Raw genomic sequence first — 57,307 nt, 5'->3', positions numbered from 1 at the left:
CCACGACCGTGACCCGACATGGGTCCCGGCTTCGGGCGCGGATTCTTCCACAGCACCAGATTCCAGTATGACGCCACTCGATCGATGCCGGGCAGTTGACGCAAACTCGTCCACTGTGGACGACACCCGGACGGCCGTCGCGGAACGGGTGATGTGCACGCCCTGGGCTACGGCGCCGCACCCCCGGCGCAGACCAGTCCGTGCTCGACGGGGGTGTGGCAGGCTGGCGCGAACGATCCAGCTGAGAGGGGGACGTTGTCCGTGACGATCACCGAACGCACAGCCTCGACATTTCTGGTGCAACGCCAGGAGGACCACTGGTCGGTCGGGCTGATCTGGCACCACCGCCTGCACATCACGCTCCCGACCGGCGGACATCAAGAGCATGGAGAGTCCATCGCCGAAACGGCGGTACGCGAGGTACTCGAAGAGGCGGGAGTGCGGTGCACGCTGATGTCGCTGCCACTACCCACGCAGTTTCCCCACAAGCTGAACGGGGCACCATGGTGGATCGCTGATGTGCCAGCCGGGCCGGACAAACACACGAACGAGCCTCACATCCATCGCGACCACGTGTTCGTCGCCGCACCCGACGGCGACTATTCCGACACTGCCGAGTCCGAGGTGTTGTGGTTCACCTGGAACGAGCTCGCCGACGCACGCGAGATATCCGAGGATTCCCGGATCCAGGCCCTGGAAATACTCGCGATCCTGCAACGACAATCAGCCAACGACGTGACCGCACCTGCCTGAAACGCGTGGTGTCGAAGCCGGCGAAATCCGGGGTCGCGCTGTACTAAGTGACGTAGAACGAATCGTGCACATCGATGGTCGCGGCGGCAGTCCTCCATAGCTGCCGTGCTGAACTCACAGCGACGCCGGCCCGAGCGTGTTGCTCGCGATATTGTTTCGCGCGGTGTCGGGTTCCCGGCGTTGCTTCGAGCGTACTATTCTGTCCTTCGATACACATTCTGGAGGGACAGGCAATGGCGCAGCAAGTTTCGGTCAGTCTGATAGACGACCTTGATGGTACGGACGCGGAAGAGACTGTCGAGTTCGGTCTCGACGGCGTGACGTATCAGATCGATTTGTCCGCGGACAACGCGGAGAGCCTTCGCGACGTCCTGGATCAGTACGTCGAGCACGGTCGCCGGGCCGGGGGACGTAAACGCAGGGCGGCCCCGGCCGCTGCGGTTGTCGCTGCTTTGTCGCCGGTGTCCAAGGCGCCGACGGCGGCCGATCGTGAGCAGAACCAAGCCATCCGTGCCTGGGCCCGCAAAAACGGGTATCAGGTGTCGGATCGCGGGCGGATCCCGTCCGAGGTCGTCGAGGCGTATCACAAGAAGAAATAGCGGAGCGCGCTGGCAACCAGCCCTCGACGGGAATCGACCTGATCTCCCCTCGGGGGCTGCGCTCGTGACACGGGACGCCGGGTGTCTGGTGTGGACACCCGGCGATCGGCGCGGCTTCGTTTCGGTCTGCCAGTCGTGTGTGGACCGCTCGACCAGGTGAACCAGCGGCGTCAGAGCCGATGATGACCGTGAGTTTGCCTATTGTCGAGCTGTGACGCGGTGCGGTAACGACGTTGTCGGCGGGCCTCTCGAGGAGCGGGAGGCTGTCCGCCTGGTCCGTGAGGCCGAAGCAGACCGGCGGCGTCTGTACGGTCGGTGGGAGCGCACCGGTCCGCGGGGACTGCAGGTGGCGTTGCTGATCGATTTCGAGAACGTGGTTCTCGGGGCTGGTTCGACGCTGCCCGACCGGTATGAGCCGGTCCCGGCGAAGGCGTTGACATGGTTGTGCCGGGCGTATGGGCCGACCACGATCCGCCGCGCCTACGCCGACTGGGCCGACCCGCGGTTCGGCCGCTACCAGCAGGCCCTGGAGCGCAACGGGGTCGACCTGGTACAGCTGGGACACGGGCCGTCCCGCAAGAATGGCGCGGACATCCGGATGACGGTGGACGCGATGGAGACCTTGATCGTGCACCCGTCGGTCGACGCGTTCGTGTTGGCAAGCGGGGACAGCGACTTCTCACCCTTGGTGTCGAAGCTGCGGGAATTCGGTAAGTACGTGATCGGCGTCGGCGCGGAAACCTCCGCGAGCACGCGGTTGGTGTCGGTGTGCTCGGAATACCAGCTGTGGGGTTCGATCGTCGCGCAGGTAGCACCGCCGTCGGATGAGGCACCTTCCGATGCGCGCAGTGGGCAGCGCCTGGCCGACGCCGAGGCGCTCGTGGTCGCCGCGATGAAGAACAGTCCGACGTCGGCACCCACGGCCTCCGGACTGAAATCGAAGATGATGACCTTGGACCCCACGTTCGACGAGGCGAACTACGGCTGTGCCAGCTTCCGGGAATTCCTGGGCCGGCTGGAGCATCGGGTCCGACCGGTCGGCCGCTCCGGCGGCGACATCACGTTGGCGCTGACCGAACCCGCCGAGCAGCCGCTGGCAAGCTCAGCAGCGGAATAGACGCCGGACGTCGCGCTGGATTCCACCGCGCGATGCTTCCTGGCGGGTCTCCTATAACCATGTCGCGCCGGAGGACGTCGAGACGCAGAACGCGGGCAAGAAGGTGGCGCAGGAGTACGGGCGCCGGACCAATCACACGGCGATCATGCGGTCGCGGGAACGGATTCGCGAGTTCTTCGGAGACCTGCCGCTGGCTCATCGGTTACTACCGCTGACCGCCTGCGCGGAAAGCCCGAACGAGAGACGCCCGTCGTCTCTAGGATGCCGCTCGTCAGGTCGGTGAGCATCAGTAGTCACGACCGAAGAAGCCCGCGTGGTCCAGGGTAGAAATCAGAGGTCTGGTCTGGGCGTCGTGGACAAGGTTTCGGTAGGCGCGGGCGCGGTCGCCAAGGGTGGCGGTTTCGGGGCTCGGGGTGGCGGTCAGGTGGCCGGTGCCGATGCTCAGGCACAGGGTGCGCAGCTGGTCCAGCTCGGGCCCCATGGTCGTCAGTTCGCCCAGGTTCAGGCTTTCCTCGTAGCCGAGGGCGTCGCTGCTGTGCGGGCCGATCGTCGGGTTCTCGACGAGTTCACGGAAGGTCTCCGGCGTTCCGGTCAGCAGCACCACCGGGGCCAATAGAACATCATTGAGAGCGGCAGGGTCGGGCATGGCCTGGTCACAGACGAGGGTCGCAGTCTGCACCGCGCGGCCGAATACCAGCACGGCGAGTCGTTCCCATCCGGCCGGCGCCGATTCCCAGACCTCCGGTCGTTGACGCAAGTGCCAGGCGACCAGAACGTCACCCCAGGCCAGCCCGACCGTCCACGGCGTCCATATCACACTGGCGACCTTAGCTCCTTGTAGCCGATGCGTCCGGTGTGGGGCGGACACGACAGGCCACCACCGAACTCTTCAAAGCGTTCGGAAACCGACATGTTCGTCTTCTGCTCGGCGACACCGATGGGCAGGCGTCTGCCGGATAGCCCGGTCGGGACAGAGGATCGCGGCCAATATCGGTCAGCCGAGGTGCCGGGCAAGTCGTCCGGTGCGGTAGGTGAGCATTGCCGGGAAATGATCGGCCAGCACGGTGGGATCAAGGGTGAGGCCGTCGTGGAGGACCGGGGCTCGCAGATCGTGTCGTACCGCAGCAGAGTGGGCCCGAGGTCGGGTGTGGCCCAGATCTGGTCGAATCGCGCGTAGGGGTGCTCGCTACCGGGCCAATGTCCGACGGTGGGTCGCCGGTCCGCGCCGCACGCGCAGGCGGTGTCGATCATCCCCGCGTGGGCGAGGTGGGCGGTGGGGCGCCGGTCCGCGAGCCAGGTCCGTTTGCCGGTGTCTGCGTCGAGGGTGATGTCGCAGTAGCTGGTCAGTCCCGGCCGCCACTGGGTCTGGCCCAGCTCGCAGTCGTAGCACGGACCCCACCACGGCCCCCAGGGGTTCGCGGGGGCAGGACGCGGGCGGCGGAGACGCTGTTGAAATCCCCGGCGATCAGCGCGGGCCTGTGGTCTGCGGGGCGGGTCATCGCCACGAGCACCCGTTCGCCCTCGTCCGTACGGCGCTCCCGGCCGAACGGCGTCACATGTACGGAGCCGTGCACGATCGGGACTGGGCCGCCGACGTCCAGGGTCTGCAAGGCGAGGGATTGCCAGAAGCTCGTGCCCGCAATGCCGTACCAGCCGCCGGTGACCGGGGTGATCCCGTCGGTCCACAGGAGCCCGACGTGAAATTCCTGGTTTCCGACCGCGAGCGCCGGCACCCCGGACGCGGTCACGCAGTGCATCCGCCATCCTCTCGATGCGAAACCGCGCGCTGCAGTGCGCGGGGCGGCGGCATCGTGGTGTCGGTCGGGACCTGGGTTGTTCCTGGAGCCGGTAGGGTGCCAGCATTCGACGCGCCGCCGGAAGACTATTGGGGAACACGATGAGCATGGACGAAGCCGCCCGCGTGGCCGCGTCGGTGGACAAGGTCTCGGTGGGGCGGGTGTATGACTATCTGCTCGGCGGGACGCACAACTACGCCGTCGATCAGGATTTCGCTGAGAAGCAGCTCGCGGTGCTGCCGGAGATCCGGGACTTCGCCCGCGCGAACCGCGCGTTTCTCGGGCGCGCTGTGCGGTTCATGGTCGCGCAGGGGATCCGGCAGTTCGTGGACATCGGCTCCGGTCTGCCGACACAGGGCAATGTGCACGAGGTCGCCGACGAGGTGGCGCCGGGTGAATGCCGGGTCGTCTACATCGACAATGAGCCGATCGCCCAGGCGCATGCGCAGATCCTGCTCGAGCAGACCGCGGACCCGAACCGGCACGCGGCACTGGACGCCGACTTTTTCGACCGGCGCCTGCTGTGGGACCGCGTGCTCGGCACCGGCCTGATCGACCGGACCCAGCCGATCGGGCTGCTGCTGGTCGCCCTGTTGCATTTCATGCCCGACGACCAGAATCCGCACGCCGCGCTCGGTTTCCACCGCACGATGCTTCCGCCGGGCAGTTTCCTGGCGGTTTCCCATATCCACGTCGCGCCCGAGGATGTCGAGACGCAGAACGCGGGCAAGAAGGTGGCGCAGGAGTACGGGCGGCGGACCAACCACGCCGCGATCATGCGGTCGCGGGAACAGATCGGCGAGTTCTTCGGGGACCTGGAGCTGGTCGAGCCCGGTCTGGTGTGGCTGCCTCAATGGCGCCCCGACACCCCGATCACGGTCAAGGATGCCGCGCGGTCGCGCGGCCTGGCCGGAGTGGCACGGACCCGCTGACAGCGCTGATCCATCAACCGCTAGCAGGCTGACTGTGTATCCGGCCGCGAGCGGGGGGCTCAACTGGCCGTCACAGCTGGCCGTACGCGGGGGAACCCCACCTGGCCGCTGACAGACGCCTCGGCGTTTGTTCGCATCCACGTCGGACATACCCCGACCACACGCGGGGTCGATGTGGTCGTGCTCGCGGGCATTGCCAACCGCGCGAAGCTTCGTGATGGTCACGATCGTTTCCAAGGACGATGGTCGAGGCCTTTGGTCAGGTCGTTGGAGACGGGCGAGAGCAGGAGCCACAAGGGGCTCGCCCGTGACGCCCAGCTATCAGCGCTGCGTACTCATTCCCTGAGCTGCGCCGGCAGTGTCGACCGCGACCTAAGCTGTGGGCCCTCCGGCGAAGGCCGCGCTGGTGGCATCCAGCGGCTCCCCACCTCGGTGTGACTGGGCAGGGCGGGTGGCGATCCAGACGACCCTAAGCGGTACTCGTCCGGGCCGGGCGCGGGTTGCGGCGGCTTGCTCCGCCTCGGCCTGGCTCGCCCAGGCCAACGGTCCGCCGAAGGCGAGGTCGGTGACTGGCCCGCGAAGCTGGCGCTTGCGGTGGTACTCGGCGACGGTTTCGTGGACCCAGCCGCCCGGCCAGCGTCGCGACGGCCCGACGATACCGTCTCCCTGGACCGCCATCTCCTCCCTGATCGTTTCCATCCTGGCGAACTCAAAGCGGAGGTCGGGAGCGGCGTCGTTCGCGACAAGATGCATGCGATCGCTGAGCTCGCTCATCTCCGTGCGCAGCTGCAGCACCTGGTCGGCTCGGGCGTCGACGTCAACGGCGGGTTCAGCGGGTGGGGCCGCGGCCTCTGACGCGGCCTGCAGAGACATCGCCGTCGCCTCGGTCGGGGCGCCACCGGCGCGGACGACGTCCTCATAGCCCGGCCACACACAGCCGTACGCAGAGGCGAAGTCCGAGCCGGGGGGAGGTGTCGTGTACCAGGACAGACCCTGCCGGGCGCCAGATCCGCGGACCGGCATCCGGGGCTGCCACCGGTAGGTCACGTCGTCCAGCCGTTCCCGGACGGTCACGCCATCGTGAGGCCGTTCCTGGCCGCACGCGACCAGGTCGAACACCAGCTCTGGGTTGATCAGTGGATGGTCGACCCAATGCCCGCGCGCGCACAACCCCGAGGTGCGCACGATGTATTCCTCAGACAGCGACCACACCACGAGCCCCCACCGCTCACATGCCCCGCACCGCGGGCACGTCACCACGTGCCCGTGCCAGGTCATCCTGCCAATCGACACTGCCAGCCGCATCCGCGCACCCACCGCCGGCAGAGTTCCCCACTCCAGGTCCATCACGTCAGCCTAAGCCCGGCCGGCTTCTGCAAGCCAGCGCGACGCGCATGGCGGGAAGCGGCGAAACCGGGTCGGGAACCCGCCACTGGGACAATCGCTGAGGCCTTCGTCCCGGGCAGGCAGGACGGCCTCCTGCCTCCTGCAGCGATCCACGTCGACGTGCACCGAAACTGCCACTCGAGGGCGTCGACCAGCGCCGACGATGCGCCGGCTGAACACCTACCTGCTGCGGCCTAGCGGTGCCCTTGGACGCCGGGCGGCCGCCGGCCAGGGAGGGGTGTTCGGCCGCGACAGTGTCGATCAGCCCGAGCGGCGTGGCGCCAAGACGCCTCCAGACTCGGCGGACGAGCCGTCCGGGATACCACTGCCTTGCTATCGATCGGCGCAGCGGTGTGCGGCTGGTCGAAGTCGGTGTCGTTGCCGGTGGCCGGGCCGCGCAGAGGAGCGGTGACCAGTGCGACCGCGGCTTGGTGAGCGTTGCAGTAGCCCCGGCGCCGTCTTCGGGTGCCGGCGACCGCGATCGGCGCGCTCGATTAGGTTCCGAGCATTGTCTCGTCGACAGCCACCACAACGGGGTCGTGATCGGTGCATTGTCCAACGACGTCGGCGCCGGCGACATCGACCGTGATCACAGCCTTGTCGGGGAGATGGTGGGTGGCGTACCAGCGGTCGATCCGACGCGGCGGATGCTTGTCCCCGGGAAACCGGCCGGTCGTGGCCTTCCACGGCACATTCGCGATCCGGGCGCAGTCACGGAACCGGCCCGGTCCCTCCAGACGGCGCGCGACGCTGCGATCGAGCCGGCCGTACTCGTCGAGCTGGTAGGCGTGATCGGGATGCCAAGCGACTCCGTGATAGGGATCAGGGTCGTAATCGGTTTCGCCGCCGTCGGACAACATGACCTTGGTGGCGCCCACCCCGTTCCAGTCGGCGGCGGCGAGTCCGGGGATGTTGTCGCCGTTCATGGCCCGCATGACCTGCCCGGCGTCAGCCCAGCCCCATCCCCTGCCTGGTTCGAACGGGGAGAGCTGCCCGTTCCCGACACGTATCTTCTTGCCGTTCAGGTCGAACACCGCGGTGACGAACGAGTGCCACATCCCTGCGGGATCACGCTCGAACCGCCCGATTTTCCCCTTTATCGGCGTGATTGTGACCTTGCCGGGGTGGACCCCGTCGCGCCATAGCAGAGCGGCGTGGTGGTGTCCGCCGCCCAGTGCGCACACGACCTCGCCGTCGATGTCGCAGCGTAAACCCACGGCTTCGGCGAGCCGCTGGACACGGTCCTCGGCCAGCCCGCGTTTATCAGGGTCTCCCGGGTCCGTCGGCGGGTGAGCGACGATCTCCTGGACAGCGACGACATCCGCGTCGATCCGGCGGATCATCTCTTCCACTTGCGCGAACCGAGCCTCGTCCGCCGGATCGCCGTAGAGGTTGAACGCGTTAACCGATGCCAATCTGATCACGCGGCACGGTAGCGGGCATGCGAGTGACCCGCAGCGCTGGGTGCCAGGTGGTAGGCCGCCCGACCTGGGATGCGCGAGAAACCTCCCAAGTGGGTCCGCTAGAGGGTGGCCAGACGCGTGGCGTCGACGGTGTCGTAGTCGGGATACGCCGCGGCGAGGGCTGCCTCAGTGAGTGGCTCCAGCCCGATCGACACGCGCCGCGCGTTCACGCCCGGTGCGTCGTCGAGCGGGTACAGCCGGCATCCCTTGCGGGGGAAGCACAGCGATTGGGTGCCCCAGCGCTGCGGGCGTCGGGTGTCGGTGGCGACGCGGTCGGCGAGATAGGCGTGATCGCGCACCCCGACCTCGTCGTCGGGATCGACGGCCGCGGCGAGCAGCGGAAGCCACCGCGCTCGATCGTCCGCGGGGGCGTGCTGGGCGAGCAGCCATGCCGCGTGCGCGGCCTTTGAGCCGACCAGCTTCGTGCTTGGCCAGCCGACACTATCGATCACCGAGGCCAGGAACGCGGTGTTGCCGGCGTCGACCTCGCTGACGCGCTGCCACTGCGCCGGCGTGGGGGAGTGGGGATCGAGCGCCCGCCGAGCGGCCTGGTCGGTGTCAGCGCGACTGAGAAGTTCGACGCCTAGCACCGCGAGGTCGGCTGCTGGGAGGTTCTCAGGCATCCGCGACGCACCTGGGCTGGTCGGGCCGGAGGTCGGCTTCCACGATCAGGGTGCCCAGCTTCCTGGGATCCGGAGCCACCACGATACGGGCGTGAATGTTCCCGAAGCCGCTGCCCCGCAGCAACTCCGCCCAGGTCTCCGGTTCGTAGGACCATCGGTACACCCACTGCGGTTCGGCACTGAACTTGGCTCCGTACGTGCCCTGTATGCCGTAGGCGCCCGGTACCGGGGGAGCGTGGGAGAACACCAGCTTCCCGCTGGGTGTCAGGTGATCCCGCATAAGCGGCAACAGCACGGCGGGATCGACGAACCAGAGCGCGCCCCAGATCGAGTAGATCGCATCCCAGCTCCGGTCCGCTCTGGCCAGAAACTTCACCACGTCGCCTTGGTCGAAGCGGGCTCCCGCCACGTGTCCCCAGCGGCGACGCGCGTGAGCGCACTGCGTGCCGGAGGTGTCCACGCCCGTCGCGTCGACGCCCCGCATGGCCAGTGCCGCGACCGCGTCCCCGTGGCCGGATCCGAGTTCGAGAGCTGAATTCGGGTCGCCGAGCAGTTCGATCCCGGGACCGTGGGACGGATACTGGGTCCACCCGAACGGATCGAGCGGCACCTCGGCAGTGTCGGCGTTGGCCGTGCGAGCCGCGTAGCGGTCCCAGTAGGCCGTGCTCATCGGTTTGCGCCGGCGAGCCTGGCGAGCCGATCCGGACGCACTGCGGTGATCCCCCATCGCACCAGCGTCCAGTAACTGCGGGGTCTCTCAACGTGCAGTGGACGGCGACACCGCGCGGCGAGGGCGGCCGCCGCATCCAACGGGCAAACCTGCATGAGCTCGCACGGTACCGGCACTCACTGCGGCCGCTACTCAGGACGCTCGGCATTTCGTGCCGGGACGAGCCTGCCAGTATGGAGCGATGTGGGAGAGGGAGATCGCACCGCTCGGCCTGGTGATCACTGCGACGCGTCGGGTGGTGTCGATCGCGCAAGAAAGCAGGATGGATCCCCACAGTCGGGAGCAGCAGATCGTCACGGTGTTGGAGGATCTGCATCGGGCTGGTGGGACCCGGGATGCGGTGATCGCCTGGGCGCACGTGATCGCGACGTTGTCGTCAGCGGGCCGGTCGCCGCACGCGACGAAGCCGGGTGCGACCCCGCCGGGCGTGTCCCTGGTCAAGCCGGACGAGGACACTCGTTCGGTGTGGCCGGTGAAGGCAGCCGCGCTGATCGACACCGCTCACGAGGGGAAGCTGCACCGGCGGCACCCGGTGGTCGGCGACGTGTTGACCTTGGCTGGACCGGAACAGTGGGCTCTGGTGTGGCGGCTTCGGGAGCTGCTCCTGGAGCCGCTGGGTGACGGCGGCCGGGACACCGCGGACCTGACCGCCGCGGCCGCGGCGGGAGACACCGACCGCTACACCGCCCTGATCGACGACCTGATCGTCAGGGACCGGCTCCTGGGACTCGTGCAGTGGTGGACCGCGATCGCGGCCAGCACGGTCGCGGCCGCGACGGACATCATGCCCGCCGAATCCTGTCTGCACAGCTATGTCCAGGAAACCGTCGTCGATGGACAGTTGGAGGCATTGGCCGCGTTCGTGACCGTCCTGCTAACCGCGACCCGCGAGCAGCTCCTCGAGGACGTGTACCCGCTGGCTCGTCACGTGTATGAGGTCATGGACGCCATCGGTGGCCGCCGCCATCTCATCGCGGCGCTGGTGATTCACGCCCCGCACTTCCGGGCTCAGGAAGGTGGCTGGTGCCGGCGCGCGGCGGCGATCACCGCTGCCGCGGCCAGCGACCACCACGCTCAGGCGCAGACCTACCTGGACAGCCTGATCCGCGTCGGTGGTCGTCCCGCGCTGCTGGCGGTCGCCGGGGCGTGGCTGGACATCCTGGCTGAACGACTGCACTACCTCGACCGCGTGACCTTGGCGGTCGTCGATCCGCACGGTGTTCCCACCGGCATGGTCGACGGCCTCCACCGGCTCGACCCCTCCCACGAGGAACAGCGCGTCCTGATTCGCGTGCGCGACGCCGCCAAGCGGATCCGTGCCGGCGTTCCGGGCGCGCTGGACGACCTCGGCCCGGAGATCGCGGACGCCACCGAGGACGGCATGGCCGCCGTCATCCAGCTCGCACTCCTGGTCGGCCATATCGTTCGGACCGCACCGAAAGACCGTGGCCCCGATTCGCTGGTCACCACGCCCTGACCGGCAGACGGTCAGGCAAGTCTCGTTTCGTCGACCTCCACCACGAGCGGGTTGTGATCGGCGCAGTGGCCGACGAGTTCGGCCCCGACTACATCGAGGTTGGCCCCTGCGTCGTCCGGGAAATGGTGGGTGGCGTACAGCGATGGATCCGACGCGGAGGATGCTTGTCCCCGGGAAACCGGCCGGGTGTCCCTCCAGTCGCAGCGCCGCGCTGCTATCGAGCTGGCCGTACTCGTCGAACTGGTAGGCGTGATCGGGATGCCAGGCGACCCCGTGATAGGGATCAGGGTAGTAGTCCGTTTCGCCGCCATCGTTCAGCGTGACCTCGCCGGCCCCCGACTTCCAGGCCGAGCTCCGCCATCACAACCCGCACCAGCACTGACGGTTTGCCGCCCGATCGCTCGAACGTCAGCGGACCGGGCGCGGCCCAGTCCGCTCGGCGAACGACCTGAACTCGAACATGGCAAGCTTGAGGCCCTCGGCGGTGTCCTCGTCCATACAGCTGATGATGCCGCCGTCCGGATCGTCGATGTGCTGAGCGATCTTCTGGGCGAGGGCCTGGGCGGTGTCCTCGGGGAAGGTCTCCATCTTGCCCGAGCAGAGCCGCACGATGGTGGAGCCGTGCTCGCCGACCGGGTCGGCAGTGACGGCCTCTAGCCGGAACGGGTCGTACGGGTCGCTGGTGCCTGGTGCCGCGGTCACGCGAAATCCGAGGATGCGGTCGGCGCGGATGGTCGTCTGCCAGTTGGCGCTCTGCACCCAGAGCTTGCATGTCATCGCGGGCCTACAGGTCGTCCTTCGGCGCCGCGGCGTGCTGAAGGATCGACGCCAGCCGGTTTACCGTGGTCGCCTGAGCGAGTTGGGCTCCGACTCGCCCCTTCGACGTCGCCGTTGTCCAGCGCCGTCAGGGCTTCCGTCTCGTGCACGCCCGGCCCGGGCGTCGAGTAGTCCCCGCTCATTCGCACTCCTCACCTCGCGTATCAGTGATCACCCTGGTCACGACCTGCGGTTGAACTTCTCGAAGTAGGCCGGTTCATTGTCTGGTGCGACCGTCAGGCCGAACACGTAGAACACCGTGTTGCCGTTCGCGTCACGGCCATCGGCCCAGCCAGGGCCGGTGGACCAGGTGAGCGGGCCGGGGTTGTCGGGGTGCTGGGCACGGAATCCGTCGAGGTCCGCGATGGCCTTCTCGGTGGATTCGTACGCTGTCGTGAGGATTCCGGGGTTGGCATCCGTGGTGCGGTCGTGCACCACATACACGGCTCGCTTACTGGTGGTCATGGACGTCATCCTGCCAGCCGCAACCGACAGAGACGATCAACACGCAGAAGCCAACGCAGGACACCCCAGCACGATCATGACGCACGGGCCGCGCCGGTACGTCCCCGGCGCCCAGGACCTGTCCCTGGGCAAGGCCTGAAATTTCCCGATCACCGCGGCCTGGGCGACTTACACCATCGGAACACGGCGGTCGTCCCACGCGAACACGCCGTTCCCCTTCGCCCAGCCGAGTCCATGAATCCCAACCTTGGCCAAGATTCCTCGCACGCCCGCGGCGTCCTGGCGGGGCCGGTGAAAGCGGGTGACCCACCAGGCGCCTCGCGTCTTATCCCGGCAGTACTGCCCGGTGGAGACGCCGCATTTCGAGCAGGGCACACCGGTACACGCGTTCCATGCCCTGCGCAGTGCGGCATCGACCACCGCCTGGTCGCGGGTTGCCGTCGTCGTCGGATCGAGGGTGAAGTACTCCATCACCCGGCGATGCTGGCAGGAGATCCGTACGCCGGAAGTCCGCCGCTCCGGTGATCGCACGGAAGAACCGGGAATTGCGCACGGTCCGGTTAATGACGCTTCCCAGTTGTTGGCGACGAGCTGATCCACAGATGCCGGCATCGAGCACCGCGTCGGCGGCATGAACCGTGTCGGCCGCGAGACCTTCCACGAAGTCGTCGATGTCGGGCCGTCCTGACCGCCCGCGTCGAGCTCGGCCATCCTGTCCGCGAGGCGTGGCAGCACCTCATCCGTGGCCCAGAGCCGGATCCTTCCGCAGACAGCTGGGATGAATCCAACGTCTACCCGGCGCTGCACAGCTGCGGAACTGGGCGCAGCGACCACAGGAAACGGCGTGATCAGCCCTCGGCCGGGATGGCATCGTTCCCGGAGATCAGGCGAGTCATGTGCCGCGCTGCCCGGGAGTGCCGGATCCCGACGGTGGCCCAATCATCGATGAGCTGTCCCGCGTCGCCTGCGCTCATCGGTAGATCCAGGTAGTCGCGCAGGGCGGTGATCGCGTCGTCGCGGGTCCTGCGGCCGTCGACCACGTCCCGCCCTAGGCGCTCGATTACGTCAGAGTTCGTGCTGATGGTCAACAGTCGCTGGCTGTGCATGACTCGCTCGTCAGGCGGCATCGCGGCGAACCCGCTCACAGGGCCGACAAGGTCCTCGAACGCCTCGGCGTAGTCGGGTAGGTCGTAGTTCCAGTGGTCGATTGACTCGGCCGCGCCGATGGGGGTGAGGCCGCCGTCGGCCTTGTCGAGCAGTTCGCCGATGGCGGCTTCCCGAGCAATGTCGCCGCGTGTGACGGCCGCGCCGAGCCGTTCGGTCAGGGCATGTAGCTCGTCGTCGGTGAGATTGTGAGCCGGTGCGGTCATACGGTCACTGTGACAGATCCAGCGTCGTCCGGGGGAGTACCCGCGGTCTGGCACCCGACGATCAGAGTGACCGACGGGGTCATTGTCGGCCGGACGAACACGTAGAGCCGCGCGTGGCATCGTGCCATGTGATGTGGCTCGTCACCTGCGCGAATGCGATGCGCGTCGTGCGGAGGACGGTCACAATGACCGCATGAGTGACGATCAAGTCCGCCTGGTGACGGCTTATCTGGCCGCGGCCGAGGCGTTGCGCGATGCCGATGAGCGAAAGCGTGCGGATGCGGTCCGGGCGCTGGGGATTCTGTGGCCGGCGATTCCACCGGCGAATAGCCTAGACCGGATCCTGTGCACCTTGCTGGACTTCTTGCACGACCAATACCCGGCTGACGGCGACCTTCCTGAGTCGTCCTGGAAACGTCTGCCGCCAGACAAGGCCGCAGTTGCGGCCGAATTGCGCACGCGTACCGGCAAGGCAGAATCCGCCCTGGCGCTGGACCTGGCACAGCTGAATCTGGCCAGGGCAGACCTGCGCGGAGCCAAACTCGGGAACACCAGTTTGCGCGGCGCCTGGTTGCACAACGCCCAGCTCGGTGACGCGGAGCTCATCCGGGCCGACCTGCAGGCTGCAGTCCTGCCGGAGGCCGACTTGACCGGGGCGCACCTGGCAAACGCCAACCTCCGCAAGACCAATCTGCGTTCGGCGAACCTGGCCACAGCGACCCTGACGGGCGCGAGCCTGCGAAACGCGAACCTGAACAGGGCCAACCTCACCAACGCGGACCTGACCGATGCCGACCTTGAGTATGCGGACCTCAGCGAGGCCGATCTGACTGGCGCGACTGTGACCCGTACTCGGTTCGGCAGGGCCACGGTAGAGGGAACCCTGGGCTTGCCTCGCGGGTTCGACCCTGGAGAGCCGTAGCTCAGACACCACGTCCTGCGGTAACGCGGGCCTGACCTGGCCTGTCTTCCGGTCGGTGACGTAGCGAGTGGGACACCCCAGCAATATTCGTGTGCTTGGCGTCCGCGGCCGTGCTCAGCACACCCAGGCCTGCTCGAATTACCCGGTGCACAGCGTTCGCGGGGCCCGGACATGTCGCCCGGGATGCAGCCGGTCCGCCACATCGTGAGCGTGTACTTGGTGATCAGCCGGTGGGGGGGCGATGGTGTGGCACGGTCGTGATGGTGTCTCGGGCGTGGCGAGGCTGGGCGCTTCCACCGAGCACGGTCTGCATCCTGTCGCCCTGCTGCAGGTGGACCGTGGGGACGAACCGCTCGCGGCGCCCGCACGGTTGACCGTGATCAGCTGGCGGTGTTCTTCGCAGCAAGGCGATGCTCGATCGCGCGCTCGATGAGCAGGTCCGCCAGCACGGACTCCGTCGGGGTGGCGCACTGGCGCATGGTGACGTGGTAGCTGACGCTGATCCACTTGTCGTAGAGCAGCATCGCCATTGTCCGGTGAAATAGTGCCGTGTCGCCGCCGGCCTGAGCTTTCGCCTGGTTCTCCAGCTCGGCGAGCGTCCTGGTCAGCTCCACCCAAGCCGTGCTGTAGCCCGTCTGGCCGTCTGGTTCGGCCATGTCGCCGAGCGTGCTGCGCGCTGTCGCCGTTGGTGGGCGCGTCGACGGGCGGGCGGGGACGCCGAGCAGGGTGGCGTGGTCGGGGTAGTCGCCGCGGGCCACGACCGCGCCGGCGCCGACGGTGGTGTGACGGCCGATCCGGGCTCCGGCCAGGATCGTGGCGCCGGCGCCGATCCAGGAACCGGCGCCGATTTCGACGGCCGCGGCCTGCAGTGGCAGCTGGTGTCCGATCGGGACATCGGGGTCGGCGGCGACGTGGTTGTGGTCGAACACTTTCACGTCCGGGCCGAAGAACACGTGGGCGCCGACGACGATCGAGGTCATGGCGTGCAGCTCACAGCGGCGGCCGAGCAGGACGCCGTCGCCGAGCACGATCGCCGGCGGGCCGTCGCTGGTGTCGCCGGGGAACCCTGACGACAGCGTGACGTGCTCGTTGATCACGCACCGGGCGCCCAGCACGATCCGTCCCACGCCGTCAAGCACACCCTGCGGCCAGGCCAGGTAGGTGCCCTCGCCGAACGCCGCGAACCCGATCGCCTCGGGCGAGGCAGGGGTGACCGCGGCCGCCATCCGCTGGGCCTTCCACCACGCGCGCAGCCGGGCCGGGCCGTTGTGGTCGGTCATCTCGGATAGCCCCGCGTGCTCGGGGCGAAGCCGTCGAACGTGGTGGCCGCTTGGTCGGTGAGATGGATCCGCATGTCCAGCGGGATCCTGGGCGGGGTTTCGGCGATCGTGAGCATGTAGACGGCGTCGGCGTCATCGAAGAGCCGGGCGAGCGGCCGGACGATGATCCGGTTCGGGGAGGGGCCATCGAGGGAGGTCAGGATGTCCAGCAATGCGGTGGCCAGGTAGCTCCAGGCCCGGCCCGGCCAATCTTTGAGCTGAAAAATGGAGACGTCCATGAACTCGTCCGGTCCGCGGCGCGGGGACGCCGCGTCCGCGTCTGTGTCCTCGAGAATGAAGCGCCAGTCCTGGCAGAGCAACCGATACCTGAGCAGGATTTCGACACTGGCGCGTAAGCGCAGCACCGCGTACGTCAGCTCACCCGGGGTCGGAGTCCCGCCAAGTCCGCGTGCGGCGTGCTGGTGGTAGTCGACACCGTGCCGCAGTGGCGGAAAGTCGATCGTCCGGCCCGTCACGACGCCGAGAGCAGGGCGTCGAGGGCACGGTCGATGCCGTTCTCGAGTTCCGTGACACGCTGAAGATCAGCGGGGTTGCAGGCCTTGGAGTGGTGCTGTCTCGTCACGCCGCAGGCGCCGCAGACTTCCAGGTCAGGGTCGAACACGCGAACAATCCTACGGACCACCACCGACAGAAGCCGCCACGCCTGCGGCCAGGATCGTGTTGCTGCTTCATGCCGCGGTCCCTCCTGATGGGGCGGGAGATCGCGTACGCGCCGGCCCCGTTGCCGACGGGCCAACCGGGCCGATGGATTCGTCTCGCTGACGCGAAGCCATGTTGGCCTGAGGTCACCCGATAGTGGGACAGCACCTGGCGCCTCACGATCACTGCTCTGAGCGCGGGAGGCCGGAGCTGACCAGGCTCCCGACGCTGCGCAGTGTTCGACGAGCCGCCTCACCGGCCACTGCCGGTCTAGGAGCGCCTGGGCCGTGGCCCCAGACCTTGGTCGAAGTAGTCGGCAGGTCGCCTACGGACGGCGACCATCTCGACCTCGCCCAGCCACTTCGCAAGCATGCGGCCACAGTGCATCAGCGGCGGTGAACCTGAACTCGTGCTCCAGCGGCTGCCGCCTCGAGATCATCGCTAGAGCGGCCCACCGAGCCTTTCGCGAAATCGCTTCCGGATTACAGGCTCGGCCGGATCGATCAGGCCCGGTCAGGGCCCGGTTGCGCAGGTGCGTAGGTGCTGCACGGTGGCGCCGGAGACTTGCCATGTCTCAGGGCGGTAACAAACCGGCGTGGTTGGTGACCATGTCCGCCATGGTCTAGCATCGCTCTTGCTGAACGTCAAAACAGCAAAAGAGAAACCCTTTCGGGTGGCTTTGGTAGGTGGCCGGTCGGGTCAACGACCGACCACCGGACCTATCGGCCGATCAGCTGGATCAGTGTGTTACTGAGTGCCGCCAGCTGACTTGCCAGGATGATGACCGGGCCCCACCAGATGAGCTTCTGCCACCTGGTGGGGTAACCCCGCTGATCAGCAGCGCGGTGCCCCTCATCCTTCTCTTCCCCGTCATGTGTCATCGTGCTCCGTTCGGCTACCTGGATATTCACGGCAACCGACCTTGCGGCCGGTTCCCCCGGAACCGGCCGCTGTGAAGCTCGAATCCACACGACTCATTCGGCATGTGCCGATGCCTGAGAACTTTAGCGAAGGCGCCCGTTAGCACGATCAGTGGGGCTGCATGGAATTGCACACCTCGCGCAACGACAGGCGAACATGCAAGTTGCCGCAGCTCAGACACTGTTCCTGCACGTGTACAGGAGCAAGTTGCGACTCTACTTAGAGTTGCGGCCTTACATGTAAGTTTACGTGTAAGCATCACTGGGTCAGTTGTTAAAGTGATCAGTAACGTTACTGATATTGCGTTGTGAATTTATTAGTTCACCTCGTCTGATAAGTGAAAGTACCTGCCACGGTGGGGTGCGTGCCCGCCGCGTGGACCCCGGAGCGAGCGTCTCAGAGTGCCTAATGGCGGTTGTCGAGCGGGTGGCTTCATGCTCTGGGATCTGGAAGGTGTGGTCGGTGCCTAGTGCGGCCGCTGGCGTCTGCATGCAGGGATCTCACCGGGCCGTGGGTCTCGTGCTGCCATCCGTACAAACCGAAGCAGGCAACCAACACCACGGTCGAGGTGGCGAACTTCCTGGGGACGCGCCGGAATCTGGTCGATGCGATGACTCACGATTTCCTGGTAGTGGGTTGCTCGGCGAGGGAGGTGGCGGCTGCGGCCTACCCGGCCTTCGGTCGGGACCAGGTCATGGAGTACCTGGCCGCGGTCGCCCTGCAAGCCTCGGCAGCCAAAGCGATCGCCGAGGCTGGATTGGCGCCCGTGGCGGACACCAGTGTGTCCGGGATCGAGGCGCCGCGGGAAGCCCTGGTGGCACTCAGCGGTAACGCCGACGAGACCGCTGATTTCGCGACCGTGCCCCAGCGCCTCCGGGAGGCTCTGCGTGACTTCGCGATCACCGTGACCGTGCGGGCGGGCGAGCACGACGAGGTCACCGACGCCCTGGTCGATTCTCTTCTCCTCGATGGCGAACTTGTTCGCCTGGTCAAGATCGAACCCCGATCCTGATCGCTGCCGACGGTTTCAGATAGCGAGATTCTGCTCGTGTTACGAATCGGCCCGGATACGGATGCCGTCCGTGCCGGACAGCGGGCCGGTCGCGCGCTCGGGCGTCGATGAGGTTATGGCGTCGTCGTGCCCGACGACTCCGGGCGGACGAAGATCCCTTCGGCTCGGCGGAGGAGGGCGGTTGTCGCGACATTGCTTGGTAGTCTGCGCGTGGCTGTCGCGGCAGCCAGCGAGGTGCCTCCTGATCCCGGTGTGGAGTGCGTGCCTCCCCGAGACGTCCCTCAAGGGTGTCACCGCGGGTTGAGCATCGCGTGAAGTCGGTGTCGTTGGGCAACCTCACATCGACGTTGACCGGGGAACGTCGGCGGAGGATGTCATGGCACAGAACAGCTCTGCGTATCCGGAATGGATGCATGCCCGTCGTCGCTGTACGGGTGAATGGCTTCGTGAGATCAGCGGCGATTACCGCCGGGGATGGGGACGTTTCCCCGCCGCTGTCACAGCGCAGCAGAAGCGGCTGGAAGCCGGGTTGCTGCTCGCGATCGGCGATGTCGAGAAGTGGTTCCCCGTCTGTCGGGACGACGTGGACGATCCCGCTGTCGTGATCGAGATGGTTCGTCCGCTCCCGGACGGGGTCGCATTGAAGATCGCCGACGGCGCACTGGAGGGGTTCCTCGCGGCCGTGTTGCCGAATCTGTGGAGCGAGGACCTCTCCGGCGTGCCTGGTCTGCGGCCCTCGCCCGACGGGAACCACCTCGATCTGTCTGTGGTGGGAACGAGACCGGTGGCGTCCGCGCGGCTGCGCGGCGTCACTCGGAAGCGCTGGAACGAGGTGCAGGAGTACCTGTGCGGTCATCAGGACCCGGACGTGCGGATCTGGCGCGATGTCCGACGTCGCTGCCACCCGGTGGAGTTGGCTGCGCTCCGCGCGCGGTCGGATCGGCGTGACGGCGTGATGAGCGCGGTCCTCCGGCGGTATGCCCTGTGGAAGAACGCGGACTGGAGCGACGTCCGGACGACCACGGATGACCTGCAGGTCCGGTGGAGCGGCGGTTCCGGCAGCGCGGTCGTCGCCTGGGCACTCACGCACCCCGTGTGCCGGATTCCGGGCGTCGATCCAATCCCACAGCGCCTCGCTGCCGGGGAACGGATGGTGTTCGCGCCGAGCGACACATCCTCCGGCAAGCGGGAACGGCAGCGCGCAGCCGCAGTCCGAGCCGCGTATCTCGGTGAAGACGTCGACGTCGCCGAACGGGGAATCACGTCCGTGGATCTCGGGTTGGACGCCTGTTCGGGACCTCAGCGGGAACTCAGGGCGCTGCTGGCACTCCATATCTTCAACAAGGGTCCGAACGCCGCCCCGCCTGGCTGGCGCGGTGTCCACCACTCCACTGACTACTCCATGTCCGTGTCACCCCGCGCCGACGAGCTCGTGATCCGCACGAACGCGTCCGACAATCTCACCAACTGGTTCGTCCGCTCCAGTGAGGGCAAAGGGGTTCCTGGATTGCGTCTGGAATGCCGGCCCACGGGGAGCGCTTTCCGCCTGATCCATGTGCCGACGGGCGCGCGGATGACCGTCACCAGTGCCGAAGAGCCTCCCCGCTGTGCGGCGACGGCGCACGACCACGGATGGGGTACTGATCGCTGGCCGACTGCCGACGTACCGATCCGCCAGGACGAACTGGTCGCCCTGGCGAGCCTCCCCCCACGCACTCCAGACGCGACGATGTTGCTCGCCGCGCTCATCGTGCGGATGGAGGCCCGGGACTCGGACGATAACTGGGCGATCGGATCGTGGTGGTACGACCCGTTGAACCGGACGCCCCGGCTCGACGAGTTCAGCGACACGCACCGCAGGCTCTGGGGAGCCAACGATCACTGGACGCTGGAATGGAACGAGTATCCCTACGAAGACGACCTGATCCAGGCCCTGACTGATCCGGTGACCGGGATCGGCGCATGCCGGGTTGAGCGGTCGACCGACCACACTGAACTGCGGCACGGCACTGCTGTATTGCGGCTGGTGCATGTTCCCAGCGTTCTTCGGAGGAAGCTCGCGACGCACGCTGCGGTGTAGTCCGCGGTGTGCGGACGGCCTGCATCCGCGGTCGGCACGTCCCACGGACTGGGTGCGCCCCTCAGTGACCGGCAGCCTCTGCCAGGCAGCGTGGAGCAATTGGTTGACAGGCTCGCCTACCTCCGATCCCAGCAGCATCCTTCACCGATGGGTGCGGGAAGCGCGCGAGGAGAAGCTTCTCGCGCCCGGACGGTGTGCAGCATCGACGACGCCGGTGGCGCGGATCGAGAGAGGCCGCGTCCTCGAAAGCCGACGTCGCCGACCATGCGCGCCACGGCGACGCGCTGCGAATGCGGCCGCCACGGGTAGCACTCTGAGGTTCGTGGGTTCAGCCGCCTACGGTGATGCCGCGAGACTGCTTGATGCCGTCGAGCAGGTGTGCGTACTGCGGGGTCATCGTCGCCGCGGCGGCGAAACCCGGGCGGTTGAACCGATTGGTCCCGTACACCGTCAGTCCGTGGGGAGCGCCGTCGAGCGGTTCCGGGGTTCCGTCGGCCCGTATCCGCCGCGCGGGCTCGGCGGAGCGGGGATCGAGAATCGATTTGAGATACCCCTCGACGTCGGTGTCGTTCTCGCGGTGCCAGACGATGGTGCAGCCGTCGAGCGTGGTGACCTGCTCGCCGGTGCGTCGCGCTGCACGGCGCGCACGCTCGCGGCGTTCCGTGTCGTGGTCTTCTGCGCGGGCGCGGGCCGCGAACTTCATGCCGGGCACGACCACGACCTCGTCGGCTGCTTGGCCGTCGTGGGGGAACAGCCAGACCTCGTCGGGCCATGCGCCGTGACGCCGGGCGGCCGCGGGGGCAGCGGTGGGGTCCTCGTGCCAGAGCCACAGCTGGGAGTTCTCGCTGACCGTGTCCCGCCGGAAACGCGGCGCCCGCCGCGGGTCGCGGTCTAGTACGAGGACTTCCACCGGCAGGGCTGAGCGCCGACGCTGCCGGTCGCGGCGTAGCGCGGCCAGGTGCGAGCGCATCTCCTGCTCGGCGACCGCGCGGTTGGCGAACCTGGACACCGTCCGTGGCTGGTCGTGCTGCAGTTCGGCGCGCACGTGGCCGCGTTCCCAGTCTTGGGCGAGCCAGATTCCCCATACTGGCGGGCCTTCCAGCAGGGCTTCCGCGCACGCCGGGCACCACCCGTCCGGGTGTGCGTAGAACTGCTCCGGCGGATCGAGCAGGAGGCCGGGCCCGGTGAAGACCATCCCCATCGTGAGCTTGAACATTTCCGCCGCGACGTGGCCGTTGTACTCATCCCACACGAGCGTCACGCCACCGTCTTCGTGGTGTGTCACCACGGCTCGGTCGTGGTCGAGCAGGTGCGCGACCGGCTCGACACGGGTGAGGCGTGCGCGGCTGTAGGCGACGAGCATGCGGCAGGCGCGGTCGGGAACGGCGGCCAGGGTCTGTTGGTAGAGGTCGTCCAGTGTGGACACGTTCATCTCCGCTCTCGTGAGGCTGGGCACGACGAGGAGCGCACAGGTGTGCGCTCGGGTGTGTCGTTGCGATCCTCAGCCCGAGAAGAGCGGGGCTGCTGCGGTGGAGCTTATGCCAGGGCAGTGTACTGGGAATCGGGGCGAACAGGGAATGCGTGACGTGACGCCGTGTGTCGGTTGCCGCGTCGGCTGAGCGAGGGGTGGTCCAGCACCGCTCCCACGTGCGTCATGTGCTTATGGGAATTCCGGTGTCGGCGAACGCGGTGTCCGGCAGGCCTTCGCGCAGGTGCCGCATGTCGTCGAGGTGCTGGTCGAACAGCACGGTGGCGGGGCCGCGGCGTGCTGCGAAGGCGGCGAGGTAGTCCGGTGTGAACGCGATGCCGAGGTAGGCGCGGCCCGCGTCGTTCCAGGTCGGATCCTCGACGGCCCCGTCAGGATGTGCGCACCAGGCGTGGGGTGTCACGAGGCCGGTGTCGGCGAGCGCGAAGCTTCCACGTAGCAGGCCGTGGCGTTTGCTGTGGCTGGTCGCGTTGGTGAAGCACGCTCGCTGTGGGCCGCGGGTACGTCCGGCGGGGAGTGGTGCCGGGGTGAACCATCGGCCGGGCGATATCAGCATGGCTTCGGTGTTCGGATACCTGAATTGGTCCTGCGGGGGCAGAAGGTCGCTGACGCGATGTAGCCAGGTCAGCAGTTCCTGTTGGGGTCCGCGATGGGCACGCCGCCATCTTCTCGCATCGCCACGGCAACCCCGCGGACGCCTCCTCTGCCTGACGGTTCACCTCCGCGGCTGGAGGTCTCAGGGGTTGGGGGTCCCGAGGGTGCCGGTGACCGGTGCTCGTCGTACCAGCCTGGCACGCGCCGCTTCCAGGTTGGGACGCGGGTTCTCATGCGGTGGAGTCGATCAGTACGGCGCCGCCGGAGATCGGGGCGATCGCGAGGCCTACGGTGTCGACGACGTATTCGGCTTCGTCTCGGTCGGTGTTGCACGCCTGCAGGCGTTCGGGTTCGACGAGGGCTGTCCAGATCGCGCCCGGCAGGCGGTTGCCGAAGCCGCCGGCGGCGTAGGTGCGGGCAACGTGGCGGGATTCGGTCCAGGACCAGTCGTCGCGGCGGTCGGCGACCGAGCCCCGGTAGAGCCGAAGCGGCTGGGTGGGGCGCGGGACGCGGCGCCCGTCTTCGGTGTAGCCGGCGGCGGTGAACAGCGTCCGCCAACGGCCGCGGCTGAGTGCGAGGTCGGGGCGCTCGGCGTGTGACCAGGCGAGCCCGACGAAGCCGCTCAGCGCGTGGTCGGTGATGAGGCGGTGCCGGTGCAGGGTGTCGAGCAGGACGGGCATGTCATCGCCGGGCACCCGGTAGACGGCGACGGCGAGCTGGTCCGTGGTCAACGTGACGCCCCGCTTGATCAGGTGGGTGGCCAAGGCGACGACGTCGAATATGACCGGGACGCCGAGGTCGTCGGACGGTTCGTTCGACGGCTCTGCGGCGTCGTGGAGCTGAAGCTCGTCGTCAGGCATGAGTGCTCTCCCAGGGCGGGTGGGCTGGAAACACGGGGGCGTGGGCTGCCCATCGTCGTGGCGAACCGGGCGTTCGGGGCGGGTACCGGCTCGTTGTGGCCAGTGCGGCTAGAGGTTGGTCAGGTAGATCGCGTAGTTCATGACGGCGTCGCCGACCAGTTCGCCGCGGCCGATGACGCCGTCGGTGTCGCCCTGCTGGTGCGCCTCGTGGAATGAGGTCTGGCAGTCGTGCAGCTGGGTTCGCAGTTGGGTGGAGGTCGTGCTGCCTGGGGATGCGGTGGCCAGGGTGGCGAGGTGATGTACCGCGTCGGTCGCGGCCGTCACGCCGCCGGCGATCTGGTCGCTGTCTCCGAGTTTGATCGCCTTTCGCAGGAGGTGGATCGCCTGCTCGGTCGCGAAGTATTCGGTGCGGACCGCGATCGCGCGCGAAAGTTCGTGAGCGGACTGTCCCGGTTGCTGTGCTGCCACCATGCGGGAAGGGTACTGCCGCGAGCGGTGGCGTCCGGTGACGGCTTGAGGCGCCGGTGCGCGGGCATCGAGTGTGCCAGGCAGGCGGCGGACAGGTGGCCGAGGCGCGTTAGCCTCTTCTGACACGATCGGAGTTACTTGTGTCCCAACAATTCGTAGCCGCAGGCGATGATTGTGTCGCGGGCGTCGGTGATCAGCGCGCGGACCTAGCGGTGCGGTTGCTCCGTGCCGGTGAGGGAGCGGCCGCGGTGGAGATCGCAGCGGAGGCCGGGATACCCGGGTTCGGGGACGGTGGAAATCTGCGGGCTGCGCTCGATCTGTCCGGCGGCCGGATCGAGCTTCCTGATCTGCCGGGCATGACGGGCTGGGGGTTCGGCGTACTGGCAGGTGGTCGTCTGGTCGGCGTCCTGTATGCGTGCACGCCGGTGGATTTCGTCTTGTCGCATCCTGGTGAGCAGGGCGGCTGGCTTGCGAGATCTCTTGTCGAGATCGAGATTCTGGCGGTCGAGACAGGTTTCCGTGGACGCGGCGCGGGAACCGCGTTGCTGGACTATGCCGAGCGGTTCCTTGCCGAGCAGGGTGTGCGGGTGTTCGTCGCGAAGGTCGACGCGGGGGATATGCCGGTCATGCGGTGGTATCGCCATCGTGGCTATCGCGTCGCCGACAGCGGTGAGAGTTGCCTCCTCGACACTCCGGCTGGCGAGACGACGATCGGCGCCGGGCCCGCGCACGGGCGCCCGTGGCGTCTCGCGGTCAAGGCGCCTGGACACGAGGTGGTCCGCGGGATGCGCGGCCTCCGACTGACCTCGACGCTGACGACATAGTCCGGCATCGCAGAACCAGGGGTGGTGCGGCTGCCTCGGCCCGCGGGCACGCCCCGCCACGCCGGTGCTGTACTCCGACCCCGGGCACCGTGCCGTTGTCACCGCCGGTTTCGGGTTTCCGGATCTACGATGATCGCGACCAGTGGTCGGGCGGGGTGGTCAGGGCGACGGGTGTGAACACGCCGTCTCCGAGCAGCCCTGCGGAGGTGAGAGTGGCGTGAAGCTGTTCGGCCTGCTCGGTGGTGAGGGGTCCGAGGTCTTCGCCGCTGGTGTCGACGATGAACTCCCGGATCACGCTGGTCGCGTCCTGGCCTGCTGGTGTGGCGGTGTCGCGGGCCAGCAGTCCGGCGTCGGCCAGGAGGTCGGCGAGGTCAGCGGCTTGTTCGCGCATGGGCTGTCCGGCGTCGAACCCGGCGCTGTCAACGAGAAACCCGTGAATCGCCCTCGCGACCCGGTACACGGAGACCGGCGCGCCTGTCGCCACCTCAGCGCTCCCGGCTGGGTGCGGCATCTCGGCAGACAGAGGCTTGGGTGCGGAGGTGGCCGATTCGTCGGCGGTGACCGTGGCGGAGGTCTTGCCGTACACGCGGACGAGTTTGTCGATGATCCGGCGGGCTTCCTCGGGTGGATTCAGGATGGCCCCGACACCGTGTACGGCCGCCGCGCCCCCTGACTCCCACAGCGGCACCGGCGATACGTAGGTGACGGTGCGGTAAGCGGTGTCGGGGCTGATGAGGCCGGAGTAGACGGCCATGCGGAGACTGAGCAGGTTGTCGCCGTCGTGGCAGCCCGCCCAGCCGGCGCAGATCCGGGCGCGACCGCTGTCCGCCGTGCCCGGGGAACGGGGCTTGGCAGGGCGAGTGTCCTTGTCGGTGAGATGGCACTGGAACACGCCGGTGGGCTGCTGTCCGGTGTCCTGGTCGTAGCGGGGGAGTTTCTCGTACTCGGTGACGTCCCAGACGCCGGGCGGCACATCACGCCGATACGGACATGATCGGCACGGCGCCTCAGCAGGCGGACCGAGTTGCACGCCGCGTACGTCGACGGCAGGAACGTCGTCAGCTGCGGAGGACATCCGCGCGAACCTCCTCAGCCTCTCCGGCGATCCTGTCGATCGTGTGCAATGGGGCATCGTACTGCGGGACGCGGCAGTCGAATCAAGCACACGACGACGCTGCCCGGCCGCGGATGGTGACGTCAGCCGCGGCCGGGTGAGGCTTTCGATCTCGGCCTGCGGAAGGGCTGATCACCCGCCGGGTGGTAGAAGAGGACGCATGTCGTTACCCCTTGGTCTGCAGACGGCCGTGATCAGTGCTGCGACGGCGGCGGGTGTGACGCTGGTGATCGAGTACGCCGCGAAGCCCCGGCTGGAAGCTCGGAAGGACCGGATCGTCGGTATCGCGAAGGCCAGGCGCGCGTTGGAGGTGCAGATCTTCATGATGCTGAACGACGCGAGTTTCCGCTTGCTTGAACATGACCAGACACCCGTCGGCAGGGAGGCTGACCGGGCCAAGGAACGTCTGGAAGGTCTTTGTGTGAAGCTGGCGACGGCCGAGCAGTGCGCCGAGGAGCTGTTCGCCCTGGGGTACCGCAACCCCGCCGGCCGAGCCCTTAACAGTTCGGTCGCGGGTGCGCATTACGCCCTCAAACGCCCGGTCGAGGACCTCACCGGTGACCCCGATTGGTCCTCGATTCGCAAAGCCTTATTCGAAGTGGACGTGCACCTGACGATCAGTCTCGACTACTGCCGCCCTCAGCGGCGTCTGTCGCTCCGGCGCAGCGCCCGGCGCGCCGCAGCGTTCCGCGACCTCCGAATCTCGGAGATCGGTGAGAAGCGCCGGGAGCTCGCAGACAGGCGGAACCGCGACTTCGACGACGAATGGCGTAAATTCCTGGGTGGCGCCTAGAACGTGCACTGCACGATCGTTCGTGTTCCGTATTCGGCTCGTCACTATGCCTCGCTGGCGACTCGCCGCCGCGCACACCTCAGGTAGTCGTGAGGAGGATGCGATTGCCGGTCCGTGTCACTGTATGTGTTTCCTGCGGGTGGACTGGGCTGGAGGGCGCCGGACCGACGGCTGCTTACCGGTCTACGATGCTTTGCTCGATGAAATCGGCGATGCGGCTCCATGTGCTGCCAGTCGTGCCGGCATTGCCGAAGAGCAGCCTGAGAACGCCCTCATGGGGGTCATCCGGCAGACGTCCTAGCTCAATGACCTCAAAGGACGTGACACTCTCTTTGTCTAGCTTCATCAGACGTCGATATTGCGCTCGGCGATCTGTCTGCAAGTCATCAGGCAGATATTCGAACCGGCGAGTCCACGGTTCCGTGGTCGGTCGAATGACATCGTGAACTCTGGGCAGAACCTTCCTGACAAGGTTGTCCAGGTCCGTGCCCCTGCCGGTCAGCGTGCGTTGATGTTGTATACGTGCCGGCGGGATAACGACGAAGATCGCCTTCACCGGCACCTGGAGCTGGTGGAACACCGGGAACTGACCCAGCCAATCCGTGAGGCGTTCGCGCAGATCCGCGGCGAACTTGGCGCTGTCACCAGACGAACTTGGCAACGGAGGCAGCTTGACGCCGAGCCGATAGTCAAGGAGCGCCTCACGGCAGCTCCGGCCGACCTGGGCTGTGTGGTCGAGGACTGCGGTGGCGTCTGAAGGTTTCCGCGCGGTTGCACCGGAGATCATCCGGGGATAACGGCACAGCTGGTTGATCAAAAACGTGTCGGTCGTGTCGAGCAGCATTTCCTGACGCCTGGCTTGATCGTCCAACCGCAACCAGCTATCGAGCTTCCGCCAGACAGCCGGGTCACTGCCATTCGCGGCATGGTCTGAAGCGAGGAGCGGCTCGTGTTCGACCTGTACGTAGTCGGAGTAGTCGAAGATCGACACGACTGCCGCGATATCACGCAGGAGCCAGGCGAACTCGAGGTCGTCAACGACGTCGCGCGTCGGGCGGGCCACGACGTTTGTGTGTCCGGAGTTCTCTGACTCGGCTGCGATCGGCTCCCACACGCGGACGTGAAGGAGGCTGACTTGGCTGTCGTCCCGGTAAACCTGAGAGTTCTTCCCGCTCGCTGCTTCAGGGGTTCCGCCTCCAAGCACGTCCAAGTACCGCTTGGCGAGGTGATGCAGCTGTGGGTGGTCGTCATCGTCCGGGAAGAAGTCCAGATCCAGGGCGAGCGCGGCGCGGAGCACACCGTGTCCAAAATCCTGTAGACCGGCACGTACGGCGACTAGATCGGCGCGAGTCTTCGGTGTTTCCCGTCCGGTTTTCTTGTTCTTCTGCGTAGGTTCACCAGGAAGGGTGAACATGCGAACACGACTTCGGCGGTGTCGCCATCGGACGAGTTGGCCCTCATCGGTGTGCCAAAACTTCTCGCTAGTCACCAGCCCAGTCCCCCTCGAATGCCTCGACGCCGTGCCCACTCCACGCTGGTGCGCCGCACGGAAGCTGCATCCGCGAGCGTCTCGCGAATCCTAGTAGCGAAGCTTCACCGGAGATGCGACGATGCCGGCGTGGGTGCGAAGCCGTACTCGCGCAGCGCATGCCCGTTCTGCGTGTCATTCCAGGCGATAGCGAGGAATTCGAGCGCGTCGTCGGGCATGTCGTGCGGGTGGGCCCAGACGAGCTCGGTGCACTTGTGCGGCTCGCGGATCTGCGGGGTGCCCTTCCACGACCGGGCGGTGTAGAAGATGTCCATCCTCGGTTCCTGGGACATCCGGAACCAGGTGGCGCCCGGCATCAGGTCGACGGGGCGGAGCTCGATGCCGAGTTCTTCGCCGATTTCGCGGATCGCGCACTCGGTCGGTGTTTCGCCGAGGTCGACGTGCCCGGCTGGGAGTCCGAGCTGCCCGTCGGCGTAGCCGGAGCCGGCACGCCGCATCAGTAGCACTTCCTGTTCGGGGAGTTCGTTCCCGCGATCCACTTCTTGGACGAGGAAGACGTGCACGGCGAGGGGATAGCGGTCGTGTTTGGTGTCGAACGCGTACTGCGGGGTGGTCATGGGTCTCCTCAGCTGGCGGACGCGGTGGCGAGGGCTTGCGGCTGGATGTCGCGTGATCCGTCGACGTAGACGGTAATGCCCTTGCAACCGAGTTCGAACGCGGTGGCGTACGTGTCGTACACGTCGATCGAGCACGCGGTCGCGGGCAGGTTGACGGTCTTGGACACCGCCTCGTCGACGCAGGCTTGAACCGCGGCCGCCATGGCCAGGTGTCCCGCTGGCCGGATCTGTGTTGCGGTCGCCAGCACCGCGCGCAGCTGCTGCGGCAGGGTCGGGTCGGCCGGAAGCCGCCCGTGCGTGCCGATGAAACCCAGCACATCGGTCCGGCCCACGGTTTTCAGAGCCGCCACGACTCCCGCGCGTTGCTGACCGGGCAGGTCGTCCGAGAGCCGGAACAGCGGCTCGATCCCGGTCGAGGCCCGCACCACCGGCGCCGAGCGGCCAGTGGGCGGCACGGCGACGGTGGAGGAGTTCCGCAGGAGACCGGTGGCGGCGATCTGGTCGGCGAGGGCTGCCCAGTCGCCCCGTGTCACGCTGTCCACCTCCAGTTCGGCGAACCGGCGCAGGAAACGGGGATCGGCGTAGCGGGACCGGCCGCCGGCCACGGCCGGGCAGCCACCGCGGGTGCTGGCCAGCTCCACAGAGGCGAGTTTGGAGGTGTAGTTGACCAGTGCGAGTACTTCCTGGGCCAGCCGGCGGCCTTCGGCACTGTCGTAGGGGAGTCCGGCCGCGAGCAGCAGGTCCGCCAGGCCGCACACACCGACGCCGATCTTGCGTTTTGCGCCCATCACCCGCGCCGACAGCGGCGACGGGTAGTGCGCCAGGCTGGCCTCGATCGCGTCGTCCAGCGCTCGTACGAGCACCCGGGTGGTGTCGGCGAGGGCGTCGAGGTCAACCGGCACGGTGGCGTCGCCGGTGTGGAAGCGGCCGAGGTTGAGGTAGCCGAACTGGCATGTCTCCCCGGCGACCAGCCCGACTTCCGCGCACGGCGCGGTCGAGACGTACGCGCCGATCTCGGGCGTGGGGTTGTCCCGGTTCATCCGGTCGGCGAACAGCAGCCCGGGATCGGCGCAGGCGTGCGCGGCTTCGGCCGCGGCGATCAGGAGGTCCCGCTCCCGCCCGGCACCGCCGAGCGCGGCACGCATCTGCACGTCGGTGACGTGCAGCGAGATGTTGAACTTCCAGGCCTCACCGCGCGCATCCGCACCGACCTTGCAACCGATGAACTCCTCAGCAGCCGGGTGATCGAGGGAGAGGATGGCCATGTTCCCTACCGGCCGGTCTTCATGCCCGGAGTTCGCGCCGGTCACGGCGATGTCGTTGAGATAACGCAGCACCCCAACGGGGTCGTCCAGCTCGTCGAGGGCGAACCCGGTGCCCATTCCGGCCCGGTGGTAGCCGTCCACAATGGTCTTGACGCCGGCGAGGTCGCCGCGCAAGTCCACCGGCGGCACCGCGCAGGCAGCCAGAGGCCGGTCGAAGTAGCGCCCGGCGTTGGTCATGATCGGGGTGGAGAACACGATTCGTTCGGTGTCGCACGCCCAGCCGAGCCGCTCGGCGAACGCGGCCGCCCCGTCGGGGTCGAACCGGGCGTCGGCGTGCTCGAGCGCGGCGACAATGCGGGTGATCATGTCCTGTGCGGTCTCGTGGTCGGAGATGATCCGGCCGGACCGCAGATACGCTTCCAATTGCGGGCTGGTGGGGAACATCGACTGATACATCGCGGAAAGCCCTCCTCAGGTGCGGCTGCTCAGACCTGTGCCACACAACCGCCACCGGTCACCGGCGGGCAGGGGACTGCGCGGCTCCCGCGCGTGGTGTGCATGTCATGCACATCCGTTTGACCCGGCGAAATATCGGTTACGGTGAGACCGCTGAGGTGGACATTCCCGGGGAGGAGCCCGATGCCCTCGACCGCGCACCGCGGGGTCGTCGCGGCCCTGACACGCCAGCAGCACACGCCCGGCGAGATCGTGCGGATCGCGCGAACGGCCGCCGGCTGGAACCAGGCCGAGCTCGCGCGCCGATGCGGCTACTCCCGCAGCCAGGTCTCCCGCTGGGAAACCGGCAGCACCCCGCTGCGTGACGTCGAGACCCTGCGCGCCCTCGCCCGAGCACTGTTCCTGCCGGTGCAGGTCTTCGGGCTCACTCTCGACCACTCCACCGGGGTGTCCACCCGGCCCGGCGACCCCGCAGCCCCTAGGGTGAGCGGCGATCCGATGCCGGTGTGGGAGGAGCACGACCCGATGCGTCGTCGCACGTTGCTCGCGGGGATGGGCGCCCTCGCCGGCAGCGCGGTCCTCGGCACCGCCGGACACAACCCGGCCGCAGCCTCGGCGGGCGACCCGATCTCAGTGCTGGAACGAGCGCTACTGGCCCCGCCGCTGACCACGGGCGCACCGGCAGAAGTGGCCCACCTCCGGCAGGCCGTCGCCGTCGCCCGGTCCGTGTTCGCCGAGGGGCCGCTACGGCGAGGTCGCCACGCGGCTGCCCAACTTAATCGCCGCCGCGACGGCCACCCGCGCCGATCCGCGCCCCGGCGACACCGCCACCGCGGCGCACGCCCAACTCGCCGAGCTCTACACCCTGACCACCGACCTCGCGATCAAAACCGGCCGCGACCGGCTCGCCTGGACCGTCGCCGACCGCGCATCGCAGGCAGCCGACGCCAGCGGTGATCTGCTGACCCAGGCCACCGCGCGCCGGGTCTGGGCGATCGTGCTGCGCCGCGCCGGGCACGCCGATACCGCCCAGCGGATGGTGATCGACACCGCGCTCGCCCTCCAGCCCGACCTGCGCACACCCGAACAGCTGTCGGTGTATGGGTCGCTGATGGAAACCGCCGCCTACACCGCCGCCGCGGACGGCGCCCGCGACACCGCAGAAACGTTCATCGCCGAAGCCGTCGACGCCGCCACCTGGCTGGGAGCCGACGCCGACCACCGCTACACCAGCTTCGGCCCCACCGGCGTCGGGCTCTACCAACTCAGCATCGCCCGCGTCATGGGCGACTCCGGCACCGCGATCGAGCACGCACGCCGCATCAACCCAGCCAGCATCCCCAGCACCGAACGCCGCGCCCGCTACTGGGTCGACGTCGCCCGCGCCTACCACCAATGGGGCAAAACCGAACACTGCTACCGCGCTCTGCTCGCCGCCGAACATGCCTCGCCCGACGAGGTCCGCTACCGCAAACCGACCACGACAATGACCGCCACCCTGCTGAGCCACCCCACTGCCAACCGGCTGCCGGGCTTGCACGACTTCGCCCGGCGCACCGGCACCGCGGTCTGATAGGCCGAACCCGGTTCAAAACGGGCCTGCGGCCAGTCGATCGGGGTCCGCCTGTGGTCTCTGGCTCCGCCCTGATGCACCTCGGACACGTTGGCGGTAGTTCGCCGAAGGCACGTTGCCGTGCAAGGGCGTGGACTATCCGGTGCCTAATGCGATCACGACGTCGACCGCGCGATTCGATCGTGTTGGTAGAGCTGGGGATCGTCCGGATTCTGGGCGCGATCCGGCCTCAGACATTGCCGGGGGCGCTCGGCGGCTGACGTTCGTTTTGCGAGCAGACGGCGCAGCGAGCTGGTGACAGGGTTCGTGGCTGGTCTAGGGGAGCGAGGCTCGCGTGGTGTCGAGTTCGGCGAGCAGGTCGCCGTGGTCGCCGACACGGTCGAGGACGTCGTCGGCGGTGAACACGAGCTGGTCCGCGCGGCGGCAGGCGCGGACTTCGTCCCAGGTGATCGGGGTGGAGACGGTGGGATGGTCGCGGCCGCGGAGTGAGTAGGGGGCGATGGTGGTTTTGGCGGGGTTGTTCTGGGACCAGTCGATGAACACGCGTCCGGTTCGCTGGGCCTTGGCCATCACGGCGGTCACCCGGTCCGGTGTTTCCCTCGCCAGGCGCTGGGCGAGTTTCTTGGCGTAGGCGGAGGGGGCGGCGGGGTCATCGGTGGTGATGGCGCAGTAGAGCTGCATGCCTTTCGATCCGGAGGTCTTCGCGATCGGGGTTAAGCCGTCATCGGTGAGGGCGTCGTGGAGTCGTTCGGCGACGCGGCAGCACTGCACGATCGAGGTGCCGGGCCCGGGGTCGAGGTCGAACACCAGCCGGTCCGGCGGACGGCGGGCACCGTTGTTGTCGATGGTCCATTGTGGAACGTGGAGTTCGAGAGCGGCCATGTTCGCCGCCCACACAACAGCGGCGAGTTCGTCGAGCAACGCGTACGTGATCGGCTCGCCCGAGCCGCGGGTTCCCCTGCGTGCGATGCGGACGGTGGGCAACCAGGACGGGGCGCCGCGTGGGACGTTCTTTTCGAAGAACTGTTCGCCGCCGACGCCGTCGGGGAACCGGATGAACGTCACCGGCCGTCCGGCAAGGTGTGGCAGCAGAATTGGGGCGATGCGGGAGTAGTAATTGATCACCTCCCCCTTGGTGAACCCGTCTGGGTAGAGGGCTTTGTCCAGGTTGGACAGGGTGAGCTGCCGTTGGCCGGCCTGGACGGTGATCTTCCCACCGCTGACCGACGGAGCGGGAGACGGCTCCGCCTCGGCGGGCCCGGGCACTGCGTGTCCAAGGTCGTCCGGGCGCGATGCAGTTCTAGAGGACGTCGTAGCGCGGGCCTGTGCGGCGGACGACACTGGTTGTCGCGGCACCACGACGTCGCTCGGTCGTTTGTCGTCCCGTAGGCCTCGCCAGGCGGTGTGTCGCAGGCGGCCGGCGCCGCGGGTGAACTGGCGGAACACTACTTCGCCGACCAGCGCTGGTTCCACCCAGTTAGCCCGGGCGCTGTCCGCACGCGGTGGGTCGGCGGCGAAGGGGTGCCGGTTCCGTCCGAGTGCTTCGAGGCGGGTGTGGAGGCGGCCGCGTTCGGCCTCGGAAAAGCCGGTGCCGACGTCGCCGATGTAGACGAGGTCGCCGGTGTCAGGGGCATGGGCGCCGAGCAGCAGCCCGCCCATCGTGCCGTGCAGGCGGCCTTGGCCGTGCCGATAGCCGCAGATGATCACCTCGGTCGTGTGGTGCAAAGGGTGTTTGAGCCAGGCGTCGGTGCGTTTGCCGGGGGTGTAGAGCGCGTGGCGGTGCTTCGCGACGAGGCCTTCGTGCCCGGTGGCGGCGACGTGGGCGAGGAGGTCGCTGGTGGTGCGGCGGTCGGCGTCGAGCGCAGTAAAAGGGAAAGCCTGCACCACCGCGATCCGGTACGGGTCCGGCATCGGTAACGCGGCCAGTTGCTGGCGGCGCTCGTCGTAGGCTGCCTTCAGGAGGGAGTCGTCGCCGAGCTGGAGCAGGTCGAACGCGAGGAACCGGACCGGGAGATCGTCGAAGGCCTGGTCGCGACGCGCGGAGACGCGGTGGGTCTGGTAGCGGCCGCGTCGTTCCTGCAGGAGCCCGAAGTCCGGTTGCCCGGCGTCGTTGTAGACGACGATCTCCCCATCCAGCACGGCGGCCCGGCCGTTGAGCGCCGGGGCGAGAATGTCGGTGAGTTCTGCGAACTCGGTGGTGAAGTCGATGCCGTTGCGGCTGGTCAGCCGGGTGGTGCCGTCCGGAGCGATCTGCATCGCGGCGCGGTAACCATCGAGCTTGTACTCATACACCCAATCCGGACCTTCACGCAGCCGTCCGCCGTCGGGTTTGGCCAGCATCGGCTCGACCCACCCGGGGACCAGGGACCTGTCCGGTCGTGGCGTGCGCGCCATCCCGCACCTCCCTTCGACCGGCCGGCGGGTAGCTGCTCACCGCACCCTCATCGTCCCCCGAACGGCGCAGTCCCGCCTCTTGACCGTCCACATCGAACATTATCTGGCCTGCATCGTTGCGCGATTTTGTCATACGCAGCGTCGGTGCTGAACGCGCGATGTAGGACTTCTGCCGGAGTGTGGTGTTGGCGTACATGGCGGGATTGTCGGTGCTGAATGCGATGATCCGCGCGCCCGAGACTTCCTCGGGCTGGGTGGGTACCCGGCTGGGTGGCGGCGCTGATCACGGAACCGCCACCCAGCGCTCGCTCCCTCAGGCTTACCGCGCCGCCGGATCCGCTGGTGCTGGAGCCGGCCTCGCCGAGGCCAGCCCACGAACGATGGTGTGGATTCATCTTTCATGGCTGGTTGCCCGCGGTTCGGCGTGGGAGTGGGCTTTGTGTGTCGTGGCTGGCGCGAACAGTCGACTCGGTGCGCTGGTCGATGTGGATGCCGGGTCGTGTGGCCGTTCGGTGCACTGATTCTGACCGGCGGGCCGCGTGTGCTTGGCGAGGATGCGCGATGCCGAGATACTGGGTCGATGAGTGAGCGCCCCGACCAGTCGGTGCGCGAGGCGATGGTCAACTCCGTGGCCGGCGGCATGCGAATTCAGGCTGGTGCGGTCGACGGTAGTTCCCTGTGCTGCTCGCATGGGCACCCGTTTGCGTTCCCTCCGCACCAGGTCCTCACGCACGATCCAGGCACGGCGTGATGGCTCGCCGGAAACCGCCCAATGGGCTGAATACCTGGCCGGCACACCGCCGGGAAGGGCTGCTGTGGCGGCTCGGGTTCACCCTGGACTATGACGGCGTGGACGCCTACGTCCGGGAGAACATCGGCGGAACGTGTGTGGATCCGGCCTGGCGCCCACCCGCCGGACAGCTGACCGCGGTACCTGGGGACGACGGCCGCCACCACCTCTTCCGCGACAACCTCGCTTTGTGCAGCGAGGTCGATTACGGCGCCAAAGTCCACGCGGCGATGGGTGGCCGTCACCGCAGCGCTCGTCCTCTCGACCTCTCCGAGCGGGAGGCCATTGGCAGACAGCTTGTCGCGCAGGCCGGTCAGTTGCGGAAGCGGTTCGCCATCGAGGACCGCGAACGCCACGGCGGACGAATTCCGCACGACAGGGTGTGCAGCTGGTGGACCGACGGAACGATCTACCGCATGTTCCCCCCGAAGACCGCGCCCGAGGAGCAGCAGCGCCGTCCGCTGGCTGAGCAGCGAGTGTCCTGGTCAGTAGGTGTAGTCGGTGATCCAGTAGATCCCCGCGCTGTTCCGCCGTCACGCCGGTGCGCGTTCGTCGGCGGCCGGAACGTGTGGCCGCCCTTCGGCGGGGACGACCGCTTAGCGCGAATCCGCACGCGGCTGATCGACCTCGCAGGACCGCTGTGTCACGCGTGCCACCGGACGATCGGGGTCGTGGTCGACCATGATCACTTCTCGGGTTTGTGCCGCGGCCCGTTGACCGAACTAAAACGCATGTTTGTGCAGGTCAGGAGCATTTCTGTTAGCGTCGCCGCGTGCCTCAAAGTGATCAATCCAGGCGGGATCTAGCGGGGTTCGTGCTGCCCGAGACCGGGGAGTTGCGGGCCACCGGCAATCCGTGGGGTCCGTACGACCTGCTCGATGGCGACGGTGACACGGTCGAGCCGGTCCGCGTGTTCTTCGCTGAGCTTCAGGCGGAAGCCAAACCGGCTTCCACGGTCCGCTCGTATGGCATGGATCTGTTGCGCTGGTGGCGGTTTCTCTGGGCGTGGGACATCGAGTGGAATCGCGCCGGTCGAGCGGATGCTCGCGACTTCGTCCGGTGGATGCAGGTCGCGGACAAGCCGCAGCGCCTGCATTGGAGGCATCGCCAGGCCGGATACACCGCCGAGACGGCACCAGTGCCGAGTTCGGCTCGGCGAAAGATCCCGGGAGAGCCGAATGCCCTCACAGGCAAGAGACCGCCCGGGCCGCGGTACGCCGAGTCGACCCGTGTGCACTGCGAGACGGTGCTCCGCACCTTCTACGACTTCCACCTGGAAGCAGGTTCAGGACCGATCATCAACCCCTTCCCGCTTGCTCGCTCCCGCCGGACTGGCCGAGCGAACGCCCATCACCAACCGGGCCAGCCGTTCCGGCGAGAAGCGGTCGGCCGCTACCGCCCGACCGTTCCGAAAAGAACTCCGAGGCGCATCCCCGACAAACTGTTCAACGCGTTGTTCGCTGCGCTGAAATACAACCGGGATCGTGCGCTGCTGGCGTTCTGGGTCTCGAACGGAGCCCGCGCTGAAGAGCTGTTGACCAGTACGCAACGCGACGCCAGCCCCGGTGAGCAACTGCTCGGTGTGATCCGGAAAGGGACTCGGGCCTACCAGCAACTTCCATCCTCGACCGACGCATTCGTCTGGCTGCGGATCTACCAGGACGAGGCCCGTCGGCTCGGTGTGCCACAGGCCAGAGACCTGTCCCTGTGGTGGACGTTGAGGCGACCCTGGCGGCCACTCGAGTACGACGCGGCACGCGCGATGTTCAACCGCGCCAACGACATCCTCGGATCTAACTGGTCGCTCCACGACCTTCGGCACACCGCGGCTTACCGCCTCGCACGCGATCCCGACATGCCGCTGACGGATGTTCAATGGATTCTCGGTCACGCGCACCTGACAACAACGCAGATCTACGGCCAGGCCAGCCAGGACGAGGTGATCGAGCGCGCCCGAGCGCATCACGCTCGCAACGCACAGCACCGCGAACGCCCACCAGCGCCGCCCGCCCCCGGATACAACCCCGACTCGTTGAAGACCCTGTTCGGAAATTCATGGTGACCAACACGGAAAGCCTGGAAGCGCGGACCCCCGTACGCCCGCCGAGGCCCTTCGCTGGGGAGGCATTGCGGGCGACAAAAGAGAAGTTCCCGCCGCGCCCCTACGACACCGTGTGGCCAGCAACGAGCGAGTCCTTCGACGAGGTCATCCACCGCCTGGACAGCCCGCCGCTTCGAGCTGCCAGCGCGTCCACACACGACTACCGCCGACGCGGCGCGAAAAACATCCTCCGCTGGCTCCAGGACCAACCCGGTGACACCTGGCAGCAGCGCTGGAACTCCAGCCCGGCTGGCCAAGCGACCGGGGCAGAGTGGAACAAGCGCTCGGCCGAGTGGACCGGATACGCTGCGGCCGGCGCGGGAGTCATCCTGAATTCGGGTCTGTTTGCCCTCGTGTGCGCCGACGTGGTCCGTCCTTCGCTCCGCTGGCAGCTCACGCGGCAATCGACCAACCTCCGCGCCGTGATCTGCCAGCATCGGGATCCAGAAGGCTTCGCTCGTGTTCAGCGCATGGTCGGTCCGGAAGTTTGGAACTCCCACCTCGGAATCCTCGCGAAGAACGTGCTGGTGAAGCTTGTTGTCGCCAAGGGCGGTGGCCTTGCCGACATCAACGTCGGCGACGCCATCGAGTACCTGGATGCCCTTCGTGAGCACCGAAAGACGACCTACGGGCAGAGCCTGTTCTACACCTGGCTCAACGACCTGGGATACCTGCCTCCAGACGCGCCGTCGACGCTGAGATTCCTCTCGCAGAGGTCTGGCCAGGTCTCCGTCGAGCAGCTCGTCGACCGATACCGCCCAGCATCCGTGCCGGTCCGGAGTTTGCTGATCGACTACCTCAAAGAACGCCAGCCGTCCATGGACTACACGTCCCTGGAGGACGCGTCCCGGACCCTCGTCAGGAACTTTTGGGTCCAGATCGAGCACATCCAGCCTGGCATCGACACGCTCAGGCTGCCGACCGAGGTCGTCACGACCTGGAAACAGCGCAGCCGGACCAAGGTCGAGCGGCGCCGGCTGCCCGACGGCTCGGTCCAGGAGACGGTGACGGAACGCGCCAACTACAACAGCCTCATGATGGCGGTTCGTGCCTTCTACCTCGACCTCGCCCACTGGGCTGTCGAGGAACCCGAACGCTGGGGCCAGTGGGTGGCCCCGTGTCCCGTGAGCGCAGCTGACACGAGCAACACCAAACGTGAGAAGCGCGTCAAGGCCAAGATGGACCAACGCACTCGCGAACGGCTCCCGACACTGTCCACAGTGGTTAAGGTCGCGAAAGAGCACTGGACAGAGGCCCGAGAAGGGCTGGAGGCCTTGCGGGCTACGCCGCTCGGTGGCCGGTTCACGTTCATGGGAAAGACCTACACACGCCAGAAGAAGGACTCTTCGACCGCCTTGCGCGCCTACGACGAATCCGGCCGTCGAGTCCACATCGGCTTGGCAGAGGAGCGAGCGTTCTGGGCCTGGGCCGCGATCGAGTTCCTCCAGCACACCGGAGTCCGGATCGAAGAGATGCTGGAGGCCAGCCACCACAGCCTGATCCAGTACAAGCTCCCCAGCACCGGCGAGGTCGTGCCGCTTCTGCAAGTCGCCCCCTCGAAAATCGACGAGGAGAGGCTCCTCCTGGTCAGTCCCGAGCTGGCCGACGTCCTGAGCACGATCATCGCCCGGGTCCGCGATCCACGAACCGGTGCGATCCCGATGCTGGCCAGCTACGACGTCGCCGAGAAGACCTGGAACCCGCCAATGCCTCTGCTGTTCCAGTGGACCTTCGGCGCGCAGCGCACGGTCGTGTCGCGAAGCATGATCCGCACGGGTATCAACGAAGTCATCTCCCGGACAGGGCTCACCGACGCCACAGGCGTTCAGCTCGACTTCGAGCCACACGACTTCCGAAGGATCTTCATCACGGACGCCATCCGCAGTGGCCTGCCCCCGCATATCGCGCAGGTCCTCGCCGGCCACTCCGACATCAACACCACCATGGGCTACAACGCGATCTACCCCGCGGACGCCATCGAATCCCACCGCGCCTTCATCGCGCGACGGCGAGCGCTCCGCCCCAGCGAGGAGTACCGCACCCCGACCGACGACGAATGGGACGCGTTCCTCGCGCACTTCGAGAAGCGCAAGCTCTCCCTCGGAACCTGCGCCCGCGCCTACGGGACATCGTGCATCCACGAACACGTCCCGTTGACCGAACTAACTCAGGATCTCCTGGGCTAGTTCGATGTGGACTGACAGTGACGAATCGGCCTGGCGTCGGCAGGGTCGGGCCTCGTGAGTCACCGCGAGTGATGGAGCGTTTCTGCTCTGATCCCGTGCCGTCAGAGTAGACGGCCCATGGAGGTTGGGATGGCAGAACGTCGCACGGTGGTTAGAGATGTGGCGGCCCTGGCAGTCGCCAAGATCGGGAGGGTGGAGGAGACCGGGGACCGGCTGCTGCCGTTCCGGCTGGTCGACGAGCACGGCGACGAGGAACCGGCGGTCACCGAGTTCCTCCGCCACATGCTCGCCGACGACGCGAGCCCGGCGTCCCTGCGCTCGTACGCGTATGAGCTGTTGTCCTGGTTCAGATTCCTTCGCGCTGTGGGGATCCCCTGGTCCTTGGCCAGTCGGGTGGAGGCCCGGGACTTCGCGTTGTGGTTGAAGACGACCAAGAAGCCGGCCCGACCGCGGCGGGCCGACGCGCCCGCGCCGGGGTCGGTGAACCCGGTGACGGGCAAGGCGACACAAGGCGAGAACTACGCGGCCCGGACCCGGCGACACGCGCGTGCGGTGGTGCGCTCGTTCTACGAGTACCACCGGGAGGCCCATGGCCGGCCGCTGGTCAACCCGTTCCCCAAAACCCGAGGCGTCGAGGACGAGCATCTCAACGCCCACCACAATCCGATGCGACCGTTCCGCCGACCGTCCCATCGCGCGTCGTACCAGCCGAAGGAACCCAAGCCGGCACCGCGGAGCATCCCGGACCAGGCGTTCAACGAGCTGTTCGCGGCGCTGACGTGCCACCGGGACCGGGCGTTGCTCGCGTTCTACATCTCTACGGGAGCACGCGCCTCCGAATTGCTGGGCGTCCGCCAGGGCCTGGTGGAGCCCGAGGAGCAGGTGATCGGCGTGGTCCGCAAGGGCAGCCGGGCCTTGCAGCGGCTGCCGGCCTCGGCGGACGCGTTCGTCTGGCTGCGGCTCTACCAGCAGGAAACCCTGGGCTTGGCGCCGAAGGGGCCGGACGAGCCGTTGTGGTGGACGCTGCGCCGGCCGTTCCGGCCGTTGACCTACGACGCGGCGCGGATGGTGTTCACCAAGGCCAACGCCGCTCTCGGGGCGAACTGGACCCTCCACGACCTGCGGCACTCGGCGGCCAAGCGGATGGTCCGCGACCCCGACCTCACCCTGGTCGACGTCCAATGGGTACTGGGTCACGCGCACATCACCACGACGGAGATCTACACCGCGCCAACACCCGACGAGGTCATCGCCAACGTCCTGGCCCACCACGAACGCCAGCGCGCCCAACGGAAACGGCCGCCAGCGCCACCGGCGCCGGGCTATAGGCCCGAGGTGCTGGCGACCCTGTTCGGCACCGCGCCCACCGAGGGAGGCTCCCGGTGAGCAGCACGACGGTCGACACCACCGTCGTCGCGTCCGGAGCAGACCTTGCTGACACCGGACAGCTGGGCGAATGGGAGCCGCGGCCGGGCGCACACAGCTGGTGGCAGACCCGCCAGACCCGCGAGGAGTTGGTGGAGCGACTGCTGCACCTGTTCGCTGGCAAGGGGCCGAGTGTCGCCCGTGACCAGGCCAGGCGGCGCGGCCTGGGCAAGGTGCTGGACTGGCTGGAGCGGCTGCCCGGGAACACCTGGCAGGACCGCTGGCTGGCCAGCGGCGCCGACGCCGCCGGCTTCGACTGGGCCGATCTGCCGCTGCAGGGGATCGCCGAGCCCCGGGGCTACCACCGCGACGAGCTGAACGGCGGTGTGACGATGCTGGTGGCTGGACAAGCTATCCGGCCCGGCTACCGGTGGCTGCTGCGGCAGCGCCAGGTGCTGATGCTGGCCGAGGCCCGCGAGGCCATCGACCCCGACGGCTTCGCCCGCGTCGAGCGCGATGCCCACGACGCCGCCCGCTACGCCAGGTCCGACGCATTGAACAAGCTCACCTGGATCGTGATCCGCAAAGGCGGCAGCGTCGCCGACATCACCGTGGGCGACTGCGTCGAGCTGACCAAAGCGTTGCAGGAGCACCATTTCCGGGGCAGCGCCGGCCGTCCGCTGTTCTACGCGCTGCTGAAGAAGGCCGGGGTGCTGCCAGCCACGGCACCCGACCGGCTGCGGGCGTTGCGAGTGGACGGCCGACGCAGCGTCGAGCAGATCGTCGACGCCTACGGCATCCAGTGCCGACCCGTCCGCGACTTGCTCATCGAGTACCTCACCGAACGTTCCCCTGAGCTCGACCACACCTCGCTGCGCTCGGTCGCCCGCAACCTCTGCCGGCTGTTCTGGCGCGACCTCGAGATCCACCACCCCGGCATCGACTCGTTGCGACTGGCCTCCGAGGTCGCACAAGCCTGGAAAGAGCGGCTGGCCCACATCCGTGACGCCGACGGCAAACCCGTGCGGCCACGGGTCAACTACCGCAGCGAGTTGGTGTTCGTCCGGGCCTTCTACGAGGACATCGCCCGCTGGGCCGCCGACGACCCCGCCCGATGGGCTCCCTGGGTCGCGCCCTGCCCAATCAAGGCCAGCGAGGTCACCCGGAAGAAGGTTCAGGCGCGGGTCAAAGCCCGGATGGACCAGCGGACCCGCACCCAACTGCCGCTGCTCCCAGCGTTGGTGCGGGCCGTCGACCAGCAGCGCAAGGATGCCGAGGAACGCATCAACATCGCAGAAGCCATCCCTGCTGGTGGCCGGTTCACCGCATGCGGCCAGCGGTTCGAGCGCGGTCGCGTCGGCGAGTCCGGCCGTGTCTATGCCCTCGATCTGGCCACCGGCAAGCGCCGCGACCTCAGCCACGAGGAGTCGGCCGCGTTCTGGTCATGGGCGACCGTGGAAGTGCTGCGACACACCGGGATCCGCATCGAGGAAATGCTGGAGTTGACCCACCACAGCTTCATCGCCTACACGCTGCCCACCACCGGCGAGGTCGTGCCAATGCTGCAGGTCGCCCCCTCGAAAACCGACTCCGAAAGACTGCTGCTGGTGTCCCCGGAACTTGCGGAGGTCTTGACCGCAATCATCTTCCGGGTCCGCGCCGGCAACGCTGCACTGCCACTGGTGTCCGCCTACGACGTGTTCGAACAGACTTGGAGCCCGCCGATGCCGTTCCTGTTCCAGCGGCGGTTCGGCACCGAGGACCGGCCGCTGACTCGCAGCTATATCCGCGAGTGCCTCGTCGCCACCTCCCAAGCCGCGCAGATCACCGCCGCCGGCCAGTCCCTGGAGTGGCGGCCCCACGACTTCCGGAGGATCTTCGTCACCGACGCCATCCGCTCCGGCCTGCCACCGCACGTCGCCGCCAAGCTCTGCGGTCACTCCACAGTGGACACAACGATGGGCTACGCCGCCATCTACCCCGAGGACGTGATCGCCCACCACCGGGCGTTCATCGCCCGCCGCCGCGCCCAACGTCCCAGCGAAGAATACCGCGACCTCACCGCCACCGAGTGGACCGAGTTCCTCGCCCACTTCGAGTTGCGGAAAGTCGCATTGGGAACCTGTGGCCGTGACTATGGATCCCCTTGTACACATGAAAACGCGTGTGTCAGATGCCCACTCCTCCGGGTTGACCCAGCCCAATTGCCGCGACTGGAGGAGATCCACGCCAACCTCGTCGACCGCCTGGACGAGGCGAAAGAGCAGGGCTGGCTGGGCGAGGTCGCCGCGATCGAAACCACCATGGCCGCCGCAGCCCAGAAACTTGAGGCCATGCGCGCCGCACGCAACGCGACCGTCGACCTCGGCATGCCCGACATTCGCTCCTCGGCTGGGCGGTCGGGCGCGGGCTGACCACCTCAGCGGTGTCCCCGAGCGACACGCCCGGGACACCGCACCCCGAATCGGCGGCTATCGTGCAGTCGTGACAGGCTCCCGAGCACGGCCGCTGCTGTTCCTTGACGTCGACGGGCCGCTCATCCCGTTCGGTGCTCCGTCAGGGCAGTACCCGACATACCCCTCCGACCACGACTCAACGGCCGCCAGCTCGAACCCACTCCTAGCCAGGGTCGATCCCGGGCATGGGGCCCGCCTGGCCGCCTTGCCCTGCGATCTGGTCTGGGCCACAACATGGGCCGCCGAAGCGAATGAGTGCCTATCGCCGCGACTGGGCCTTCCGCAGTTGCCGGTGGTCGACTGGCCGGAGCCTTCCGAGTTCGAGGAGCAGGACGGGCGAGACGGACTGCACTGGAAGACCCGCGCGCTCGTCGACTGGGCCGCAGGACTCCCGTTCGCCTGGGTCGACGACGAGATCACCGACGCCGACCGGAAGTGGGTGCGCGCACACCATCGGGCACCTGCCCGACTGCACTGCGTCGACCACCAGCATGGCCTCGTCGACGCCGACTACACCACCCTTGCCGAGTGGCTGAAGAGGCAGACATGCATAGCCGCCGACAAGGGTGTTCAGTACTGATGACCCCGGCTGAGGGGCATACTGGTGAAGTGGATGGTTCGGACACGCCGAAGGCCGAGTGGGTCGTCAACCTTCCCAGCGGACCGCCGGAGAAGGAGGCCCTCGCACGCCTCGTCGACGCCGATGGCGGCCGGGACGATGCCGAGAACTCTTACTACGAGGCTTTCGCTGACCCGGACTTCGTTCGAGTCGAGACCACCCAGCGCCGCTTCCGCGGCCAGTACCTCCGACGACTACGACGCCTGGCAGCGCGGCATGACCACCGACACCTCACTGATTGATCGACACGCCCGGCAGTACGCATCGCGAAGATTCCTTTGTGACAGAGGGTCACAGTGACGGTTCGGATACCACCAACCCCCACTTCAAGATCATTTCGGTTAAGCCTGCGTTCGCTGCTCGCTCCTGCGCCCCGAGCCGTCCCAGCGAGCCCGTCTTGTCGAAATCCGGGACAACCTCATCGACCGCATCGCCGAAGCACAACGCGAAGGATGGACCGGCGAGGTCGAAGGCCTCCAGATCAGCCTCGCCGGCGCCAACGAGAAGCTCACACAGATGGACACCACACCCAACTCGACCACTACCCACCTCGGACTCCCGACCTTCGGCCAAGTCGCCGGACGCACAAACAGCAATTGACCCGCTGATCTTCGGTGACCGGTCGGCGAGGATTCAATTGCTCTCGCCCATCAGCGACGCCGTCACGAAGAGCCACGCCGATCTCGGTCTCTGTGAACATCAGCGACGACGAGATCAGGATCGCCTCGAGGTGCTTCTCCGTGCCCCGGTCAGCCGCGCCACCTCCTGCACTGAGGGAGAGATGCCTGCTAAGCCTTCACTTAAGCCAGCTCCAGTGGCTGTCTTCAGCGCCTCCTGGAACAACATGAAGTGCTGAGTGGTGGGCTGAGCAGGCTCTCCCTGTGAACGCGCCCGAACCTCGTCGGCGCGGGGTCTGCTACCTGAATCAGGTGCCTTCGACTGGTGGGGCACCGCCGAGCCACTAGCCGCCGAATGGCTTGTCGCCGAAGAGCTTGTCGGTGACGCTATTGAAGTCTGCGATTTCTTTGACGCTGACGCCGGCGATGTCTGCCAAGTCTGCGTCCGTGAGGTCTTCGCCCTCATCGTCGTCTTCGTCGTCTTCGGCGTGGCACAGCGAAGTCCCTTGGGGTAGCTGGGACGCATCCGGCACCGGTCGTGGTGTGGGCGCCGGGGAGGGGGCCGGTCCCGTGCCCAGGAGCGACGCAGCCAATCCAGCCGTCGAGTCGGCCGCCATGTCGAAGGCGTCCCGGGCGGCACGAGAGACGCGCGTCACCGTTCCATCGTCGATGCAGTCACTTGTGTCCTCGGCTGCTGGCGCGGGAGTCGCGTAGGCGGCGGGTGCGACGGTGAATAACGCCCCGAGCGCCAAGGCCGGAACGGCGAACCTCTTCCTCATAGACACGCAAAAGCCCTTCAGTATGCGGAGTTGGATGGCGCCCATTCTCGACGACTCGACGCATCAAGTCGATTACACAATGTGATGATCTTGATGTCGAGGACATCGGCATCGGAGCATGGGCCAGGGTCCGAAAGCTGTGGTCGCAAGCGCGCCATCATGCCGTGCCGCCTTGTCGATGCTCGGCGCGTATCCATCTGATCAGCGCCTAGGAGGGCACCGAACCAACCCCAAGCATCTTGCGCAGGACTACTACCGAGATCGACCGCTGACGAATCACCCGATGCCCGGCATCGCGACACGATCAGCCACGGTCCCCAACGGTGCTCGAAGCGCGCGAACTTCCATTCACCACCGCCACAACGGGTAGTTCGGAGAAGGCCTGCTCTGCTGGGGCTGCAACCTGGAGGTCGACGCCTGCCCGCACCTCGACGGCTGTCCCCGCGCGGACTACCTCAACAGCCCGCCCGCACTTGAGCTTCGGCTACGGCACCCGAACGCGGCCAGGGATCGTCACGTCGACCACGCCCGCATCGAGTTCCTGGGCATCGATCCGATCGTCCCCCCACGGGAATGGATCCGGCGGCGCTGACCGCACGCGGAGGAGATCCGAGCGTGCTCCGGCCGGAGAGTCGGATGCGGCGCACGAGAAGCATGCTCGGCAATCCGGATCTCCGGACGGTCGCCCGGTTCCTGCCGCAGCCTGTGCCGTAGTGCGCATCTCGACTCGTCGTCCACGCGATGCGATGGTGCTGGTAGAGCTGGGCATCGTCCAGATTCTCCGCACGATCCGAAACGCGGGCATTGCGAAGGGCCTATCCGTCTCTCGGTGTGCGTTTCCTGCGGGTTCGGGCGAGCGGGGTTGGCGGCTTGGCCTGGAGGGCTTCTACGCGGGCGATGGGCACTCCAGTCGCCTGAGCGGTGTCTCGGATTGTGCTTCCCAAGGCGGCCAAGGCGGTCACGGCGTCCGCCAGCGCGGCGTCGTAGGCGGCCTGAGCGCGCCTCAGGCGATCCAACTCCGGACTGACGACGGTGATGGTGACGTCGGTGGTCACCCCCATCAGGCTGAGGCCGTGGATGAGATCGTCGCGCAACGCCTTCAAAGTCCGGCCCCACCCGTACACCCTGTGCTGGGGGACGTTGGCTACCCACATGTCGTTGTGCCGGCGGGCATGGCATTCGATGGTCGCGCTCACGGCTTCGCACGCAGGTCGTCGATAGCCTGGTTGATGACCGGGTCAGGGATGGGTGCCGGCAGGACAACCTGCCGGTCTCCGATCTGATAGAGCGTGTGCGTGCCGCCGCCGCGCACCACGGTCACCGTGAGCCCCAGTTCTCTCACCGCGGCCCGCAACTTCTGGAGCGAAAGGAACTCCGCGGCCCCGGTCTTCAGCCCTGCTGTGACCTCCTGTGCGGCTTTCCACTCGTCGAGGCTGATGACGGGCTCGTGGGTGACTTGTGGTGACCACACCCATTGCGAGAGCGGATTCATCCGGGACATGCCGGGCCGCCCGGTGCGGGTCGCTTTCCGGTTGTAGACCTGGTAGCCGGTCAGTTTCGGGTTCGCGATCAACCCTTCCACCAGGTTGTGGGTCCACCGGCCTTCGATCGGGTATCGGTCCGGGTCCGACGCCAGGCTCTTGATGATGTCCGCCGCCTTGAGGCACTCCTCACGTCGCAGGCGGTGCAGTTCTCGGGCGGCATCGAACCGGCGCGAGTCGGGGTGCGGCGCGAGCTTCTTTTTCGGACGGGGCTCGCCAAAGCGTCCGCTGTGCTGTCGCGGGGCGGTCTCGTCGATCACCGCGATGTACGGGTAGGGCGGGTAGCCGTGGTTCCAGCCGTTGATCGCGTGCTGGACCTGACCGCCCATTGACATCTCCAGCATGGTCGTCCGGTAGATTTCCGCCTCCACCTGCCCATAGCGGCGGGTGCGCAGCCGGCCGGATTCGGTGCCGCCCGACGGCTCGTTGGCGTACACCACTTCGACGCCGAGCTGCTCGAGTTCGTGCTCCACGACCAGGCTTGTGAGCATCGCGCGAGCGAGCCGGTCGGATCGCTCGGCCAGGACGTGGGTCACGCCCAGTTGCTCGGCTCGTTCGACGAGATCCTGCAGGCCGCCGTCGCGGGGGACCGGCACGCTGAGGGCGTCGTACATTTCTTGGGGTCCCAGGCCGCGCAGGCGGGGTGGGAGCATCCCGGACTCCACGTCCCAGAAGTAGGCGGCGAACTCCTCGCCCTCCTCCAAGCGCGCGGAGGAGTACAGGACCTGTCGTGGGATGGACGTCGTGGGGTTCTGGTTGTCCTTAGTGGACACTCGTCCGACGAACACCGCGCGGCGGGGGCGCTGTGGCGTGGGGGTGAAGTTCGGCAGGTCGGACAGGTCGATCGGCGGCCTGAATGGCGAGAACTGGGCGGTCATGCACTTCCTTGGGGATAGAGGGTCGACGAGTGTTGTGTCGGCGGAACGTGTCCAGTTGCCGCTGCACAGTGCGTGTGGGATGCCTGCGGTCCAGTTGCAATGCTTTCCCGATCGCATTCACACCGACACCGAGGATTTCCGCGACTGTCGTCCGGCCACCTCGCCGCGACATCGCGCCCGTCCGCGCCGCAGCTTCAGCTCGCCGCATGAACAACGTCTCGCTCTGCTCATGATCGATCTCGTCCAAGCGCGACGAGATGGGGCCTGTCACGCGGCCATCGACACCACCTTCACCGCTGGCTCTCACTGAGAAGCGCGACTGGGTCCGTTCAGCATGTTCGGGAGTCGAGTCGAAGAACACGACATTGCCCAAGGGGAAGAATACTACAGTTGCAACTGTAACTTGCTACAGTTGCAACTGTAGGCCCCGGGTTTGGGAGGAGCGAGGATGGCCAAGGTTGCGATCGTCAACTGTGGCGCCCAGGACGAGTTGTTGCGCTGGTATCGCGGCGAGCAGGGGCCGCAGCCCGTGTACATCGCTCTCGACGTGATCAGCGGGCGCCTGTGGGCCGACTACGACGCGAACGTGGACGGGGGTTGTTCTCCGGAGGTGTACCAGGGTTTCGAGCGGCACTGGACGATTCCGCTGCTGACTGGTGACGCGGTGAACGAACTGCTCGCCCAGGTCGCGCCCCTAGCCGAGCGGGTCATGGCGGGAGCGGAAAAGGTGTGGGACGGCAGCAACACCGTCATCCGGCTTGACACGGACGCCTTGGCCGCCGTCGAGCACATCGCCGATCTGTTGCCCCGTTGCGACGATCGGGACGCCGCGGGCCTGCTGCCCGTCTACGACGTGGATAGCGTCGGCGAGATGTGGACCGCCGAGGAAGCCGGGATTACCGGGGCGACCACCGACGAGGCGATCGCGGCGACCGCGCGGCGGCTGCTTGCGGAGTTCCGGGATGGTTCCGGTGAGCCCGACGCGGTGATCGATGGGCTCGAGGACTACCTGCGCGGCTTGCGTGACGCCTTGTCGTCGCCCTGCTGACGATCCAGAAAGGTCACACCATGCCGGAGTCCACGTGGCAGCAGGTCCTTGACCGCGAGCTCGCCGAGATCGACCGCACCCGCTTCGAGGTGCTTCCCGCCCGCCGTGCCGCAGCGATCACCACCGCGGTGCGCGCTGTGGGTCGTGGCGGCCGCGCCGCGGTCGCCACACACCTGGGCATCAGTGTCGGCGCCGTCGACCAGACGATCAAGCACGCCCGCGCGGACATGCCTGATCCCCGCCTCGCCCTGCCCGAGGACACGCTCTCCCGCGTCTTGGCACGGGAGATCGCCGGGGTTCCCCCGCTGACTCCGGGGGAGTGGGACGCGGTGGCCTACCTCGTGCGGGGAACCGTCATCGACGCCGTCTGGCTGGAACAGCCTGGCGAACTGCTCGCGCAGGAGATCGAGGACGCCGACCTACCCGGCCTAGCTGATCCGGCGACGCTGGCCATGGTGTGTCGATCGTGGACACGTATCCAGGGCGTGGCGGTGCTCGACTGCTGCCTGCGCGGCAGGCTTGACACACTGCCGCTGCACAAAGTCGAGCCGCCGTGAGCACGGTCTTCATCACCGACGCCATCCTCAGCGGCCTGCCGTGCATCGCACAGGTCCTGAGGTTTCGGTGCTGTCGCCACCGACCTCCGCGCCCGCATGAACACCCTCGTCCAACGCGACCCGAACCCCGTCAGCCTCCACCGCGCCGGTGCCGAAGCCCGCGTCGCCGCCGACAACCACGACGGGGATCGCCAGGCTGCTCAGGTCGCCGACCAGCGCGACGTCGACGACCTCCACCGCCAGGCCGACCGCGCTGGAAACACCGCCCACAAGGCCGACCTCACCCTCGGCGAAACTCCGCGACGAAGCCGACCTCGGCACCCGCAGGCCCGGAAGCCAGCACGACGCCGAAGACAACGACCGCAGCACCGAACGCGGCCTGTAGGCCGAACGCGCGATCCGAGCCGCGCAACAACGCACCGGACGCCAGGAGGAGCGCTACGACCCGCACCGCTACGACCAGCACCACGGTCACAACCCTGGCCATGTCCTGGGCATGGGCCGCTAGGCGTCCGGCCTTGCGTTGCCAACAGTAAGGACACTCGCGGAAGTGATTCAGGTAGAGTGCACCTGCATCACCCACAAAGAAACGGGGAGCCCCGGCCCGCGTAGGCGGCCCCGGAACTCCCCGCGACTGAGGAATCAGCGGCTCAGAAACCAGGCGACCGCCGGCGAAGCGACTACTGGTATCAGAGCCACCGCGGGCCCGGTCACCTTCACGGTGATCGGGCCGCTCAGTTCCAGGACGAACCTGGAGCGTGAACGCTCCCGCGGTTCTTCCGAGCCTGACGGCTCGTCGTCTTCCACAGTCATCACCTCCCTTCCTCGCCCGCGCTGTGCTCGGCGATCGATCAGCCGAGCGCGCCACGAGGAAAGCCTGTGACAGCGGCAACTCTACCGGGCCGGGGATGTAGCACATTTGTGCTACCGCCTGATCCTCCGCAACGCCTCGCGCCCGCGCGGTCGACGCCCTCTTCCAAGGTGGTCGACATCGAGAGGTCGACCCGGCCATAGCAAAATTTCTGCTGCTGGTGGCAAGAACTCCCAGGCCCAGGGCCAGAACCACAGCTGCAGAATCCGGCGCACTCAACGGCCAGCGAACATCTGGTTGACGAGGATCGCGGCGGTGACACCGATCGTGCAGATGAAGGTGAGCGCGATCAGCAGTCCCCAAGGGATCCGTCGACGTCTCGCCGGGCGTTCGGACGGGACGGGCGCAGGCCTCGCTGCTGGGCGTGCGGGCGGCCGAGGTGGCACGGCGGGCCGCGGCTGCGGAGCCGCCGGCGTCAGCGGGGTGATGGGGTCGAAGACGAAGTCCGGCGGCGGCTTCGCCGGCAGGCCAGGGGAGCGCGACCACGTGTTCGTCGACGTCGAGGCGGTCCTGGCCGGAGTGCTGGCCCGGGAGCGGGTCGGGGCCGGTGGCGGGCTGGTGGTGCGCGGCGGTGGCACTGTCGGCGGTGTCGGAGCGGGTGGTTGGTCGAGGAAGCCTTCGGCGAGCAGCTCGGCGCGCTCCGGAGCGAGGTGACCCAGGGCCAGGATGTGGCAGGCGGCCAGCACCGTGTCGGCGGTCCAGGTGCTGCCCCGGTTGGTGACCCTGCGGATCACGCGCCGGAGGTCTTTCTGAGTGGCCAGGGCGACATGGATGCCGAGCCCGGCCCGGCCGGTGTCCCCAAGCTGGAGGCCGCGGCCCTGGGGGACGAGCACGACCAGGCCGGTGACGAAGGAGTCCTTCGCGCCGTCGATCCCGGCGAGCGCCGCCTTCGCCGCGTACACGCCGGCCTTGACCTGATCGCCCGGGGTGAGCCCGGTGAGGGTGTGCACGGCGGCCGGTTCGCCGTCGACGGTCCACGCCCCGTTCGGCGGCACCGTGAGCGTGCCCGGTTGCGGGCGGGTGAAGCCCTTCACTTCGAGGACGATCAGCCCGGACGGGGTGAAGATCAGCCCGTCGACCTGCCGGACCGCCGTCTTCTCCGGCACGTTCACGTTCACCAGCGCCAGGCCGGGCAGGTGGTATTTGCCCGTCCAGGACGACAGCAGCGTCACGACGCGTTCCTCCGCGCCGGACAGGCCGTGCGCCGTGGCGGCGGTGCCGTGCTGAACCCGCACTAGCACCGTCGATCCCTCCCTTACGGTCACCGTGTGACACAGTCCCGATCCCTCGTGTGATCGACGGTACGAGGCGGGCCAGGGCGGTATCTGCGTCCGAACGGGTGGCCCACGCAGACGGCGACCGCCTATCTGTCCGGTGCGTACTGCCCGGCGGGTAGCCGGGGGATCCGCTGGACGTGATCGCCCGGCCGCTCGTCGCGTCCGGAGGTCAAGATCCACATTGCTTCACTTGCGATGTCACCCAGGTAGCGCAACAGGTGATTCGTCACCGTGGTGATGCGAATAGCTGACGTGCGTAAACCCTGATTTCTAGCCAGCAGGAGTGATCGGTCGGGCGTTCTGCGGATGCCGCTTTTCGCCGTATCCGTACCGGCCGCCGACGAGCAGCCTAAACCAGGGAGGAAATGCAGGGGACGGCTCTAGATTCTGGCGTGACGCCTGTGGGAGGGCCGGTGTGTGAACGTCCCCGGGGTTCCAGCCCCGGGGACGTCGTCGTCCCTCCTGCCGACGTCATCGTGATCGGCCTGCCCGGCCGGTCAACGGCCGTCGAAAGCGCGCCAGCCGGGCAGGCCCCCGACATCGAGAAAAGGAACGACTGTGAGGTTACGTCCGCGCAAGAAGTGGATTCCAGCATCCAACGGCGACCCGTCCCCTGTGCGCGACCGGCGGCAGGTTACGCCGGAAGAAGATCAACAAGGGCCCGGAAATCACCCCGGCAGACAGGACGAGCGGTGCGGTGAGCGGCATGGCCTGCTCACCCTGGCCGATCGGATCTTGACCAGCGGGACGGTAGCCCGGCGCGCGGTCGCCGTCACCGCGGCCATCACCATGCTAGCGACCGGCTCGATGCTCGCGATCGGCATCGCCCGCATCGACATCGGCCCGGTCCACATCACCGTCCGCGAGAACCCGGCCCGGCCACTGGCCCAGGACGGGTAACGCAGTACGGCCGCGCAGGCGATGCAGGACCGGGACGACGGTCTGGCAGCATGCCTACCGACTGCCGGGCCGCCGCCCCCATCCGACGTCGACACGGCTTGATCCCTTCGCCCGGCACCACGCCGCGCGGGTGGGCACATCCCAAGGGCCAGGCCAGGCCAGGAACTCTGGCCTGGCCCTTGGGATAGCCGGGGGCGCTTCCCGCCCGGGCCGCGTCGATCACCGCCGACGCATCAGGCCTCGTTGTCCGCACACGTACACAAGGCGGGAGCGCCTCAGGGCGGGTCCTTGAACGTCAAATGGGGAACTTGCCTGGCCGACCGCGCTCGAACTTGGCTCCTGCGGTACGTGGTTGTTCCGTGAAGTGCGTGCTTTCAAAGTTCGTTACGCCACCGAACCGCGCTCCGTCGAAGACCGCCATACTGACCGTCGCGCCAGACCATCAACTACCTCATGGTGACAGCTAGCGGGGTCAGTCGGTGACAGCAACCGTGATCCGCTACAGGCGAACCTGCAGGGCCAAGCCCGCCGTAGGTGACAGATGCCGTGGTTCGTCACAGATCGTCGGTTGGAGAGGATTTCTTGTTATCGAAGATCTGGAGCAGGGCGACGGGTATTGACGGTGGCGTGGATGGCGTCGCTGACCGTGCCGACGTCACAGCGGACGGTCAGCGCGGCGTACCCCCCGGGAAGACCGTGGACAGACTTGCACCGGCGCGGCCAAGCGGATGCGGAAGGCATAGACGACGCAGGCCAACGTTTGGGTCGGGGGGCTACGGGACCTGAGGACCGATCGTTACGCCGGGGGCTCCCAGACTCGCGAACCTCGACAAGGTTCGTGAGCGCCAACCAGTCGGTCCGGTCGACCTCGGGCGCGTCCGACTATTAGCGACAACATTGCGTAGGCCGGAGAAGACAAGTTCGGCCGGACAAGACAGCCAGCTCCTGTATAACGCCCTATAAGCCAACGCACGATCGGACGGGAACTCCTTGTTCACCGGCAGTTCAACCTTGCACAGGTCGCTCACCTACCCTGCCCGCAGCCCCGACCCGGCACAGCTACAGCGCGAGGATCCGCCTCACGCTTGGACCAACGACGTCCCCAGCGGGCTTCGAGCGCACAAGACACACCCATGCCGCGTCACGCGGGAGAGCGAACTTATCCACGGTGGTGGCAGACAGTCAGACAAGAAGAATGCTAAAGCCCTTCACCCCCATGGGACGTCTGAGGTCCGCCGTGAATCGCAGTCGGACAGTCAGACGGACATGCGTTCCGGGCGGGGCCAGACGAGCAGACACTGCTGCTCGTCTGGCCACCAGACAGTGCGGCCACAGGTCACCGGACGTGTCTGTCTGACCTTTCCAGCCTGCTATCCCGCGCGCGCAACGCGGCGACCAGACGGAGCCCGCCATCCGGCATGAGTTGCCGATACGCAGTGACCGCGTCATCGGCGTTATCGATCCCATCGAGCTGCGCCAGACGCCAAGCGCCATACGTCTCTCGGAGCGCGCCGACACCAGGGATCCAACGAGCCACTCCGAAGCTCACCCCGTGGCGTGATCGCTTGCCTGCATCTTCCTGAACCCAGCGCCGCACACGCCGAGTGATGACCTCTAGCAGGAATGGGCCGATCAGAGACATAACTGGGAAGAACCAGACCGCATCAGCCGGAGCGCCAGGCCGTGAGCCGAATCGGAAGTTGGCGAAGGCCGACAGCCCAGCGAACGCCCAGACCAGTAGCGCGAAGACCCCCGGACTGTCTCCCTGCCAAGCGCAGTAGACGACCAGACCGACATTCACGGCGGCTGCGGCGTCGAGAGCGACAAACACCACCAACGGCCACGGTCGCTCCAAGCCGAGACCAGACTCCTTGTCGCCGGCCCAGCCGATGATGTCCTGACTCGATAGCGCGATCGGCGCGACAATGACCGCTGTCAGCAGCAGGCCCACTACCACCAGCAACACCCGAAGCCAGGTATTGACTGCAGGCGCAGCAGCTGGGGTGTCGGCACTTGTCGGAGCCACAGCCGAAGAGATACCTGGCGCCGACGACTTGGTAGCCCCGGCTTCAGCCTCGCCCGTGTAAGGCCCGGCCGCCGAGCGCGACGTAGCCTCAAGCGGCCCGGAAGGGGCCTGCGGCGAGTCCCCGCGGACGCCCTGCCCGTCCGGCCGCGCTTGTAGGCGAGGTCGGGAGGGATTCCCGTCACGGATCCGACCTCGCTGGATGTCGTGGCCGATATCCTCCGGCACCGCAGGCGCATCACGCGTACGCGACGGCTCTGGCCGTCGCGAACCCGCCGCTGCCGCCCTGGCGCGCTCCCGCGCTTCGGTGGCAGCCACTACGCCCGGCAACTTGCCTGAGACGGGCCTATCAGCTCTCCCTCGTCCAGTTCCACCCAGATCGTTAGCCCGACGGTATTCGGTCACCACCGGTGAGATCTGCTGCCGCAACTGTCCCTGCTCGGTATCTGGACCGTAGCCAAATCGCGCGAGCCAATTCATTACGTCCGCGGTCGAAAATGTATCTCCATTCTCCTGATGCAGAACTTCGCATGCATACCAAGTCCTGTCGCGCTTCCGGGCGATCCCGCCGAGGCGGCTGGCGTGATCGAGCACGAACTCTGTAGTTGTGGTCATTTCTGCGTGCCTTCGGCTGTGCGCACGCAGGATAGGGAAGTCATCCGCTCCGCGTCACGCGAACTGTTGACGAGTCTTGCCGGCGGAGTGTCTGATGTTGTTATGGATTCGTCGTGATCATGTGATGGAGCCGCAGGGGACGAATAACTCGGCAGTGCCACCGAAGGGCTCGGATCAGTATCGGCAAGTAGGTATTCGCGAATCTCGTCGGCATGATCAATCGCGAGAGGGTGAAGCTCGCCGGTCAATGCGGAAAGAGCGGCAGCCACCTCCCCGATAGACGCCTTGACATACGTTAGAGTGTTGCCCCGTACTCCGCCGCCAGAGGTTACGTGTCCAGCAAAAGCTGCCGCTACCCCATAGCCGAAATGGCGCTCCACCCACGTGAGAGTCGTATGGCGAAGCCAGTGCGAGGTCACACGTCGCTGCTCAACCCACGGAACCTCCTTGCCGATTCGGTGCCACAGGGAGTCATAGTAGTGCTTACTCAGCGCCTTGCCATTCTGGCGGCGAATTAGCTCTCTGCCAATCAGGCCCGGCGGCCTCCTGTGGTCGTCGTGGGCCAGAAGGGCATCCATTAATGTTCTAGAAATCGGCTGATTGCGAATCAAATCGCCCTTTTCATGCAGCCTTACGATGCAGTCTGACTTGTCCAGATCCTCACGTCGCAGGTGCATGATGCCGCCGATCCGGCAGGCGGTTTCGATGTGAAACCGCAAAACCAGTGTATCAAGCTCAGGGTCGCGACCCTGAGTAACTGCGCGGTTTATCTCCGAAATCTCTCTTTGGGAAAGGGCTCGCCGAGTACCTATCGGCGAAGCGGGCTTCTTTAAGTGCCGTGCGGGGTTGTCAAATTCGGATATCAGCTGATCGTCGACTGCGCATCGATAAAAAAACCTCGTAGCGTCAATAAAAGCACGCATAGCGCCGATTCCATGCTTGCCTAAGCGATGCGACCTTCCCTTAGATTTTGCTCGGACCGCCATATCCTTCAGGTCTGAAGGTGTTGGCGAATCTATCGGGGCGTCGCCAAATTCGCGCACCAAGAAGTCCCAGTGGCCTTGCCAGGTGTTTCGTGAACCCGGGTGTGCCGCTTTTTCTACCTTGGGCAGGTAGGCGCGTACGGTAGGGAGTGAATTCACGGCGGCGGCGTCTTGGATGATGTCCTGCATGGTGACACCAAGTTGGGCAAGTAGAACGCGTGCCGCGGCCACGACGTCCTTATTCTGCTGTCCGACATTGAGTTCTGGGACCGTCATTGGTGACCGTCCAAGATTGCGGTGCGCAGACTCGAAATCGCAGTCTCCAGCGACGACATGGTATATACAAGAAGTAGGTTATCGGTCGAGCTTGCTGCGAGAAGCACGCGATCGCCGGCGCCAATGTTGCAGCGCGCCTTTAGTGGTGCGGGTATTTGTATCCGAGTGTTCGAGGAAAGCTCGAATGCTCCGTCGGCATCAGCGGAGATCACAATCGCTTCGTTTGCATGGGTCGTGAATGTTAAGCGTTGTCCCGGAAGCCAGTTTAGTGCATGCAATGTGTGGAGGTCGGAGAACCGGCCAGATTGGTCCACCTTCGAGATATTGTAGGCCCAGGTTGGCTTCGCCTGTGGTTCGAGAACGCTAAGGCAGGGGAGCTTCTGCTGCTTAGGCTTACGCCCGAGCAGATTCGCGGGGGGAACCAGTCCGGAGACTGTCGCGTCCGTCACTTGATCACCTGCCCGACGCGCGGCCGAGGCTGGCGTGATGCGGCAGCGGGGCGCCGCGTAGCGGGTCGCGCCTGGGCGAAGTGTCCAGCAGTCACCCTGCCCCATCGTTCGAAGTTCATCGAACGTAGGGGCGAGAAGTGCACGCGGCGCGAGAGGGCCAACGCGGGGCGCAGCCACGCGGCCGTGACCGCGCCGCCAGTCCCAGGGGTCGGCTCCCCAGGCTCCCGCGAAGGGTGTGCGACGTCATGGGAACCTTCGTGATCCGACCTATAATTTTCACCAAGGTTGTCACTCAGGGTGTCCACGTGTATGCAGAGAGTAGCATTTTGTGCGTGATGTATCCCGCGACTTCCTGACAAAACGGTTGCTTTGTAGGGGGAATGCCGCTTTCGGGGAGCGCACCCGCGTGAAAGCGGCCGAATGTGACCGCAATCACACGGGCGTACAGCTCTGGCCCGGGAGTTGCGGAGGTGATGTCCCGAAAGCGGCTTTCGCGACATGATCGCCAGGGCGGCACCGGGCTCGGCCGCGCGGCCGGCGTGGGGGGGGGGGGGACAGAGCGCAAACAGCTAAGGACGCGTTGGTGTTGGAAAGCCCCCCCC

Annotated in this window: 52 protein-coding genes; 22 read left to right on the top strand and 30 right to left on the bottom strand. The window is 67.0% G+C overall.

The window, feature by feature from the left end; genetic code table 11:
- Positions 1-261 precede the first annotated feature (261 nt).
- The 3 genes from ACZ3HL_RS41590 to ACZ3HL_RS41580 all read left to right on the top strand — a co-directional run bounded on the left by ACZ3HL_RS41590 (position 262) and on the right by ACZ3HL_RS41580 (position 2,469).
- Positions 262-753, top strand: a complete 492-nt coding sequence (locus ACZ3HL_RS41590; RefSeq protein WP_465537316.1) for an NUDIX domain-containing protein — start codon at positions 262-264, stop codon at positions 751-753.
- Positions 754-986: 233 nt separating this feature from the next.
- Entirely contained in the window at positions 987-1,352 is a 366-nt protein-coding gene (locus ACZ3HL_RS41585) for a histone-like nucleoid-structuring protein Lsr2 (RefSeq protein ID WP_465537314.1), read from the top strand.
- Between the two features lie 346 nt (positions 1,353-1,698).
- Positions 1,699-2,469, top strand: coding sequence for an NYN domain-containing protein (locus ACZ3HL_RS41580; protein WP_465537312.1), 771 nt, complete (start codon positions 1,699-1,701; stop codon positions 2,467-2,469).
- 286 nt (positions 2,470-2,755) lie between these two features.
- Here the strand turns inward: ACZ3HL_RS41580 and ACZ3HL_RS41575 are convergent, their stop codons facing one another.
- Both ACZ3HL_RS41575 and ACZ3HL_RS41570 read right to left on the bottom strand, forming a co-directional pair.
- On the bottom strand, positions 2,756-3,286 hold the full coding sequence (locus ACZ3HL_RS41575; RefSeq protein WP_465537310.1) for a hypothetical protein: 531 nt from the start codon (positions 3,284-3,286) through the stop codon (positions 2,756-2,758).
- Between the two features lie 526 nt (positions 3,287-3,812).
- Positions 3,813-4,226 carry an endonuclease/exonuclease/phosphatase family protein gene (locus tag ACZ3HL_RS41570; protein WP_465537309.1) on the bottom strand — a complete coding sequence of 138 codons (414 nt, stop codon included), beginning with the start codon at positions 4,224-4,226 and terminating at the stop codon, positions 3,813-3,815.
- Positions 4,227-4,372: 146 nt separating this feature from the next.
- On the opposite strand from ACZ3HL_RS41570, the gene ACZ3HL_RS41565 reads away from it, so the two are divergent.
- Positions 4,373-5,197: an SAM-dependent methyltransferase gene (locus tag ACZ3HL_RS41565; protein WP_465537326.1), complete on the top strand. Its 825-nt coding sequence runs from the start codon at positions 4,373-4,375 to the stop codon at positions 5,195-5,197.
- Positions 5,198-5,569: 372 nt separating this feature from the next.
- On the opposite strand, the gene ACZ3HL_RS41560 is transcribed toward ACZ3HL_RS41565, so the two are convergent.
- From ACZ3HL_RS41560 to ACZ3HL_RS41545, 4 genes are all read right to left on the bottom strand, one after another.
- Positions 5,570-6,382, bottom strand: coding sequence for a hypothetical protein (locus ACZ3HL_RS41560; protein ID WP_465537307.1), 813 nt, complete (start codon positions 6,380-6,382; stop codon positions 5,570-5,572).
- Positions 6,383-7,077: 695 nt separating this feature from the next.
- Entirely contained in the window at positions 7,078-8,007 is a 930-nt protein-coding gene (locus ACZ3HL_RS41555; protein ID WP_465537305.1) for an endonuclease/exonuclease/phosphatase family protein, read from the bottom strand.
- A 98-nt stretch (positions 8,008-8,105) separates the two neighbouring features.
- Positions 8,106-8,669 (bottom strand): DUF6624 domain-containing protein, encoded by a 564-nt coding sequence (locus tag ACZ3HL_RS41550; protein WP_465537303.1) that lies wholly within the window; start codon positions 8,667-8,669, stop codon positions 8,106-8,108.
- Entirely contained in the window at positions 8,662-9,339 is a 678-nt protein-coding gene (locus ACZ3HL_RS41545; RefSeq protein ID WP_465537301.1) for a class I SAM-dependent methyltransferase, read from the bottom strand. The genes ACZ3HL_RS41550 and ACZ3HL_RS41545 overlap by 8 nt, the downstream gene beginning before the upstream one ends.
- A gap of 322 nt (positions 9,340-9,661) precedes the next feature.
- On the opposite strand from ACZ3HL_RS41545, the gene ACZ3HL_RS41540 reads away from it, so the two are divergent.
- On the top strand, positions 9,662-10,876 hold the full coding sequence (locus ACZ3HL_RS41540) for a hypothetical protein (protein ID WP_465537300.1): 1,215 nt from the start codon (positions 9,662-9,664) through the stop codon (positions 10,874-10,876).
- A 408-nt stretch (positions 10,877-11,284) separates the two neighbouring features.
- Here the strand turns inward: ACZ3HL_RS41540 and ACZ3HL_RS41535 are convergent, their stop codons facing one another.
- From ACZ3HL_RS41535 to ACZ3HL_RS41520, 4 genes are all read right to left on the bottom strand, one after another.
- Positions 11,285-11,635, bottom strand: a complete 351-nt coding sequence (locus ACZ3HL_RS41535) for a hypothetical protein (RefSeq protein WP_465537298.1) — start codon at positions 11,633-11,635, stop codon at positions 11,285-11,287.
- Positions 11,636-11,872: 237 nt separating this feature from the next.
- A complete protein-coding gene (locus ACZ3HL_RS41530; RefSeq protein WP_465537297.1) occupies positions 11,873-12,157 on the bottom strand; it encodes a hypothetical protein in 285 nt (94 codons plus the stop codon).
- Between the two features lie 168 nt (positions 12,158-12,325).
- Positions 12,326-12,868 (bottom strand): hypothetical protein, encoded by a 543-nt coding sequence (locus ACZ3HL_RS41525; RefSeq protein ID WP_465537295.1) that lies wholly within the window; start codon positions 12,866-12,868, stop codon positions 12,326-12,328.
- A 137-nt stretch (positions 12,869-13,005) separates the two neighbouring features.
- A complete protein-coding gene (locus ACZ3HL_RS41520; protein ID WP_465537294.1) occupies positions 13,006-13,527 on the bottom strand; it encodes a hypothetical protein in 522 nt (173 codons plus the stop codon).
- Positions 13,528-13,720: 193 nt separating this feature from the next.
- Between ACZ3HL_RS41520 and ACZ3HL_RS41515 the strand changes: the two genes are divergently transcribed.
- Positions 13,721-14,449: a pentapeptide repeat-containing protein gene (locus tag ACZ3HL_RS41515; RefSeq protein ID WP_465537293.1), complete on the top strand. Its 729-nt coding sequence runs from the start codon at positions 13,721-13,723 to the stop codon at positions 14,447-14,449.
- A 380-nt stretch (positions 14,450-14,829) separates the two neighbouring features.
- Here the strand turns inward: ACZ3HL_RS41515 and ACZ3HL_RS41510 are convergent, their stop codons facing one another.
- From ACZ3HL_RS41510 to ACZ3HL_RS41500, 3 genes are read right to left on the bottom strand one after another with little or no spacing between them, the layout of a single operon-like run.
- On the bottom strand, positions 14,830-15,729 hold the full coding sequence (locus ACZ3HL_RS41510; protein ID WP_465537291.1) for an acyltransferase: 900 nt from the start codon (positions 15,727-15,729) through the stop codon (positions 14,830-14,832).
- Complete coding sequence (locus tag ACZ3HL_RS41505; protein ID WP_465537289.1) at positions 15,726-16,244, bottom strand: hypothetical protein; 519 nt, start codon at positions 16,242-16,244, stop codon at positions 15,726-15,728. The genes ACZ3HL_RS41510 and ACZ3HL_RS41505 overlap by 4 nt, the downstream gene beginning before the upstream one ends.
- Positions 16,241-16,390: a hypothetical protein gene (locus ACZ3HL_RS41500; RefSeq protein WP_465537287.1), complete on the bottom strand. Its 150-nt coding sequence runs from the start codon at positions 16,388-16,390 to the stop codon at positions 16,241-16,243. The genes ACZ3HL_RS41505 and ACZ3HL_RS41500 overlap by 4 nt, the downstream gene beginning before the upstream one ends.
- Before the next feature lie 1,428 nt (positions 16,391-17,818).
- On the opposite strand from ACZ3HL_RS41500, the gene ACZ3HL_RS41495 reads away from it, so the two are divergent.
- Positions 17,819-18,361, top strand: coding sequence for a hypothetical protein (locus tag ACZ3HL_RS41495; RefSeq protein WP_465537285.1), 543 nt, complete (start codon positions 17,819-17,821; stop codon positions 18,359-18,361).
- A gap of 376 nt (positions 18,362-18,737) precedes the next feature.
- A complete protein-coding gene (locus tag ACZ3HL_RS41490) occupies positions 18,738-20,441 on the top strand; it encodes a hypothetical protein (RefSeq protein ID WP_465537284.1) in 1,704 nt (567 codons plus the stop codon).
- Positions 20,442-20,769: 328 nt separating this feature from the next.
- Here the strand turns inward: ACZ3HL_RS41490 and ACZ3HL_RS41485 are convergent, their stop codons facing one another.
- From ACZ3HL_RS41485 to ACZ3HL_RS41470, 4 genes are all read right to left on the bottom strand, one after another.
- Positions 20,770-21,867 (bottom strand): hypothetical protein, encoded by a 1,098-nt coding sequence (locus tag ACZ3HL_RS41485; RefSeq protein ID WP_465537281.1) that lies wholly within the window; start codon positions 21,865-21,867, stop codon positions 20,770-20,772.
- Positions 21,868-22,093: 226 nt separating this feature from the next.
- Positions 22,094-22,483 carry a hypothetical protein gene (locus ACZ3HL_RS41480; protein ID WP_465537279.1) on the bottom strand — a complete coding sequence of 130 codons (390 nt, stop codon included), beginning with the start codon at positions 22,481-22,483 and terminating at the stop codon, positions 22,094-22,096.
- 268 nt (positions 22,484-22,751) lie between these two features.
- Positions 22,752-23,381, bottom strand: coding sequence for a hypothetical protein (locus ACZ3HL_RS41475; protein WP_465537278.1), 630 nt, complete (start codon positions 23,379-23,381; stop codon positions 22,752-22,754).
- 108 nt (positions 23,382-23,489) lie between these two features.
- Positions 23,490-23,852 carry a hypothetical protein gene (locus tag ACZ3HL_RS41470; RefSeq protein ID WP_465537276.1) on the bottom strand — a complete coding sequence of 121 codons (363 nt, stop codon included), beginning with the start codon at positions 23,850-23,852 and terminating at the stop codon, positions 23,490-23,492.
- 245 nt (positions 23,853-24,097) lie between these two features.
- Here ACZ3HL_RS41470 and ACZ3HL_RS41465 point away from each other — a divergent pair, with 245 nt between their 5' ends.
- Positions 24,098-24,673 carry a GNAT family N-acetyltransferase gene (locus tag ACZ3HL_RS41465; protein ID WP_465537274.1) on the top strand — a complete coding sequence of 192 codons (576 nt, stop codon included), beginning with the start codon at positions 24,098-24,100 and terminating at the stop codon, positions 24,671-24,673.
- Positions 24,674-24,797: 124 nt separating this feature from the next.
- On the opposite strand, the gene ACZ3HL_RS41460 is transcribed toward ACZ3HL_RS41465, so the two are convergent.
- Positions 24,798-25,748 carry a DUF6283 family protein gene (locus ACZ3HL_RS41460; RefSeq protein ID WP_465537272.1) on the bottom strand — a complete coding sequence of 317 codons (951 nt, stop codon included), beginning with the start codon at positions 25,746-25,748 and terminating at the stop codon, positions 24,798-24,800.
- Between the two features lie 199 nt (positions 25,749-25,947).
- Here ACZ3HL_RS41460 and ACZ3HL_RS41455 point away from each other — a divergent pair, with 199 nt between their 5' ends.
- A complete protein-coding gene (locus tag ACZ3HL_RS41455) occupies positions 25,948-26,580 on the top strand; it encodes a hypothetical protein (protein ID WP_465537271.1) in 633 nt (210 codons plus the stop codon).
- A gap of 175 nt (positions 26,581-26,755) precedes the next feature.
- Here ACZ3HL_RS41455 and ACZ3HL_RS41450 read toward each other — a convergent pair whose 3' ends face one another.
- From ACZ3HL_RS41450 to ACZ3HL_RS41440, 3 genes are all read right to left on the bottom strand, one after another.
- Entirely contained in the window at positions 26,756-27,994 is a 1,239-nt protein-coding gene (locus tag ACZ3HL_RS41450; protein ID WP_465537270.1) for a hypothetical protein, read from the bottom strand.
- Positions 27,995-28,173: 179 nt separating this feature from the next.
- Positions 28,174-28,686: an NUDIX domain-containing protein gene (locus ACZ3HL_RS41445; protein WP_465537269.1), complete on the bottom strand. Its 513-nt coding sequence runs from the start codon at positions 28,684-28,686 to the stop codon at positions 28,174-28,176.
- Between the two features lie 8 nt (positions 28,687-28,694).
- Positions 28,695-30,407 (bottom strand): hypothetical protein, encoded by a 1,713-nt coding sequence (locus ACZ3HL_RS41440; protein ID WP_465537267.1) that lies wholly within the window; start codon positions 30,405-30,407, stop codon positions 28,695-28,697.
- Between the two features lie 144 nt (positions 30,408-30,551).
- Between ACZ3HL_RS41440 and ACZ3HL_RS41435 the strand changes: the two genes are divergently transcribed.
- Together ACZ3HL_RS41435 and ACZ3HL_RS41430 are read left to right on the top strand one after the other, a co-directional pair.
- Positions 30,552-31,364, top strand: a complete 813-nt coding sequence (locus ACZ3HL_RS41435; protein ID WP_465537266.1) for a helix-turn-helix domain-containing protein — start codon at positions 30,552-30,554, stop codon at positions 31,362-31,364.
- A 79-nt stretch (positions 31,365-31,443) separates the two neighbouring features.
- A complete protein-coding gene (locus ACZ3HL_RS41430; RefSeq protein WP_465537264.1) occupies positions 31,444-31,980 on the top strand; it encodes a hypothetical protein in 537 nt (178 codons plus the stop codon).
- Positions 31,981-32,295: 315 nt separating this feature from the next.
- Here the strand turns inward: ACZ3HL_RS41430 and ligD are convergent, their stop codons facing one another.
- Positions 32,296-34,374 carry a DNA ligase D gene (gene ligD, locus ACZ3HL_RS41425; protein WP_465537262.1) on the bottom strand — a complete coding sequence of 693 codons (2,079 nt, stop codon included), beginning with the start codon at positions 34,372-34,374 and terminating at the stop codon, positions 32,296-32,298.
- A gap of 849 nt (positions 34,375-35,223) precedes the next feature.
- Between ligD and ACZ3HL_RS41420 the strand changes: the two genes are divergently transcribed.
- From ACZ3HL_RS41420 to ACZ3HL_RS41390, 7 genes are all read left to right on the top strand, one after another.
- Positions 35,224-35,970, top strand: a complete 747-nt coding sequence (locus ACZ3HL_RS41420) for a hypothetical protein (RefSeq protein WP_465537260.1) — start codon at positions 35,224-35,226, stop codon at positions 35,968-35,970.
- A gap of 8 nt (positions 35,971-35,978) precedes the next feature.
- On the top strand, positions 35,979-37,226 hold the full coding sequence (locus ACZ3HL_RS41415; protein WP_465537258.1) for a tyrosine-type recombinase/integrase: 1,248 nt from the start codon (positions 35,979-35,981) through the stop codon (positions 37,224-37,226).
- Positions 37,220-39,451, top strand: a complete 2,232-nt coding sequence (locus ACZ3HL_RS41410; RefSeq protein ID WP_465537324.1) for a tyrosine-type recombinase/integrase — start codon at positions 37,220-37,222, stop codon at positions 39,449-39,451. The genes ACZ3HL_RS41415 and ACZ3HL_RS41410 overlap by 7 nt, the downstream gene beginning before the upstream one ends.
- A 192-nt stretch (positions 39,452-39,643) precedes the next feature.
- On the top strand, positions 39,644-40,837 hold the full coding sequence (locus tag ACZ3HL_RS41405; protein ID WP_465537256.1) for a tyrosine-type recombinase/integrase: 1,194 nt from the start codon (positions 39,644-39,646) through the stop codon (positions 40,835-40,837).
- Complete coding sequence (locus ACZ3HL_RS41400; RefSeq protein WP_465537252.1) at positions 40,834-43,230, top strand: tyrosine-type recombinase/integrase; 2,397 nt, start codon at positions 40,834-40,836, stop codon at positions 43,228-43,230. The genes ACZ3HL_RS41405 and ACZ3HL_RS41400 overlap by 4 nt, the downstream gene beginning before the upstream one ends.
- Before the next feature lie 70 nt (positions 43,231-43,300).
- A complete protein-coding gene (locus ACZ3HL_RS41395) occupies positions 43,301-43,852 on the top strand; it encodes an HAD domain-containing protein (RefSeq protein WP_465537250.1) in 552 nt (183 codons plus the stop codon).
- Positions 43,852-44,133, top strand: a complete 282-nt coding sequence (locus tag ACZ3HL_RS41390; protein ID WP_465537249.1) for a hypothetical protein — start codon at positions 43,852-43,854, stop codon at positions 44,131-44,133. Before ACZ3HL_RS41395 ends, ACZ3HL_RS41390 begins: the two co-directional genes overlap by 1 nt.
- 719 nt (positions 44,134-44,852) lie before the next feature.
- On the opposite strand, the gene ACZ3HL_RS41385 is transcribed toward ACZ3HL_RS41390, so the two are convergent.
- The 3 genes from ACZ3HL_RS41385 to ACZ3HL_RS41375 form a co-directional block, all read right to left on the bottom strand.
- Positions 44,853-45,332 carry a hypothetical protein gene (locus tag ACZ3HL_RS41385; protein ID WP_465537247.1) on the bottom strand — a complete coding sequence of 160 codons (480 nt, stop codon included), beginning with the start codon at positions 45,330-45,332 and terminating at the stop codon, positions 44,853-44,855.
- Positions 45,333-46,102: 770 nt separating this feature from the next.
- Positions 46,103-46,483: a hypothetical protein gene (locus tag ACZ3HL_RS41380; RefSeq protein WP_465537246.1), complete on the bottom strand. Its 381-nt coding sequence runs from the start codon at positions 46,481-46,483 to the stop codon at positions 46,103-46,105.
- Positions 46,480-47,706: a recombinase family protein gene (locus tag ACZ3HL_RS41375; RefSeq protein ID WP_465537244.1), complete on the bottom strand. Its 1,227-nt coding sequence runs from the start codon at positions 47,704-47,706 to the stop codon at positions 46,480-46,482. Before ACZ3HL_RS41375 ends, ACZ3HL_RS41380 begins: the two co-directional genes overlap by 4 nt.
- Positions 47,707-48,154: 448 nt before the next feature.
- On the opposite strand from ACZ3HL_RS41375, the gene ACZ3HL_RS41370 reads away from it, so the two are divergent.
- Positions 48,155-48,754, top strand: a complete 600-nt coding sequence (locus ACZ3HL_RS41370; protein WP_465537243.1) for a hypothetical protein — start codon at positions 48,155-48,157, stop codon at positions 48,752-48,754.
- Between the two features lie 20 nt (positions 48,755-48,774).
- On the top strand, positions 48,775-49,311 hold the full coding sequence (locus tag ACZ3HL_RS41365; RefSeq protein WP_465537241.1) for a hypothetical protein: 537 nt from the start codon (positions 48,775-48,777) through the stop codon (positions 49,309-49,311).
- A 27-nt stretch (positions 49,312-49,338) separates the two neighbouring features.
- Here the strand turns inward: ACZ3HL_RS41365 and ACZ3HL_RS41360 are convergent, their stop codons facing one another.
- The 3 genes from ACZ3HL_RS41360 to ACZ3HL_RS41350 all read right to left on the bottom strand — a co-directional run bounded on the left by ACZ3HL_RS41360 (position 49,339) and on the right by ACZ3HL_RS41350 (position 51,423).
- Positions 49,339-49,581, bottom strand: coding sequence for a hypothetical protein (locus tag ACZ3HL_RS41360; protein ID WP_465537240.1), 243 nt, complete (start codon positions 49,579-49,581; stop codon positions 49,339-49,341).
- 10 nt (positions 49,582-49,591) lie between these two features.
- On the bottom strand, positions 49,592-49,780 hold the full coding sequence (locus ACZ3HL_RS41355) for a hypothetical protein (protein ID WP_465537238.1): 189 nt from the start codon (positions 49,778-49,780) through the stop codon (positions 49,592-49,594).
- A 617-nt stretch (positions 49,781-50,397) separates the two neighbouring features.
- Positions 50,398-51,423, bottom strand: a complete 1,026-nt coding sequence (locus ACZ3HL_RS41350) for a nuclease-related domain-containing protein (protein WP_465537236.1) — start codon at positions 51,421-51,423, stop codon at positions 50,398-50,400.
- 594 nt (positions 51,424-52,017) lie between these two features.
- On the opposite strand from ACZ3HL_RS41350, the gene ACZ3HL_RS41345 reads away from it, so the two are divergent.
- Positions 52,018-52,359, top strand: a complete 342-nt coding sequence (locus ACZ3HL_RS41345) for a hypothetical protein (protein WP_465537234.1) — start codon at positions 52,018-52,020, stop codon at positions 52,357-52,359.
- Between the two features lie 1,336 nt (positions 52,360-53,695).
- On the opposite strand, the gene ACZ3HL_RS41340 is transcribed toward ACZ3HL_RS41345, so the two are convergent.
- Positions 53,696-54,325 (bottom strand): hypothetical protein, encoded by a 630-nt coding sequence (locus ACZ3HL_RS41340; protein WP_465537233.1) that lies wholly within the window; start codon positions 54,323-54,325, stop codon positions 53,696-53,698.
- A gap of 668 nt (positions 54,326-54,993) precedes the next feature.
- Positions 54,994-56,169 carry a tyrosine-type recombinase/integrase gene (locus ACZ3HL_RS41335; RefSeq protein WP_465537230.1) on the bottom strand — a complete coding sequence of 392 codons (1,176 nt, stop codon included), beginning with the start codon at positions 56,167-56,169 and terminating at the stop codon, positions 54,994-54,996.
- Between the last annotated feature and the right edge of the window lie 1,138 nt (positions 56,170-57,307).

It is taken from the genome of Amycolatopsis sp. NPDC000009, from assembly GCF_055563465.1.
Note: the sequence above shows the minus strand (reverse complement) of the source record. Positions and strands in the feature narration are given on the sequence as shown.

Excerpts from the sequence above, each read along its gene's own strand:
- ACZ3HL_RS41585 (WP_465537314.1), top strand. The coding sequence starts at position 987 with ATGGCGCAGCAAGTTTCGGTCAGTCTGATAGACGACCTTGATGGTACG.
- ACZ3HL_RS41570 (WP_465537309.1), bottom strand. The coding sequence starts at position 4,226 with ATGCACTGCGTGACCGCGTCCGGGGTGCCGGCGCTCGCGGTCGGAAAC.
- ACZ3HL_RS41565 (WP_465537326.1), top strand. The coding sequence starts at position 4,373 with ATGGACGAAGCCGCCCGCGTGGCCGCGTCGGTGGACAAGGTCTCGGTG.
- ACZ3HL_RS41550 (WP_465537303.1), bottom strand. The coding sequence starts at position 8,669 with ATGCCTGAGAACCTCCCAGCAGCCGACCTCGCGGTGCTAGGCGTCGAA.
- ACZ3HL_RS41545 (WP_465537301.1), bottom strand. The coding sequence starts at position 9,339 with ATGAGCACGGCCTACTGGGACCGCTACGCGGCTCGCACGGCCAACGCC.
- ACZ3HL_RS41540 (WP_465537300.1), top strand. The coding sequence starts at position 9,662 with ATGGATCCCCACAGTCGGGAGCAGCAGATCGTCACGGTGTTGGAGGAT.
- ACZ3HL_RS41530 (WP_465537297.1), bottom strand. The coding sequence starts at position 12,157 with ATGACCACCAGTAAGCGAGCCGTGTATGTGGTGCACGACCGCACCACG.
- ACZ3HL_RS41525 (WP_465537295.1), bottom strand. The coding sequence starts at position 12,868 with ATGGCCGAGCTCGACGCGGGCGGTCAGGACGGCCCGACATCGACGACT.
- ACZ3HL_RS41520 (WP_465537294.1), bottom strand. The coding sequence starts at position 13,527 with ATGACCGCACCGGCTCACAATCTCACCGACGACGAGCTACATGCCCTG.
- ACZ3HL_RS41515 (WP_465537293.1), top strand. The coding sequence starts at position 13,721 with ATGAGTGACGATCAAGTCCGCCTGGTGACGGCTTATCTGGCCGCGGCC.
- ACZ3HL_RS41510 (WP_465537291.1), bottom strand. The coding sequence starts at position 15,729 with ATGACCGACCACAACGGCCCGGCCCGGCTGCGCGCGTGGTGGAAGGCC.
- ACZ3HL_RS41490 (WP_465537284.1), top strand. The coding sequence starts at position 18,738 with ATGGCACAGAACAGCTCTGCGTATCCGGAATGGATGCATGCCCGTCGT.
- ACZ3HL_RS41480 (WP_465537279.1), bottom strand. The coding sequence starts at position 22,483 with ATGCTGATATCGCCCGGCCGATGGTTCACCCCGGCACCACTCCCCGCC.
- ACZ3HL_RS41475 (WP_465537278.1), bottom strand. The coding sequence starts at position 23,381 with ATGCCTGACGACGAGCTTCAGCTCCACGACGCCGCAGAGCCGTCGAAC.
- ACZ3HL_RS41470 (WP_465537276.1), bottom strand. The coding sequence starts at position 23,852 with ATGGTGGCAGCACAGCAACCGGGACAGTCCGCTCACGAACTTTCGCGC.
- ACZ3HL_RS41460 (WP_465537272.1), bottom strand. The coding sequence starts at position 25,748 with ATGTCCTCCGCAGCTGACGACGTTCCTGCCGTCGACGTACGCGGCGTG.
- ACZ3HL_RS41455 (WP_465537271.1), top strand. The coding sequence starts at position 25,948 with ATGTCGTTACCCCTTGGTCTGCAGACGGCCGTGATCAGTGCTGCGACG.
- ACZ3HL_RS41450 (WP_465537270.1), bottom strand. The coding sequence starts at position 27,994 with ATGTTCACCCTTCCTGGTGAACCTACGCAGAAGAACAAGAAAACCGGA.
- ACZ3HL_RS41445 (WP_465537269.1), bottom strand. The coding sequence starts at position 28,686 with ATGACCACCCCGCAGTACGCGTTCGACACCAAACACGACCGCTATCCC.
- ACZ3HL_RS41440 (WP_465537267.1), bottom strand. The coding sequence starts at position 30,407 with ATGTATCAGTCGATGTTCCCCACCAGCCCGCAATTGGAAGCGTATCTG.
- ACZ3HL_RS41430 (WP_465537264.1), top strand. The coding sequence starts at position 31,444 with ATGGTGATCGACACCGCGCTCGCCCTCCAGCCCGACCTGCGCACACCC.
- ligD (WP_465537262.1), bottom strand. The coding sequence starts at position 34,374 with ATGGCGCGCACGCCACGACCGGACAGGTCCCTGGTCCCCGGGTGGGTC.
- ACZ3HL_RS41410 (WP_465537324.1), top strand. The coding sequence starts at position 37,220 with ATGGTGACCAACACGGAAAGCCTGGAAGCGCGGACCCCCGTACGCCCG.
- ACZ3HL_RS41390 (WP_465537249.1), top strand. The coding sequence starts at position 43,852 with ATGACCCCGGCTGAGGGGCATACTGGTGAAGTGGATGGTTCGGACACG.
- ACZ3HL_RS41385 (WP_465537247.1), bottom strand. The coding sequence starts at position 45,332 with ATGGGCGCCATCCAACTCCGCATACTGAAGGGCTTTTGCGTGTCTATG.
- ACZ3HL_RS41375 (WP_465537244.1), bottom strand. The coding sequence starts at position 47,706 with ATGACCGCCCAGTTCTCGCCATTCAGGCCGCCGATCGACCTGTCCGAC.
- ACZ3HL_RS41370 (WP_465537243.1), top strand. The coding sequence starts at position 48,155 with ATGGCCAAGGTTGCGATCGTCAACTGTGGCGCCCAGGACGAGTTGTTG.
- ACZ3HL_RS41365 (WP_465537241.1), top strand. The coding sequence starts at position 48,775 with ATGCCGGAGTCCACGTGGCAGCAGGTCCTTGACCGCGAGCTCGCCGAG.
- ACZ3HL_RS41335 (WP_465537230.1), bottom strand. The coding sequence starts at position 56,169 with ATGCAGGACATCATCCAAGACGCCGCCGCCGTGAATTCACTCCCTACC.